This window comes from Vibrio ruber DSM 16370, from assembly GCF_900163965.1.
GTDB lineage: Bacteria > Pseudomonadota > Gammaproteobacteria > Enterobacterales > Vibrionaceae > Vibrio > Vibrio ruber.
In genome coordinates this window covers 115,344-173,014 of sequence record NZ_FULE01000014.1, presented here as the reverse complement: position 1 = coordinate 173,014, position 57,671 = coordinate 115,344, and the positions used below count along the sequence as shown (strand labels likewise).

At 47.0% G+C, this 57,671-nt stretch carries 57 protein-coding genes (2 of these 57 cut by a window edge); 49 read left to right on the top strand and 8 right to left on the bottom strand.

Translation table 11 applies throughout. The annotated features are described in order from the left end of the window. The 3 genes in view from VR7878_RS04965 to VR7878_RS04955 are tightly spaced (at most 11 nt apart) and all read left to right on the top strand, a layout consistent with a single transcriptional unit that may run on beyond the window. A protein-coding gene (locus VR7878_RS04965; RefSeq protein ID WP_077333964.1) for a type I polyketide synthase crosses the window boundary here: on the top strand, nucleotides 1-2,388 show its 3' portion. The gene continues 4,977 nt to the left of window position 1, outside the view; 2,388 of the gene's 7,365 nt are visible here — the last part of the coding sequence; its start codon lies beyond the left edge, outside the window; the stop codon is at nucleotides 2,386-2,388. After that, nucleotides 2,389-3,138: an aspartyl/asparaginyl beta-hydroxylase domain-containing protein gene (locus VR7878_RS04960; RefSeq protein ID WP_077333962.1), complete on the top strand. Its 750-nt coding sequence runs from the start codon at nucleotides 2,389-2,391 to the stop codon at nucleotides 3,136-3,138. Nucleotides 3,139-3,149: 11 nt separating this feature from the next. After that, entirely contained in the window at nucleotides 3,150-3,977 is an 828-nt protein-coding gene (locus tag VR7878_RS04955) for a phosphotransferase family protein (RefSeq protein ID WP_077333960.1), read from the top strand. A gap of 153 nt (nucleotides 3,978-4,130) precedes the next feature. On the opposite strand, the gene bcp is transcribed toward VR7878_RS04955, so the two are convergent. Continuing rightward, nucleotides 4,131-4,598, bottom strand: a complete 468-nt coding sequence (gene bcp, locus VR7878_RS04950) for a thioredoxin-dependent thiol peroxidase (protein WP_077333958.1) — start codon at nucleotides 4,596-4,598, stop codon at nucleotides 4,131-4,133. A gap of 266 nt (nucleotides 4,599-4,864) precedes the next feature. Here bcp and dapA point away from each other — a divergent pair, with 266 nt between their 5' ends. Then, nucleotides 4,865-5,743, top strand: a complete 879-nt coding sequence (dapA, locus tag VR7878_RS04945; protein WP_077333956.1) for a 4-hydroxy-tetrahydrodipicolinate synthase — start codon at nucleotides 4,865-4,867, stop codon at nucleotides 5,741-5,743. Between the two features lie 97 nt (nucleotides 5,744-5,840). Next, nucleotides 5,841-6,860 carry an NlpB/DapX family lipoprotein gene (bamC, locus tag VR7878_RS04940; protein WP_077333954.1) on the top strand — a complete coding sequence of 340 codons (1,020 nt, stop codon included), beginning with the start codon at nucleotides 5,841-5,843 and terminating at the stop codon, nucleotides 6,858-6,860. A gap of 228 nt (nucleotides 6,861-7,088) precedes the next feature. Here bamC and VR7878_RS04930 read toward each other — a convergent pair whose 3' ends face one another. From VR7878_RS04930 to VR7878_RS04920, 3 genes are read right to left on the bottom strand one after another with little or no spacing between them, the layout of a single operon-like run. Next, nucleotides 7,089-7,772 carry a M15 family metallopeptidase gene (locus tag VR7878_RS04930; RefSeq protein WP_077333950.1) on the bottom strand — a complete coding sequence of 228 codons (684 nt, stop codon included), beginning with the start codon at nucleotides 7,770-7,772 and terminating at the stop codon, nucleotides 7,089-7,091. A gap of 1 nt (nucleotide 7,773) precedes the next feature. Then, complete coding sequence (gene dapE / locus VR7878_RS04925) at nucleotides 7,774-8,910, bottom strand: succinyl-diaminopimelate desuccinylase (protein WP_077333948.1); 1,137 nt, start codon at nucleotides 8,908-8,910, stop codon at nucleotides 7,774-7,776. 14 nt (nucleotides 8,911-8,924) lie between these two features. Next, nucleotides 8,925-9,272: an ArsC family reductase gene (locus VR7878_RS04920; protein WP_077333946.1), complete on the bottom strand. Its 348-nt coding sequence runs from the start codon at nucleotides 9,270-9,272 to the stop codon at nucleotides 8,925-8,927. A 203-nt stretch (nucleotides 9,273-9,475) separates the two neighbouring features. Between VR7878_RS04920 and VR7878_RS04915 the strand changes: the two genes are divergently transcribed. From VR7878_RS04915 to flhB, 36 genes are all read left to right on the top strand, one after another. Beyond that, nucleotides 9,476-9,763, top strand: coding sequence for a winged helix-turn-helix domain-containing protein (locus VR7878_RS04915; RefSeq protein WP_077333944.1), 288 nt, complete (start codon nucleotides 9,476-9,478; stop codon nucleotides 9,761-9,763). A gap of 422 nt (nucleotides 9,764-10,185) precedes the next feature. After that, nucleotides 10,186-12,117 (top strand): FTR1 family iron permease, encoded by a 1,932-nt coding sequence (locus VR7878_RS04905; RefSeq protein ID WP_077333940.1) that lies wholly within the window; start codon nucleotides 10,186-10,188, stop codon nucleotides 12,115-12,117. A gap of 36 nt (nucleotides 12,118-12,153) precedes the next feature. Further along, complete coding sequence (locus tag VR7878_RS04900) at nucleotides 12,154-12,672, top strand: iron transporter (RefSeq protein WP_077333938.1); 519 nt, start codon at nucleotides 12,154-12,156, stop codon at nucleotides 12,670-12,672. A gap of 82 nt (nucleotides 12,673-12,754) precedes the next feature. Beyond that, the gene (locus VR7878_RS04895) at nucleotides 12,755-14,185 is read left to right on the top strand and encodes a Fe-S-containing protein (RefSeq protein WP_077333936.1); all 1,431 of its coding nucleotides are present in this window, start codon (nucleotides 12,755-12,757) and stop codon (nucleotides 14,183-14,185) included. Beyond that, nucleotides 14,185-15,468 (top strand): ABC transporter permease, encoded by a 1,284-nt coding sequence (locus VR7878_RS04890; protein WP_077333934.1) that lies wholly within the window; start codon nucleotides 14,185-14,187, stop codon nucleotides 15,466-15,468. Before VR7878_RS04895 ends, VR7878_RS04890 begins: the two co-directional genes overlap by 1 nt. Then, nucleotides 15,455-16,591: an ABC transporter permease gene (locus VR7878_RS04885; protein WP_077333932.1), complete on the top strand. Its 1,137-nt coding sequence runs from the start codon at nucleotides 15,455-15,457 to the stop codon at nucleotides 16,589-16,591. The genes VR7878_RS04890 and VR7878_RS04885 overlap by 14 nt, the downstream gene beginning before the upstream one ends. A 1-nt stretch (nucleotide 16,592) precedes the next feature. Beyond that, nucleotides 16,593-17,267 carry an ABC transporter ATP-binding protein gene (locus VR7878_RS04880; protein WP_077333930.1) on the top strand — a complete coding sequence of 225 codons (675 nt, stop codon included), beginning with the start codon at nucleotides 16,593-16,595 and terminating at the stop codon, nucleotides 17,265-17,267. Then, entirely contained in the window at nucleotides 17,257-17,748 is a 492-nt protein-coding gene (locus VR7878_RS04875; RefSeq protein ID WP_159440433.1) for a TlpA family protein disulfide reductase, read from the top strand. The genes VR7878_RS04880 and VR7878_RS04875 overlap by 11 nt, the downstream gene beginning before the upstream one ends. A 9-nt stretch (nucleotides 17,749-17,757) precedes the next feature. Continuing rightward, nucleotides 17,758-18,210, top strand: a complete 453-nt coding sequence (locus VR7878_RS04870; protein ID WP_139344010.1) for a copper chaperone PCu(A)C — start codon at nucleotides 17,758-17,760, stop codon at nucleotides 18,208-18,210. A gap of 69 nt (nucleotides 18,211-18,279) precedes the next feature. Continuing rightward, complete coding sequence (locus VR7878_RS04865; protein ID WP_077333924.1) at nucleotides 18,280-19,149, top strand: FMN-binding protein; 870 nt, start codon at nucleotides 18,280-18,282, stop codon at nucleotides 19,147-19,149. 123 nt (nucleotides 19,150-19,272) lie between these two features. After that, nucleotides 19,273-20,172, top strand: a complete 900-nt coding sequence (locus VR7878_RS04860) for a Dyp-type peroxidase (RefSeq protein ID WP_077333921.1) — start codon at nucleotides 19,273-19,275, stop codon at nucleotides 20,170-20,172. A gap of 148 nt (nucleotides 20,173-20,320) precedes the next feature. After that, complete coding sequence (locus tag VR7878_RS04855; RefSeq protein ID WP_077334191.1) at nucleotides 20,321-21,454, top strand: flagellin; 1,134 nt, start codon at nucleotides 20,321-20,323, stop codon at nucleotides 21,452-21,454. A gap of 757 nt (nucleotides 21,455-22,211) precedes the next feature. Beyond that, nucleotides 22,212-23,345: a flagellin gene (locus tag VR7878_RS04850; protein ID WP_077333919.1), complete on the top strand. Its 1,134-nt coding sequence runs from the start codon at nucleotides 22,212-22,214 to the stop codon at nucleotides 23,343-23,345. Nucleotides 23,346-23,640: 295 nt separating this feature from the next. Beyond that, the gene (locus VR7878_RS04845) at nucleotides 23,641-24,771 is read left to right on the top strand and encodes a flagellin (RefSeq protein WP_077333917.1); all 1,131 of its coding nucleotides are present in this window, start codon (nucleotides 23,641-23,643) and stop codon (nucleotides 24,769-24,771) included. Nucleotides 24,772-24,845: 74 nt separating this feature from the next. Then, nucleotides 24,846-25,289 carry a flagellar protein FlaG gene (flaG, locus tag VR7878_RS04840; protein WP_077333915.1) on the top strand — a complete coding sequence of 148 codons (444 nt, stop codon included), beginning with the start codon at nucleotides 24,846-24,848 and terminating at the stop codon, nucleotides 25,287-25,289. 20 nt (nucleotides 25,290-25,309) lie between these two features. Further along, a complete protein-coding gene (gene fliD, locus VR7878_RS04835) occupies nucleotides 25,310-27,316 on the top strand; it encodes a flagellar filament capping protein FliD (protein ID WP_077333913.1) in 2,007 nt (668 codons plus the stop codon). Next, nucleotides 27,309-27,614, top strand: a complete 306-nt coding sequence (locus tag VR7878_RS04830) for a flagellar protein FliT (RefSeq protein WP_077333911.1) — start codon at nucleotides 27,309-27,311, stop codon at nucleotides 27,612-27,614. Before fliD ends, VR7878_RS04830 begins: the two co-directional genes overlap by 8 nt. 12 nt (nucleotides 27,615-27,626) lie before the next feature. Then, complete coding sequence (gene fliS / locus VR7878_RS04825) at nucleotides 27,627-28,037, top strand: flagellar export chaperone FliS (RefSeq protein ID WP_077333909.1); 411 nt, start codon at nucleotides 27,627-27,629, stop codon at nucleotides 28,035-28,037. 241 nt (nucleotides 28,038-28,278) lie between these two features. Continuing rightward, nucleotides 28,279-29,748, top strand: coding sequence for a sigma-54 dependent transcriptional regulator (locus VR7878_RS04820; RefSeq protein WP_077333907.1), 1,470 nt, complete (start codon nucleotides 28,279-28,281; stop codon nucleotides 29,746-29,748). A gap of 133 nt (nucleotides 29,749-29,881) precedes the next feature. After that, nucleotides 29,882-30,934, top strand: a complete 1,053-nt coding sequence (locus VR7878_RS04815; protein ID WP_077333905.1) for a sensor histidine kinase — start codon at nucleotides 29,882-29,884, stop codon at nucleotides 30,932-30,934. A 2-nt stretch (nucleotides 30,935-30,936) separates the two neighbouring features. Further along, the gene (locus VR7878_RS04810; protein WP_077333903.1) at nucleotides 30,937-32,364 is read left to right on the top strand and encodes a sigma-54-dependent transcriptional regulator; all 1,428 of its coding nucleotides are present in this window, start codon (nucleotides 30,937-30,939) and stop codon (nucleotides 32,362-32,364) included. An 87-nt stretch (nucleotides 32,365-32,451) separates the two neighbouring features. Next, a complete protein-coding gene (gene fliE / locus VR7878_RS04805; protein WP_077333901.1) occupies nucleotides 32,452-32,763 on the top strand; it encodes a flagellar hook-basal body complex protein FliE in 312 nt (103 codons plus the stop codon). Between the two features lie 45 nt (nucleotides 32,764-32,808). Further along, nucleotides 32,809-34,548, top strand: coding sequence for a flagellar basal-body MS-ring/collar protein FliF (gene fliF, locus VR7878_RS04800; protein WP_077333899.1), 1,740 nt, complete (start codon nucleotides 32,809-32,811; stop codon nucleotides 34,546-34,548). Further along, complete coding sequence (gene fliG / locus VR7878_RS04795) at nucleotides 34,541-35,587, top strand: flagellar motor switch protein FliG (protein WP_077333897.1); 1,047 nt, start codon at nucleotides 34,541-34,543, stop codon at nucleotides 35,585-35,587. Before fliF ends, fliG begins: the two co-directional genes overlap by 8 nt. Nucleotides 35,588-35,609: 22 nt before the next feature. Beyond that, complete coding sequence (fliH, locus tag VR7878_RS04790; protein WP_077333895.1) at nucleotides 35,610-36,410, top strand: flagellar assembly protein FliH; 801 nt, start codon at nucleotides 35,610-35,612, stop codon at nucleotides 36,408-36,410. Next, on the top strand, nucleotides 36,404-37,732 hold the full coding sequence (gene fliI / locus VR7878_RS04785; protein ID WP_077333893.1) for a flagellar protein export ATPase FliI: 1,329 nt from the start codon (nucleotides 36,404-36,406) through the stop codon (nucleotides 37,730-37,732). The genes fliH and fliI overlap by 7 nt, the downstream gene beginning before the upstream one ends. Nucleotide 37,733: 1 nt before the next feature. Beyond that, entirely contained in the window at nucleotides 37,734-38,174 is a 441-nt protein-coding gene (fliJ, locus tag VR7878_RS04780; RefSeq protein ID WP_077333891.1) for a flagellar export protein FliJ, read from the top strand. Nucleotides 38,175-38,336: 162 nt separating this feature from the next. Next, nucleotides 38,337-40,376 (top strand): flagellar hook-length control protein FliK, encoded by a 2,040-nt coding sequence (locus VR7878_RS04775; RefSeq protein ID WP_077333889.1) that lies wholly within the window; start codon nucleotides 38,337-38,339, stop codon nucleotides 40,374-40,376. Between the two features lie 37 nt (nucleotides 40,377-40,413). Further along, a complete protein-coding gene (fliL, locus tag VR7878_RS04770) occupies nucleotides 40,414-40,920 on the top strand; it encodes a flagellar basal body-associated protein FliL (RefSeq protein WP_077333887.1) in 507 nt (168 codons plus the stop codon). A 7-nt stretch (nucleotides 40,921-40,927) separates the two neighbouring features. After that, nucleotides 40,928-41,983 carry a flagellar motor switch protein FliM gene (gene fliM / locus VR7878_RS04765; RefSeq protein ID WP_077333885.1) on the top strand — a complete coding sequence of 352 codons (1,056 nt, stop codon included), beginning with the start codon at nucleotides 40,928-40,930 and terminating at the stop codon, nucleotides 41,981-41,983. A 5-nt stretch (nucleotides 41,984-41,988) separates the two neighbouring features. Then, the gene (gene fliN / locus VR7878_RS04760) at nucleotides 41,989-42,402 is read left to right on the top strand and encodes a flagellar motor switch protein FliN (RefSeq protein ID WP_077333883.1); all 414 of its coding nucleotides are present in this window, start codon (nucleotides 41,989-41,991) and stop codon (nucleotides 42,400-42,402) included. Between the two features lie 8 nt (nucleotides 42,403-42,410). Continuing rightward, a complete protein-coding gene (gene fliO, locus VR7878_RS04755) occupies nucleotides 42,411-42,794 on the top strand; it encodes a flagellar biosynthetic protein FliO (protein ID WP_077333881.1) in 384 nt (127 codons plus the stop codon). Continuing rightward, nucleotides 42,791-43,669: a flagellar type III secretion system pore protein FliP gene (gene fliP / locus VR7878_RS04750; protein ID WP_077333879.1), complete on the top strand. Its 879-nt coding sequence runs from the start codon at nucleotides 42,791-42,793 to the stop codon at nucleotides 43,667-43,669. The genes fliO and fliP overlap by 4 nt, the downstream gene beginning before the upstream one ends. Before the next feature lie 8 nt (nucleotides 43,670-43,677). Continuing rightward, a complete protein-coding gene (gene fliQ / locus VR7878_RS04745; RefSeq protein WP_059121289.1) occupies nucleotides 43,678-43,947 on the top strand; it encodes a flagellar biosynthesis protein FliQ in 270 nt (89 codons plus the stop codon). A gap of 10 nt (nucleotides 43,948-43,957) precedes the next feature. Beyond that, nucleotides 43,958-44,740: a flagellar biosynthetic protein FliR gene (gene fliR, locus VR7878_RS04740; protein ID WP_077333877.1), complete on the top strand. Its 783-nt coding sequence runs from the start codon at nucleotides 43,958-43,960 to the stop codon at nucleotides 44,738-44,740. Between the two features lie 201 nt (nucleotides 44,741-44,941). Continuing rightward, entirely contained in the window at nucleotides 44,942-46,072 is a 1,131-nt protein-coding gene (flhB, locus tag VR7878_RS04735) for a flagellar biosynthesis protein FlhB (RefSeq protein WP_077333875.1), read from the top strand. A 334-nt stretch (nucleotides 46,073-46,406) separates the two neighbouring features. Here the strand turns inward: flhB and smrB are convergent, their stop codons facing one another. Then, nucleotides 46,407-46,937 (bottom strand): endonuclease SmrB, encoded by a 531-nt coding sequence (smrB, locus tag VR7878_RS04730; RefSeq protein ID WP_077333873.1) that lies wholly within the window; start codon nucleotides 46,935-46,937, stop codon nucleotides 46,407-46,409. Between the two features lie 62 nt (nucleotides 46,938-46,999). Between smrB and prmB the strand changes: the two genes are divergently transcribed. The 5 genes from prmB (at nucleotide 47,000) to VR7878_RS04705 (ending at nucleotide 50,981) form a co-directional block, all read left to right on the top strand. Beyond that, entirely contained in the window at nucleotides 47,000-47,932 is a 933-nt protein-coding gene (gene prmB / locus VR7878_RS04725) for a 50S ribosomal protein L3 N(5)-glutamine methyltransferase (protein ID WP_077333871.1), read from the top strand. A gap of 249 nt (nucleotides 47,933-48,181) precedes the next feature. After that, the gene (gene aroC / locus VR7878_RS04720; RefSeq protein WP_077333869.1) at nucleotides 48,182-49,267 is read left to right on the top strand and encodes a chorismate synthase; all 1,086 of its coding nucleotides are present in this window, start codon (nucleotides 48,182-48,184) and stop codon (nucleotides 49,265-49,267) included. A gap of 141 nt (nucleotides 49,268-49,408) precedes the next feature. Next, entirely contained in the window at nucleotides 49,409-49,939 is a 531-nt protein-coding gene (locus tag VR7878_RS04715; RefSeq protein ID WP_077333867.1) for an elongation factor P hydroxylase, read from the top strand. A 110-nt stretch (nucleotides 49,940-50,049) separates the two neighbouring features. Beyond that, nucleotides 50,050-50,331, top strand: coding sequence for a YfcL family protein (locus VR7878_RS04710; protein ID WP_077333865.1), 282 nt, complete (start codon nucleotides 50,050-50,052; stop codon nucleotides 50,329-50,331). Nucleotides 50,332-50,453: 122 nt separating this feature from the next. Further along, nucleotides 50,454-50,981, top strand: coding sequence for an NADPH-dependent FMN reductase (locus tag VR7878_RS04705; RefSeq protein WP_077334189.1), 528 nt, complete (start codon nucleotides 50,454-50,456; stop codon nucleotides 50,979-50,981). Nucleotides 50,982-51,110: 129 nt separating this feature from the next. Here the strand turns inward: VR7878_RS04705 and mnmC are convergent, their stop codons facing one another. Further along, the gene (gene mnmC / locus VR7878_RS04700) at nucleotides 51,111-53,132 is read right to left on the bottom strand and encodes a bifunctional tRNA (5-methylaminomethyl-2-thiouridine)(34)-methyltransferase MnmC2/FAD-dependent 5-carboxymethylaminomethyl-2-thiouridine(34) oxidoreductase MnmC1 (RefSeq protein ID WP_077333863.1); all 2,022 of its coding nucleotides are present in this window, start codon (nucleotides 53,130-53,132) and stop codon (nucleotides 51,111-51,113) included. 142 nt (nucleotides 53,133-53,274) lie between these two features. Here mnmC and fabB point away from each other — a divergent pair, with 142 nt between their 5' ends. The 3 genes from fabB to VR7878_RS04685 all read left to right on the top strand — a co-directional run bounded on the left by fabB (nucleotide 53,275) and on the right by VR7878_RS04685 (nucleotide 56,833). Then, nucleotides 53,275-54,486, top strand: coding sequence for a beta-ketoacyl-ACP synthase I (gene fabB / locus VR7878_RS04695; protein WP_077333861.1), 1,212 nt, complete (start codon nucleotides 53,275-53,277; stop codon nucleotides 54,484-54,486). Between the two features lie 203 nt (nucleotides 54,487-54,689). Next, complete coding sequence (locus VR7878_RS04690; RefSeq protein ID WP_077333859.1) at nucleotides 54,690-55,823, top strand: 4-phosphoerythronate dehydrogenase; 1,134 nt, start codon at nucleotides 54,690-54,692, stop codon at nucleotides 55,821-55,823. Beyond that, nucleotides 55,820-56,833, top strand: coding sequence for an aspartate-semialdehyde dehydrogenase (locus VR7878_RS04685; RefSeq protein ID WP_077333857.1), 1,014 nt, complete (start codon nucleotides 55,820-55,822; stop codon nucleotides 56,831-56,833). Before VR7878_RS04690 ends, VR7878_RS04685 begins: the two co-directional genes overlap by 4 nt. Nucleotides 56,834-56,880: 47 nt before the next feature. Here VR7878_RS04685 and fcrX read toward each other — a convergent pair whose 3' ends face one another. Together fcrX and fldA are read right to left on the bottom strand one after the other, a co-directional pair. Further along, complete coding sequence (gene fcrX, locus VR7878_RS04680) at nucleotides 56,881-57,330, bottom strand: ferric iron uptake transcriptional regulator FcrX (protein ID WP_077333855.1); 450 nt, start codon at nucleotides 57,328-57,330, stop codon at nucleotides 56,881-56,883. 266 nt (nucleotides 57,331-57,596) lie between these two features. After that, nucleotides 57,597-57,671: the 3' portion of a flavodoxin FldA gene (fldA, locus tag VR7878_RS04675; RefSeq protein WP_077333853.1), read on the bottom strand. It continues 453 nt past the right edge of the window; only the last 75 of its 528 coding nucleotides appear in the window; the start codon falls outside the window, past its right edge; the stop codon is at nucleotides 57,597-57,599.

The window sequence follows — 57,671 nt, the reverse complement described above, 5'->3', positions numbered from 1 at the left end:
GTTGCAATCACACCTCCGGTGTGGGTGGTGACCCGAATGTCGCAACAGCTCATGTCAGATGCCGCCGAACAGGTGAATCTGAGCGCAGCCCCGATTTGGGGCTTCGCCAAAACCTTGTATCTCGAACATCCTGAATGGCGCGGGGGTATGATTGATCTTGATGCCGGTACCAGTGCTGATACGAATGCTGCCGGATTGATGGCGAAGATACTGCATCCCGGCTCTGAACATTGCGTGGTATTCAGGCAAGGGGATCAATATGTTGAGCAATTGGCGCCGGTGTCCGCACCGTCGCAGCCTTCAGAAACTGTGACCTTTCGTGATGACGGGGTGTTTGTGATCACCGGCGGACTAGGCGGATTGGGGCTGAAAACCGCGCAATGGGTGATCGATAAAGGCGCGAGGCACCTAATTCTAATCAGTCGTCAGTCACTCCCGCCGGAGGAACAGTGGGTGACACTGACGGACAGGGATCCGGTATTGACACAGGTACAACAGCTACAAGTTCTGCGGGCGCAACAGGTGATCGTTGAGGTGGTAAGTCTGGATGTCCGGAACCCCGGTGCGCTGACTGGATTGGTGCAGTCGTTGGCAGAGAGAGACATTCCGGTACGTGGCTTGATTCATGCCGCGGGGGTGAACTGGTTTGATAAAATCATTGACTTGGATCCGGAGGCATTCTTCGATACCTTGCAGACCAAAATTGCAGCTACATGGCAACTGCATCAACTCAGTTTGTCGATGGATTTGGATTGTTTCCTCTTATATTCATCGGTCTCTGCCTTATGGGGATCGGTGAACCTGAGTCACTACACAGCCGCGAACTTCTTTTTGGATGCAGTGAGTTTATACCGGCAGGGCATCGGGCTACCGGCCCTGAGCCTGGATTGGGGCCCGTGGGCAGAAGTCGGGATGAGTGCGAAACCGGAAGAAGCCCAAATATTGGGCAAAATGGGATTTACGCTGATGCCACCGACTGATGCATTGCATGTGATGGAGGAGGCAATGGTGACCGGGCGTGCGCTGTCGCTGATTGGTCAGATTGACTGGCAGCAGTATCAATCGTTTATCGACTTCACCCTGCAACCCTCTTTGTTTGAACAAGTGGTCGGGGTGCATCACCTCGCTGATGCGGCGGTGACACAGGAGCATTTGCAGCCGATTGTTGGGGCAGGCCCGGCAGAGGCTAGGGCACAGATCAAACAAATCGTGGTAATGGAATTGCGTTCAGTGATGTTGATTGAATCGGTGGATGACATTCCCGGTGATCAGCGGTTTAATTTTTTGGGAATGGATTCGTTGATGGCGATTTTATTTGCCACCAAGTTGGAGCAGTATTTTCAAGTCAAATTGCCGAACACACTGGCCTATAATTATCCACATATCAATGCCGTGACAGACTATTTGTTTGAGCTGGTGTACCAGACCAAACACCCGCAGACAGCCATGACAGAAGATACCAGGGATGATGTGCCGAATGAGGCTACGATGAAACCGCAGGCGGCTCCGGCTCCGGCTCCAACACTGCCATTACCGATTGCGGCAGTGACTCAGGCTCAGGGGAAGTGGTTCCGGGTCTTCAAACCGATTACCCCGGATACACAAATTGTCCTGTATTGCTTTCCTTATACTGGCTCCGGTGCTTTGGTGTACCAAGCTTGGAACGCTGAGTTGCCGCCCGGGGTGGCGTTGATCGGGGTGCAGCCTCCGGGAAAAGATGAACGCAGTGAAGAGCCACCGTATACCGACATGCATGCACTGATTGATGATTTGATGGCGCATTTTGATCCCCCAGCCGATCTGCCTTTCGCCTTTTATGGACATAGTTTGGGGGCCTTGATGGCATTTGAAAGCTGCCTTGCGCTGGCGCAGGACGGGCGTATGTTGCCGGTTCATATGATACTCTCCGGGTGTAATGCGCCAGCGGTGAGAGACTCAGAGCACATTCATGGTTTGCCCGATGATCAGTTCATTGATGCCGTGTTAGAAAAGTACGAAGGTGCAGATCGTCACTCGACCCGGCGCCTGATTTTGGCACGCACTATCACACTCCTGCGAGCGGATATTAAACTGCTGGAAACTTATCAGCCTCAGGATAGTACCGTTGGGGTGCCGCTTCAGATTATCGCCGGTCTGGACGATCCGATTTTGTCCCCCAAACGTGTCAGACAGTGGGTGAATTTTTCGACCGGAGATTTTGAGCTGTGCTATCTGCCGGGTGGACATCGTTTGGTGCATGAGCAACAAGCGCCGTTGCTGGCACTGATAGCACACACATTGCGGGATTATCTTGCAGATAAGTCATCAAACCCACAGGAGAATATCGACATTCATATGGTTGATATTTCTTCAGTAGCGGTGCAGCCGCATCTCAATGGGGGGAAGTGAATGTTTAGTCGGTCTACCCAACCTTGGTACAGTATTTTTGGTGGTCGCTATACCGGAGATCACCCTTCTTTTTATGACAAAGCAGATCAGCCCTGGACGAAGATTCTGGAAGAGAACTGGTTGGTCATCCGGGATGAGCTTTTCGAACTGTTAGAAGAGAACCCGGAGCGGTTGCAGCCCTATAAAATCAACCATGCAATGGCTTTTCCTCCGCAGCAGTGGAAAACTATGGGGCTGATGTTCTGGCGTTTGAAAAATCGTCATAACTGCAAGCGGTGCCCGGAGACGATCAAGTTGCTCAAGGCCTTGCCTGGTTGCACTTCGGCCTCTTTAAGTATTTTAGAGCCGCAATCTAACATCAATCCGCATCAGGGAGATACCGATGCGGTTATCCGTTGTCATATGGGGCTGAAAATTCCGGCACCCCTGCCGGACTGCGGTTTTCAGGTCAGGGATAAAATCAAGGGCTGGCAGGAAGGTGTGACCCTGTTGTTTTGCGATGCACAGACGCACACGGCCTGGAACCATACTGATCTGCGACGTTATGTGATGATTCTGGATATCATACGGCCGGAATATCAGCATCGAAAAAATGATATCTGCGCACATGTGCTGGCGTCTGCGATGATTCAGATGCTCTATCAAAAGTATGAGTTTTTGCGCCGGAGAAAACGGTATGTCAAAAAATCAATCTATCACGTGCTGCGGGTGGGGTTTGCTGTCTATCTCCCTATTCACAACCTGCTTTGAAGAGAGGATAGATGACACGACTGCTGCTGAGTCATGGGAAGACGGAGCTTGTGTTGTCGACAGATGCCCGGACGGTGGTGAAATTCTTTCACCCGACGGTGAGCCGTGAGCGGGTTGAACGTGAAGTCGCCCAGACTCGCAGGGCAAAAGATTATGGCATCCGGGTGCCGGATATCTATGACGTGATTCAGCAAGGAGACCGGTTTGGTGTGGTTATGGAGTACATTCAGGGGCCGACGATGACTGATATTTTATCGAAAGCCCCGTACAGAATTCACGCCTACGCTAGACAGCTCGCTCGGATACAGGCAGAGATCAATGCTGTTGATGTGTCAGGGTTTACCGAACAGAGTTCGCTGATGCGCACTGCCATTTTGCAGACGAAAGCTCGTTTGGGAGAAGAGGGCAGCGCGCATATCGTCCGGTTGTTTGATCAGCTCCCGCAAGCCAACCGGCTGTGTCACAACGATTTGCATCAGGAGAATCTTATTTTCACCCGAACGGGGCCAGTCGTGTTGGACTGGGCGGAAGCAACCGTGGGTCATCCGATCGCTGATGTGGTCCACACGCTGCTGATCCAGAAGCACCCAGTGCAGGCACCTGTGTTGCAAAATTCTTCCCTTTATCATCGGTTACATAATGCCTATCGCCGGTATTTTGCCCGGATTTTTCTTAACGAATACCTTCGCCTTTCTGGGCTTGATCGAGAAGCCATTGACCCTTGGTTATTACCCGTCGCTGCGACTCGTTTGTTTACAAAAATCGAGCCCGAAGAGAAAGATTGGACGGAACACTATATTCGTGGGGAGTTGCTAACAAATTATTCATATAAAAGGTAGCTCTGGCTTTGACAAACCGAGTGATTGTGGAACCATTTTATCAATCGCTAAAAACGGTAGTTAGGTGATGGATATTGATAAAATCGTGAATCACTTGTTGTAGTGACAGGAAATTCACGATTTGTTTAATTTGAAATTGATGAAGAGACCAATTTATTTGCTATTCAGATAATTCAATACCACTTCATGGTGATCTTTGGTTTTGAACTTATCAAAGACGTGCTCGATGACTCCCTCTTCATTGATGAGAAAACTGATACGGTGCAAACCATCGTAGACTTTGCCCATGAATTTTTTCTCTCCCCAGACCCCGAAGGCTTCTGCGAGCTGGTGGTCTTCATCCGAGAGCAGTGTGAAATTCAGGTTATCTCTTTCAATAAATTTGCCTAAACGCTTAACCGGATCGGTACTCACGCCCAGCACAACAACATTTTTATTATCCAGTTCAGCTTTGATATCGCGCAGCCCTTGCGCCTGAACGGTACACCCGGGAGTCATGGCTTTCGGATAAAAATACAGCAGCACTTTTTTGCCTTTAAAATCATCTAGACTCACCGGATTGCCATCTTGATCCGGCAGTGAAAAGTGCGGTGAAGGTGTACCTGCTTGTAGTGGATTCATGATATTTCCTTTTGTCAGCTTATTTATATGTATTCATTACTATTGTCGGGATCTTATACCCTGAGAGTCATAGAGACTCAAGTCAGACTGTCAGAAAACAGAGATTCGAATCCGGCGGGTAAATATCCCCCACAACTTCAAGAAACTACATCGATAAATCATTTGGATAGATTCTCTTGTTTTACTCAAATAAGAGAACTTATTCACTTGTGTTTCTCAGTATCCTTACAGTACCATGCAGTGAGATTCAACTTATGGAGAAAGACATGTTTTCTGGAAGTATAGTCGCACTAATTACCCCTTTTGATAGCGATGGAGAAGTAGACTACGGAAGTCTCAAAAAATTGGTCGATTTTCATGTAGATGCCGGAACCGATGCGATTGTATCCGTTGGCACCACCGGAGAATCTGCAACACTGACGATTGAAGAGCATGTTAAAGTTGTATCTAAGACGGTTGAGTATGCCGAAGGGCGTATTCCTGTCATTGCCGGAACCGGAGCCAATGCCACACATGAGTCTCTGACATTTAGCCGTTTACTGTGTAATACCGGTATTTCTGGTTTTTTGAGCGTCACGCCTTATTACAACAAACCAACGCAGCAAGGGTTGTACTTACATTATAAAGCGATTGCCGAAGAGACGGATATTCCCGTTATTCTGTATAACGTACCGGGTCGTACTGCGGTAGATATGCAGCCGGAGACGGTGGCGCGCTTAGCTGAATTGAAAAACATTGTCGGGATTAAAGATGCAACCGGTGATTTGAGTCGGGTTGCGAAACACCGTGAACTTTGCGGCGAAGACTTTGTCTTACTGAGCGGTGATGATTCAACCGGGCTGGAATTTATCAAGTTGGGTGGTCATGGGGTGATCTCCGTAACCAACAATATTGCGGCAGCAGCAATGGCACAAATGGTTCATCTTGCTTTAGACGGGCAGTTTGATGCCGCAGCAGCGCTGAATGAAAAGTTAATGTCTTTGCATAAAAACCTGTTTATTGAGTCGAGCCCGATCCCGGTTAAGTGGGCAGCCCATAAAATGGGATTGATTGATGGCGGTTTGTTACGTTTACCCATGACAGAATTATCTGGACCCTGTCAACCGATTGTATTACAAGCGTTGGCTGATGCCGGATTGCTATAAATTTTTGGTTTGATTGCTGTTTCATCATCATGGGACGGCAATTATCGTTCGAGAATAGTTGTATGAAGCGAGCGTTGGTTTTCGTGTAGGAGTATGAATGAAATTTTTCAATCAGCTAGTTTGTAGTTCACTGGCTGTATTTATGATGTCTGGATGTTCTGATAGTGCTTTGACACGACAAGCAGCAGAAGGCGACTTTGATTATTTAAACGCAAAATTATCCACGACTTGGAAAATGCCTCAGGATGCTGAATTACAGCTCTACCACAATTACGATATTCCGGATGGCAAATATCAGGGTGGGTTGGGTGAACAGGTTGATATTCGTCCGCCCCAATCTGTATTGGCTTTGATCCCCGGCGTTCGGATTGACAGCGATAACAATGAGATTACGTTCTGGACGGTGAAGCCACAGCTTGCGGATCAAATCTGGCAGGTCATTTCTCAGTATTTAGATCAACATCAAGTCGCACGTTCGCAGAGTCGTCCTTCTTTGATTGATACCGCTTGGATATCATGGTCAGCAGAAGATGAAGTTGCACCAGTGAAAGCGAGATATCGCTATACCCGTATCCAGCAAGGAAAACAGTACGGTATAAAAGTGTCATTGTTGGACATGCAGCAGAATGGTTCGACAGGAAAAGCGATTTACAATCAGAATCGTTATGCCGTGACAATGGCCAATGCGATTACGATGCAATATGATCGTCAGGCTCAGGAAGAAGCAGCGAGAAAGTCTCGGCAGATGGCTCAGCAAATTGCTGTCGCGATGGGCTCGGATCGCAGTGGCTTACCGGTTGTAATTGCCAGAACCTCCTATGACAATATGTGGCAGCGTTTGCCGGATGCCTTGGTTAAAATAGGTTTTAATGTTGAAGATCGCAACCGCTCTCAAGGTACAGTCAAAGTTAAATTCAGCCAGCCGGATGATGAAGTCTGGCAAGCACTTGGTGTTGCACCGGTTTCTCTTGATAACGGCACTTATACACTATTGCTGGGGGATTTAGGGAACCGGACGTCTGTCAATATCACCGGTAAGAATGATAAACCGGTTGCGGAAGAGAAGCTCAAAGAATTTTCTGCTGCGTTATCGGCCTCGTTTCACGAGTCACGATAGACGGATGAATTGATATAAAAAGAAAAAGGGATGATTATTCATCCCTTTTTTTGATCTCTTGTTGATGTTTTTTATCTAATTCGAGCAATCGATCCAAATCATTTTTGTGGTTCTTGTTCAGTTTATCGAGGTTTTTGGGAGTCAGATATTTTAGCGCAGCAACGTTGCCAACAATAATGCTGATAACAACGGTAATAATGAACCAGGGTGAAGTCAGGAAATCCATATCTATGCACCGCTTTGTTCTATATTGATGACAAATTGAGTGTATATAGTATAGAGCATTTTGTGAACAGTGTCTTTGCCTGCAAGCGGTTCGTCAGCTAATGCCTGAAAAATAATCTCAGGTGACATCTGATCCAGACATTGTGTTGCAACATGGTGATGACTGATATGCCAGGGTTCGATCGAAACGCCACCCCGATCCCGTTGATACGGCAGGAAAAAGCCGAACTGGGAGAGATTTTGTGCTAACCATGTCGAAAATTGAGCCTGATGGCCGGTTTGATATTCCCACGGTTCCAGATGCAGTGATTCGTTGGCTGGCAAAGCATTTTTGTCATACACATCAAAGTCAGTGCCCCAATGGTGCCGGCTGGCTCCGGGAAGGGCTGACCAGCGTAAAATTGCCAGAACTTTTTCTCGTTCTGGCAGGTGTAAAGCATTGAGCGGACGACTTTGTGAATCGAGCAGTGGGCGTTCCCCCGCGAATTTAAGGTTCCAGATTGCAAGCTGCTTGTGAAAATCACGAAATCCGCTGGCAATCTGTAAATGGAATCCGGCTTGGTGAGCGGCCTGTTTCAACGCGAAAAAATCTTGAGCGACCGCCTGATGGATCAGGAAGGTTTTGCTATCAACAAGAAATGCTTGCAGATGTTGCTCACTTTTTCCGGTTAATTGCTCAGGTGTCATATCATCGGGCCAGTAAGTTATTCAAGATGTGTTGATACATATCGGTCAGTTTTTCAAGATCAGGAATGCTGACACATTCATTGACTTTGTGTATCGTCGCATTGACCGGGCCGAGTTCGACGACCTGTGCACCCATCTGAGCGATAAACCGACCGTCGGATGTCCCGCCGGTTGTGAGTAATGCCGGTTCTTTATGGTTAATCTGGCTGACCGACTTGGTGACGGCTTCCACAAGGCTGCCGGCATCGGTTAAAAACGGTTTACCATTCAAAGTCCATTTCAGTTCATAATCCAGACCGTGTGCATCAAATGTAGCATGGACACGACGCTGAATCTCTTCTGCCGTCAGTTCTGTACTGTAACGGAAGTTAAACTGGACATGGAATTCCCCCGGAATCACATTTGATGCACCGGTTCCCGCCTGGACATTTGGAATCTGAAAACTGGTCGGCGGGAAAAATGCGTTCCCTTCATCCCATTGAATCGCTGCGAGCTCGGTTAATGCCGGTAGCGCCTGATGAACCGGGTTATTGGCTAAATGAGGATAGGCAACATGCCCTTGAATGCCTTTGACGATTAAATCTCCGGTCAGAGAGCCCCGGCGACCGTTCTTGACCACATCTCCGACAGCGTGGGTGCTGGAGGGTTCACCAACAATACACATATCAATGACTTCATCGCGCGCCATCAATGTATCGACAACCCGGGTGGTTCCGTTAATAAACGGCCCTTCCTCATCAGACGTAATCAGAAATGCAATGGAACCTTGATGATCCGGATGCGCTTCAATAAATCGCTCCACCGCAACAATCATACAGGCGAGTGAGCCTTTCATGTCGGCAGCGCCGCGTCCGTACAAGTGGTCATTGATGACGGTCGGCTCAAACGGGGGCGTATGCCATAGTTCGGCTTTCCCGGCTGGTACGACATCGGTATGGCCGGCGAAGGCAAAGAGTGGTGCCTGCGTGCCGCGTCGGGCCCAGAAGTTGGTTGTGTCTTCAAAAACCATGACTTCAACTTCAAAGCCGAGTGCTTTGAGTCGCGCTATCATTAAGTCTTGGCATCCTGCGTCTTCCGGTGTAACCGAACGACGACAAATTAATTCTTTAGCGAGGGTGAGTACCGGGCTATCGCTCATCCATTTGTTCCTTTCTATGCAAATATCTCAGTATATTGTTCTGGAGAAAAACCAAGGTGAAACGTGTTGTCTACCACCAAAACCGGGCGTTTAATCATGGCCGGAGATTCAACCAATAAGGGAATGACGGTTGTACTGTTTAAGTTATCTTTTTGTGCTTGAGTCAACTGTCTGTAGGTTGTGCCACGTTTATTCAGCACTTTTTCCCAGCCTAAATGCTGACAAAATGCTTCAACCAGTCCGGAATCGATTCCGTCTTTACGGAAATCGTGAAAACGGTATTCAATATTTTCGGCATCTAACCACCGGCGCGCTTTTTTTATCGTGTCGCAGTTGGGGATGCCGTAAAGCGTAATGGTCATATGGTTCCTCAAATTAGAGCAGGCTGTGAACGCATCGTAGCAGGAAGTGAGAGCGCTGACAAAGTTGTGATTCACTGTAAGTCCGGCGGATACCGGTGAATTTTATTCATCGTGTGACAGATAAAAATGAAGTTATTGATCGAACGCAACACACTTTGTGTGAAAACCGAAATAATGGATTGGCACGTGAATAGGAGGTGTCAATGGAATTGAGTCCTGTTTTTGCAAGAAGGCTTTATCTGGCCTACTTGGTTGAAAATTTAGACAGGCCAAATGTCCCCAGATTAATTGAACATACCGGGTGGCCTCGTCGCACAATTCAGGATGTGTTGAAAGCACTACCGGCGATAGGTATTCAACTCATGTTTATTCAAGACGGGAGAAGGCACAATGACGGCTACTATCAGTTATCTGATTGGGGGCCATTTGATAGTCAGTGGATTGTCGAACGTCAGGATGATATAGCTGCAAGTCTGAGTAAATCCCTTTAGTGCGAGAGGACGAGTGTGTTTAATTACACTTTACTGCATGAAAATCAATACATTAGATTATTGTTTATCGCTTGTTTGTTTCATTTTTTATTGGCTGTGCAGGCGATACACGAATTGATATTTATGACAGATTGGCTGACGGTTATCTTTGGTTGTAAGTCGATAAGACGTAAGCATAAAAGCCAGAACATACTGGCTTTATATGCTTGCTGAACGGTATCAGACGCCTGAATTCAGCTTTGAATATTTTCATATTCCGATCAAGTTGATTCATTAGTTTAAACAATATCTTGCCAATATTTTTCTTCCTTATATTCATTTTATAAATGTAATTTTTCAAATGTAACAAAACTTTTCCTTTGCTAATGATAATTGTTTTCGTTAGTATTTTCACTTGTGGTTTGTCTGACAGGAAGTTCTGTATGTTAAGGCTGATAAAGCTTTTCATTATTACTACGATTTTCACTTTTAATTACTCCGTTGCAGCAGCGGTGCTTGATTATCAGGCTGCGGCTGATGATATCAATGCTCGTCTGGATAAAACCGTGCAGCTTTATGCATCTGGTGACCCCGTGCAGGCAAAGAACACGGTACAAATGGCATATTTTGAAGTGTTTGAAGGTCTGGAAGGGCCAATCCGAATTAATTATTCCCGGCAATATGCATATCAGCTGGAAGCTAAATTTGGTGAAATTCGGAAGATGATTAGCAATCAGGCACCAATTGGTGACGTGCAGCAACATGTCGACTGGCTCAAAACTCAAATCGCATCTGTTCCTTCAATTCTGGAATCCGGTACCCAGTTGATCGCTGAAACTGCCGATATCCATCAGGCATCCATTCTACCTTACTGGCGCGAGCAAGTGCTGACGATTGAGCGTTTGGTCAATCAAGGGCTGGCCAGCTATCGCACCTCAGCTCAGGCTGAGACAGAACAGGCAAAGCAACAAAAGCTCGAAGCTGCGGTGAAGCTGATACAACAGGCACAATTTAATGCTTATAAAAACTCTGATCTGGAAACCGCAATTCGTCTGAATCGCTCCGGTGCAAAAGCCGCACAATATAATGACATGTTCAAAACCATGATTGGTCTGGCGAACCAGCCATACTCGATGCAACATTTGGTCGCATTTGGTTATCAGGTTGCGACGCTGACACAAGGGCTGAAAGATGATCTTCCCGGGTTGCCTGCCACACGTGATGATCAGCAACCGACTCAGGATGATGATGAGTCAGTCACGCAACAAAACTGGCAATCGGTAATAACCGGTATTGATGCCGCTATCGCTCAGGCTATTGATCTCTACCAGCAAGGTCAGATTGCGGATGCCATGATGGCGGTTCAGGATACGTATTTTGATCGTTTTGAATCGACAGGGATGGAAAATGCGATTGGTGCCCGGGATACTGCGCTTAAGTCTGAACTGGAAGGCTACTTCACCCGCCTTGTGAGTCTGATGAAAGCCCGCTCCGGGCTGGCTGATATTCAGGCACAGCAGCAGGCATTGAGTCGTGCGCTGGAGCAAGGCGCCACGATGTTGGGGGACAATAATAGCCAGGGTATTTGGGCGATGTTTATCGCCAGCCTTACCATTATTCTCCGTGAAGGGCTGGAAGCGTTGCTGATTGTCGCTGCCATTACCGCTTATCTGGTGAAAAACGAACACGCTGACAAACTCTATATTATTAAAAACTCCGTGGTGGTTGGTGTGGGATTGAGCCTGATCACTGCGGCACTGTTTCAGTGGTTGTTTACCAATGCCGGTGCCAGTCGCGAAATGCTGGAAGGTGTCACCATGCTGATCGCTGTCGTGGTGCTGTTCATGATGAGTTACTGGTTGTTGTCCAAAGTGGAAGCCACCCATTGGAAACAGTATCTCGAAAATAAATTATCCCGCTCACTGACTGCCGGCTCCATTGTCGGTCTGTGGTTTGCCAGCTTCCTGGCTGTCTACCGTGAAGGTGCAGAAACCGTGCTTTTCTATTATGCGCTGGGGGCTGACGGTTCATCAGACTCATTGATCGGGATCTTTGGCGGCCTCGGTGTCGGAATTGTGATTCTCACCATTATCTTTTTCTTGATGCGCTATAGCGTCGTGAAGTTACCCCTCAAACCTTTCTTTATCTTTACCGGTGGATTGATGTATCTGATGGCATTTGTATTTGCCGGTAAAGGTGTATTGGAGCTCATTGAAGCAAAAGTTTTTAACCCGACACTCATCGAGGCCGTTCCGCAAATCAGTTTGTTGGGAGTTTACCCTTATGTTGAAACGTTAATTCCTCAAGTCGCGCTCGTTGCAGCAGCGATTCTGGCATTGATCGTGATTCAGCGTCAGGGGAAACAAATCGCGTAACTTAGTCTGTAACCACTTTATTGAAGGAACTTTTTAATGACGAATAAGCTTTTAATCCCCGTTGCGATTTCAGCAATGTCATTTGGTACTGCAGCCATTGCGGGTGAACACCCGGCGGGCGAAACCGTTGAAATGAATGGTATGGAACTGGCCGCTGTTTATCTGGAACCGGTCACGATGGAACCCCAAGGTATGATGATGGCGGCTTCTCAGGCTGATGTTCACCTAGAGGCGGACATTCATGCACTGAAAGGCAATAAAAATGGCTTTGCGGCCGGTGAATGGATTCCGTATCTGACCATTAGTTACAAAATGAAAAATCTCGATACAGGCAAGACTCAGCAGGGAACATTTATGCCGATGATTGCCTCGGATGGTCCGCATTACGGTTCTAACGTGAAAATGCTTGGGGTGGGGAATTATGAACTCACTTTCCATATTGAACCGCCGTCGAAAGGTGGTCTGCTGCGTCACACCGATGAGGCAACCGGGGTTGGCCGCTGGTATAAACCGTTCGATGTCTCTTACAAATTTAAATATGTCGGCCTGAATTAATTTCTCCTCAAGTCAGGGCGTTATCCAAGGTGGCTTTGTGTTTGTTCAAAGCCACCTGAAAAAATTTATTATGTGAGCTGGTATGAGTTTTTATCTTTCTCAGGTTCTTTCCCACTTTCTTCTCCCCGCGATGATGTTCGGTTTACTTTGGTCTGGCGCGAATACGTCGTATAAGCAAAGATTCTGGTGGTTTGTGCTCCCGGTTATCTTTGGGGTCTGTGCTTATACGTTGTTGCCTTACAGTCAGGTCTACATTTTTTCGATTGGTTGTGCCTATATCGTGGTCTGTCTGCTGTTATTGGGATACGGATTACTGAGCACACAGCCAAGCCGGTGGTTACTCATCTGGCAGGCGATCGTGACAACATTTGCGGCATTTATGTGGGCCAGAATCGCAAAACTGGACATGATGACTGCAACCAGTGTGATTAATACTGAGTTGATTCTGAACGTCGCAGCATTGCTGTTCGGATTCATTTTGATCGGTTTTACCCACGTTTTTACCGGTAAGGTTTTCGAACAGCGCTCGCGCATTTTAAAAAACAGCTGCTTGTTCGCCTTTATTCTGCTGACAATTTTACCGCTCTCCGGTGAGGTGATACTGGCGGGCATGAAGTTGCAGATGATCGAGCTGTATCCGGGACTGCTAAGCTACGTTTCAAAAGTGACCAATTTTTTCTGGTTGTATGCTTATTGTGTACTGGCGCTGAGCCTGATTCCGCTGAGTATGATGGCGTGGTGTGATGTGAAACCGTTGAAAGATGCGGTGAAAAGCCAATCACAGCCAATTGCAAGGCGTAAGCTTCAGGCTCAACTGAATATTCAACGTCGCCGGGCGAGATGTTTTGCGGTCAGTCTGGTGATCATTTTGGGCAATTTATTGTACTGGGATGCCGTAGCGTCTCAGCCACCCACACGTTCTCCGGCTCAGACGATTGAGTTATCAGCAGATGATGCAGTGCATATTCCGGTTACCGACACCTTGAAAGACGGCAAGTTACACCGTTATCAGTGGATTGCCAGTGACGGCAAAGTGGTACGCTTTTTTATCATTGACCGCTATCCCGGTGAAATGAAGTTCGGTGTGGTACTGGATGCCTGCATGTTGTGCGGTGACGCGGGGTATATTCAGGATGGTGATCAGGTGATCTGTCTGGCCTGTGGCGTGCATATCTTTATTCCGTCGATTGGTAATCCAGGGGGATGTAACCCGATTCCGATTGAGAAATGGTCGTTGACAAACAATGAGATCGTTATTGGCAAAGCGATGCTTGAGTCGGGGCTTCAGTATTTTAGCGAGGTGGTGAAAATTACCGTGGTTGATCCGGTCAACGGCCAGTCGCTGACCAATCTGGATGCCCCGTTTAGTTATACGTTTGGCGGGAAAACCTATTTCTTTACCGAGCAGGACTCTTACGATGCATTCCGTGATAACCCTTGGGACTATGTTAGTCAGGGAACTGTTAGTCAGGGAACCGATCATCAGGGGTCTGTGATAGGAGGGACGCAATAATGTTATGGACCATGCTGCGTCAGTCATGGCGTCATGATCGGGGCCGAAAAGTGCTGGCAACGACCACTATCTTTCTGGCTGCGGGACTTATTTCAGCATTATTGGCTATTTCGATCACGATCGGTGACAAGATGTCGGTGGAGATGAAACGCTATGGTGCCAATATCGAAATTACACCGGAAGGTCAGGTGAATCTGCCTTATATGTTGAAAAATGCGCTGACTGACATGGATAAAGATAGCTTGTTACTGGCATCGGAATTACCCAATATTAAGGATATCTTCTGGCGTAATAATATCATCGGGTTTGCCCCCTACGTTCGTGGGAGCGCGACCATCAATCACGATCAAAGTAAGGTCGCCATCGTCGGAACTTTCTTTGATCAGCACCTTGCTGTCCCGGACGAGCCGGATTATCACACCGGTAACAAAATTATTTCTCAGTATTGGAAAGTACAGGGACAGTGGCCGGATGATAGCAAACCGCAGGCCTTGGTCGGAACAGCGCTTGCCAGCCGGATGGGCTGGCACATTGGTGATCAGCTGACGTTGTCCGGTAAGCAACATCATCAACAGGTCACCATTACCGGTATTTTGACCAATGGGGGCAGTGAGGAAGAGGCCGTGGTTGTACCGCTACATATCGGGCAGACATTGCTCGGACTGGAAGGGCGGGTTGAAAGTATTAAGGTCTCTGCGTTGACGGTGCCTGAAAATGCGTTGTCGAAAAAAGCGCGGGAAAATCTGGAATCGTTAGATTCAGATGAATATGACTTATGGTTCTGTACCGCATTTGTTTCTTCTATTTCTTACCAGTTAGAAAAAGCGTTAAGTAATGCTGCGGTGCGCCCTGTCTGGCAGGTCGCTGCATCGGAAGGCATTGTCATTCGTAAAATTCAAAGCTTACTGTTTATGGTGACTCTGGCGGCATTTATTGCCGCCTCAATGGGAATTGCTTCTCTCATGACCAATGCAATTTTACAGCGTTCGAAAGAGATTGGGCTGATGAAGTCTCTCGGTGCTCATAACTGGCAGGTGTACTTGCTGTTTTATGCCGAATCGGTTGTCTGTGGTTTACTGGGCGGAATTCTGGGGTGTGCTGCCGGATGGGGCTTATCGAAAATCATGGGCTATGCCCTGTTCGGGTCGTTTATTCACTTCCACTGGATCATCATTCCGCTCATTCTGGTTATCTCGGTCATCATGACCGTATGCGGTACGTATTTTCCTTCCCGACGAATTGCTGCTCTTTATCCGATTGAGGTTTTGTATGGCCGTCAATAAACATTCGATGCAAAGTCTGCTGGTCATTCGTTCTCTGAAACTCCGTCTGCGCCGGGTGGTTGTTGTGCTTGCTGCGTTGACCATGGGCGCGGCTATCGTGACCGCAATGGCTGGGGTCTATTTCGATATTAATCAGAAAATGAGTCATGAACTGCGCAATTACGGGGCGAATTTTTATGTCGGTCCTGCTGCTGAGTCTGCGACGTTATCGACTCGGGCTTACCGCACAATGCTTGATTTGGCACCAAAAGCACATTTAGTGGCATCCAGCCCGTATCTGTATGGTGTGGTGCAATCCGATTTAGAAAAGGTGGTGGCAATGGGCGTTGATTTTTCCCAACTGAAAAAGCTGGTGCCGTACTGGCAGGTTCAGGGGGAATGGATCGGGGTCTCTTTTGATCAACGCAATGCGATGATTGGGACTAATCTGGCGAAAAAGCTCGAAGTGAAGGTTGGCTCTCAACTGAGTATTATTCAAGGAGATACCCGTCATACCTTTACCATTAAAGGGATTATCGATGCCGGTGCGGATGAAGATAACTATCTGATTGTCAATATTTCGATGCTTCAGAAATGGCTTAACCAACCTGAACAGGCCAATTACGCGATGTTTAGTATCGATAACGCTCAGGGGCAGGTGAGTCAGTACGCTGAGCGCCTGAAAGCGCGTTACCCGAATCTCACGATTCGTCCCATCCTGAAAGTGTCTGCGTCTGAAGGAAAAGTGCTCAATAAAATCAAGCTGCTGATGGGGGTGGTCGCAGTGGTGATTCTGATCCTGTCCACCTTATGTGTGAATACCACATTAACGGCAATGATTGGTGAACGCCGTCATGAGTTTGCACTGCAAAAAGCACTGGGTGCATCACATCAAGCGATTACCCGCCAGATTTTGTCAGAGACATTGCTGATGACCTTTGCGGCGATTGTGATCGGGTTAGGTGTCGGTTATATCCTTGCTCAAATCCTTGGGCAAACGGTGTTTAGTGCTTCCATTGATCTGCGTTTGCCGGTCTTTATCATCACGACGATTTTATCTGTTTGTGCAGCGCTGGTGGCTGCAATTATCCCGACTTTACGCGCAATGAAAGTTGATCCGGCGAAAGTGTTGAAAGGAGAGTAATGTGTCTGAATTTGTCATTGAAACCAAGGGACTTTGCAAGCGTTTTGAGCATGTCAGTGCGTTGGATAATATCAATATCTCCATCCGCCGGGGAGAGTTCGTGGCTATTATGGGCGCATCGGGGTCGGGTAAAACTACATTGATGAATATCCTGAGTTGTCTGGATACCGCGACAGAAGGGCAAGTCATTCTCGACGGACATAATGCCGCAAGTCTTGATGAAGATGGCCGCCGGGCGTTCCGGGCAGAAAAAATTGGCTTGTTATTTCAGCAGTTCCATCTGATCCCTTATTTAACGGCTCTGGAAAACGTCATGTTGGCGCAGCATTACCACAGTGTCACCGATATTGATGCGGCTAAAAAGGTGTTGCAAGAGGTTGGTCTTGCGGAGCGTATCAATCATTTACCCAGTCAGTTATCGGGTGGCGAGCAGCAACGAGTCTGTATTGCCCGGGCATTGGTTAATGAGTGTCCGATATTATTTGCCGATGAGCCGACCGGCAATCTGGATGAGGCCAACGAGCGGATTGTTCTGGAAATTTTCCAGCGGCTGCATCAACAGAACCGCACTATTATTATGGTGACACATAATCCGGATTTAGGCCGTTATACTGACCGGATTATTCGCCTGCAACATGGCAAATACGTCGGTGAGGAATGTATCGATGACCATTAAGCGGGTAGTACTCGGCACGCTGATGATCACGCTTGTGCTGCTCAGTGGTTGTAAAGAGCAGACACTGGCTGTTGGCGCTCCGGCCCCTGATTTAGCCGTGATAGACGCAAATGAGCAGCAAATGACGCTGCAACAGGTGCGCGGTAAACCGGTGGTTGTTGAATTTTGGTCATCCACCTGCGGGGCATGTCTGGTGATGATGAAAGCGTGGCAAAAATACGCAGATGACCACCCGGGAAAAATGCAGTTTATCGGTGTCGGAATTGAGCCACACCCGGAAAACCTCACTGATTTTGCAGCGCAGTTGGGTGTGAAATTGCCTCTCGGGCTTGACCAGCTTGGGATTACTCAGGAGCGTTATCAGGTGATGGCTACCCCCACGACCTTCTTTATTGATCGTCACGGTGTGTTGAAGATGGTTCATTTAGGGTATTCATCCGGGATGGATCTTGACCATTACGTCAATTTAATTCAGGAATAGGACAAAACAGTGGCGAACTTTTCATGGCGGCGTGTGGTGGGGTTCTTGAGCTTCATGGTGGTTACCAGTGTGACATTTCCGGCAACCTCAGCCGAAAAGATTGAAGTCGGTAAAGCCCAAATATTCATGCCGCAACGTAATGCCAGTAGCACCGGGTCAAAAATGACGATTTATAACCGTTCAGAGCAGCCGCTTATTATTCGTGAGGTGACCGGGGAACGTTTTAAACAGGTCATGTTGCATATCACAACCTATCAAAGCGGCAAGCGTGAGATGCATCCGGTGGATCAGATTACGATTGCTGCACACCAGAGACTTGCTTTAACACCGAATACCTCACATATCATGCTGATGGGATTCACCCAGCCATTGCAGATGGGGGAACTGGTGAGCCTGACATTGCATACCAATCAAGGCTTGGTGCCGGTTATCGCCAGAGTTGTACCGATGTCGATTCGTTAGCATTCATCTCTCGTCTGGCTTGTCGTTAACTTTTGTTGCACAGTTTTTAGTTTTTACTTTCAGGATGTCATGGTTCTTCAAATAAAATATCAATCTCTACTCTCACTGATGGTGCTGCCGGGAGTCATATTCCTTGGTGGCTGTTTTGATGCTGAAAAGCATACTGAATCCGGGCTGAAAGTGTCAGCAGACACATCATTACAAGGACATCACAATAAAATTATTCGTCATGATGCTCAACGGACATTGCTGGATGTTGCCGGCCTTGGGGCGGTTCAAGAGAGTACGTCAAATCTGCTCAAGGCATACTTTCATCCCGTATTACTGAATATGGAAAATCAGACCATCACCGATGAACCCGGCGCAATTGCGCGTTATCGGGAAAGCGTGAAAAATCATACGTTGACCCGACAGGCACTCGACGCTGACAAAAATCTGGCCCGCTTGTCGAGCCGTGACCAATGGGTGCTGGTGTATATTGTTGGCGGTCATGATTCAGTAAATCATGGTTCAGGTACCAACGGTTCAAAACAAAACGGTGTGCAGGAAGCGTCCCTAACCCCGGGAAAACAGCTGATCGTACCGATCGAAGGCAAGGGGTATCTGTCGATGCTGAAAGGGTATCTGTCTTTAGATCTCAAGACGCTGTCGATTCAGCGCATCCGCTTTTATGAACAGGGTGAGACACCCGCACTGGGGGGCAAGATTATGACCAATGCGCAGTGGCTTGCTCAGTTTCAGGGAAAACGGATCCTCGAGGATGGTCAGGCGAATTTCCGGGTAGTCATGCCTCATCAGAATCATCAAGACCATTTTACGATTGATGGGTTGTCTGGCGCGACCAATACCAGCCATAGCGTGGAGAACCTGATCAATTACTGGATGGGGCCAGATGGCTATTATTTCGCATTGACGTTACTACAACAGCGTTATTTGTAAGACAGACTATCCATCAGACGGGACGCCTCGTGTGACTGATTTGAATGGCAAAGTTAGCTGTTTGTTCTTCCCGCGTGACGGGGTATGATGTGCACCATGACAACTACACATCAGGGATCTTTTATGTCTCATCCTCAAACTGCAATTTTGCCAGAGCCCGGACCATTTGCGCTGTATGTCATCTTTAAAGTGAAGCAAGAGGCGGCCTCAGTATTACGTCAACTACAATCTTTACCTGATTTGGTCGAGACGCTGAATGCATCTCAGTCCGGAGCCGGGTTATCTCTCTCCATTGCTTTCAGTCATCAATTCTGGAAACAATTTGATGCGAGTTTTCCGCCTGAGCTGGTAGATTTCACGCCGTTAGGTCATGGAGACATTCGTGCACCGGCCACCGATGTCGATGTTTTGATTCATGTGCACGGTCAGCGCCATGACTTGCTGTTTTATGTGTTGCGTCAGTTTATGAGTGGTGTCTCCAAGTGGGTAGATATCATTGATGAAACTTACGGATTTCGTTATCTGGATGCACGGGATATGACCGGGTTCATTGATGGGACAGAGAACCCGAAAGATGAACGTCGTCAGGAAGTTGCATTAATCGACGATGGTGAATTTGCCGGTGGCAGCTATGTGATGATGCAGCGGTTTGTCCATCAGTTACCGGCATGGGAAAGATTGAACATCGCGGCTCAGGAGAAAGTGATCGGCAGAACGAAAGAAGACTCGGTTGAACTGGATGATGTGCCGGCTGCATCTCATGTCGGGCGTGTCGATCTGAAAGAGAATGGTCAAGGGCTGAAGATTGTCAGACATAGTTTGCCGTATGGGACGGTAAGTGGTGATCATGGTTTACTCTTCATTGCATATTGCCAGACGTTACATAACTTCCAAGTGATGTTAGACAGTATGTATGGTGAGCGTGATGGTAAAACGGATCAAATGCTTCGTTTTACGCAAGCAGTGACCGGTGCTTACTTCTTTGCTCCGTCAGCCGAAATGCTACAGTCGCTAAGCATCTAGACGTTCATTGTTATTGTTCATAGTTATCACCTTTGGAATATTACTGCTGTACAAAATGTGACCGAGCCTGAGCGCTCGGTTTTTTTCGCTAAAGATATCCCTGAAAACACCGATAGGGGGAAAATCCTGAGTGATTTTAGGTGAAATTATGGCAATTACAGTCAATACCAATATATCGGCATTGCTGGCTCAGCATTATGTGAATCAGGCAAATAGTGCCTGGGTACAATCGATGGAGCGTTTATCTTCGGGATATCGTATCAATCATGCGAGAGATGATGCTGCCGGTTTGCAAATATCGAATCGTCTGGGAACACAAATGCGTGGGCTGGATGTTGCGGTAAGAAATGCAAATGATGGTATCTCAATTATGCAGACCGCAGAAGGTGCCATGCAGGAAAGCACATCGCTGTTACAGCGAATGCGCGATCTGGCACTACAATCGGCCAATGGTTCTAATTCCGCAGCAGATCGGCAAGCTTTGCAAGAAGAATATGTCGCGTTGAATGATGAGTTGAACCGAATTGCAGAGACAACATCTTTCGGTGGCAGAAAGTTACTCAACGGGACTTTCGGTACCTCTTCTTTTCAGATCGGTGCGAGCGCAGGGGAGGCGGTACAACTTTCACTGGGTAATATGCGTACAGATACGCTCGATATGGGCGGATTTAGCTATTTATCCGAGAAGGTGCCGCCACCGGACTGGCGTGTTCAGTCAGATCAGAATCAGCTCACGATGCGTTATGTCGATGCGCAAGGTACCGAGCAACAAATTGATATTCAGGCCAAAGCGGGTGACGATATTGAGCAGTTAGCGACCTATATCAATGGGCAGACTGATCAAGTCTCTGCCTCGGTCAATGAGCAGGGGCAACTGCAGATTTTTATGGCCGGCAAAGAGACCTCCGGTACGATTGATTTCAGTGGCTCGCTAGCCAGTGAACTGCAAATCGGTGTGATGGGTTACGAATCGGTCAATGACCTCAATATTACTCAGGTCGGTGGTGCGCAACGAGCCGTTTCCGTCTTGGATACCGCTTTATCGTTCGTCGATAAAAACCGGGCTGAACTGGGTGCATTTCAGAATCGTTTCGGACATGCCATCCTGAATTTAGACAATATTCATGAGAATCTGGCCACTTCCCGAAGCCGTATCCGGGATACGGATTATGCCCGGGAAGCAACCCAAAGTATGAAGCAATTGATCTTACAACGGGTCAGTATGTCAATTTTGGCGCAGGCAAAAAGACAGCCGAATATGGCTTTATACTTATTAAGGTAAAGCACGATTAAGGTAAAGTGCTATTCAGATAAAGCGCTACTTAGATAAAGAGTGACTCAGATAAAGATCTGGTCAGGTAAAAAGCAATTCAGATAAAGTATACCGAGCGAATCAAGTCTTGAGAGACGTGCGGAGACGGCTGTGAGAACATTCCGTTTCGAGGTCGCTGTATTACGGCAGGGTTCTGTTTCAGAGATAACCGGAATGATGAATCATATTTATTTAGTGAATGGTTTCATTTTTACTGGTCATAACTTTACCCGACACACCATGCAAATCAGCCTGTGAGCCCGGCAGTTTGCGTCACGATAGTGGCGTTGTCCCCCTCAGTTTGCATTGTTCATCCGTTTTATTGTCTTTTGTCTGCATATATTGAGTCAGCCAGCGTATTCTTCAGTTTCTTTAGTTATTCGAATTGATTGGTCGTAATGTAAGCTAGTCGTAACGTCAGTCGTAGCAAAGCTTAAAAAGCCTGAACGGCTTCGTAATACGGCTATTCAGCGCTGTTTATAAGCAGCAGCAAAAAAATAAAAAACGCTCCTTATCGCCCGTTTTGAGCACATCTTTAGCAAAATTTTTAATGAATTTGACCGACTGCTCACTCCTTATCCAATTGGACTTTTTGGTAAAAAAAAATAAAAAAAATCCTTAAGATTTTTCCATCCACGTCGTTAATAAAAGTAACTTTGAGAGAGCTACTTGGTTTTCCGAGACGTCGGAAACCGGAAACATCGGAAAATCAATTGGAGAAGTCATCATGGCAGTGAATGTAAACACAAACGTATCAGCAATGACCGCACAACGTTACCTGAATTCAGCAACACAAGCTCAGAATACATCAATGGAACGTTTATCATCAGGCTTTAAAATCAACAGCGCAAAAGATGATGCTGCAGGTCTGCAAATTTCTAACCGCTTGAATGTACAAAGTCGCGGCTTAGATGTCGCCGTACGCAACGCAAATGATGGTATCTCTATTGCGCAAACCGCTGAAGGGGCAATGAACGAAACCACGAACATCCTGCAACGGATGCGTGACTTGTCACTCCAGTCTGCGAACGGTTCAAACTCTAAATCTGAACGGGTTGCGATTCAGGAAGAAGTGACAGCACTGAACGATGAACTGAATCGGATTGCGGAAACGACCTCATTTGGTGGTAACAAGCTGTTAAACGGCACTTTCCAAACCAAATCTTTCCAGATTGGTGCGGATAATGGTGAAGCGGTTATGCTCAACCTGAGAGATATGCGCAGTGATAACCAACAGATGGGTGGTACCAGCTATATTGCCGAAAACGGTAAAGATAAAAACTGGACTGTTCAGGCTGGGCAGAATGACCTCCAGATCAATCTGACTGACAAAGATGGTCAAGAGCAAAATATCACTATCTCTGCGAAGGCCGGTGATGATATTGAAGAACTTGCAACCTATATCAATGGTCAGACAGATGCGATTAAAGCCTCGGTTGACCAAGACGGCAAACTCCAAATTTTTGCCGGTAATAACAAAGTTGACGGTGAAGTTTCATTTGGCGGTGCGTTAGCGGGTGAGTTAGGCATTGGTGAAGGGAAAGATGTGACCGTCGATACCATTGATGTGACTTCTATCGGTGGCGCGCAACAGTCGGTTGCTATCATTGACTCCGCATTGAAGTATGTTGATAGTCATCGTGCTGAACTGGGTGCTTTCCAGAACCGGTTCAACCATGCAATCAGCAACTTGGATAACATCAACGAGAACGTCAATGCATCGAAGAGCCGAATCAAAGATACCGATTTTGCCAAAGAAACGACTGCATTAACCAAATCTCAGATTTTGGGTCAGGCATCAAGTTCGATTCTGGCACAGGCCAAACAAGCACCAAACTCAGCATTGAGTCTGCTTGGTTAAGTCATCCACGACAGAACAGACTTTGTTTAAAAATCCAGCTTCGGCTGGATTTTTTTTGTCATCGTTAAATCACCACATTTAGCGATATTGACTGTGATGATGAGCCTGTTCTTTAGCCAATAAATTTTGGAGTGGATCACGTTTTTTTACACAAATGGGGCGATTGAATAAAAAAATTAAAAATTTCCTAAAGGATATAGATCGTAAGCCGTTAACCAGATTGAGAGAAATGAGATGTGTGAAAGTGAGGTGAGAGACACGGCAGCACATCAACTATCCGTTAAAGGAGATCAATATGCCAATTAGTGTAAATACCAATATCTCGGGGATGACCGCGCAGCGTTATTTGAATAATGCTGCGGATAGTGCTCAGAAATCAATGGAGCGTCTATCTTCCGGTTACCGTATTAACAGTGCGAAAGATGATGCCGCAGGGCTGCAAATTTCGAATCGCTTAACCTCGCAAAGTCGCGGGTTAGATATGGCGGTTAGAAATGCTAACGATGGTATCTCAATTGCACAAACTGCTGAAGGTGCGATGAATGAGACCACATCTATCTTGCAACGGATGCGGGATCTGTCTTTGCAATCTTCGAATGGTTCCAACTCAAGTTCGGAGCGTAAGGCGATTCAGGAAGAAGTATCAGCATTAAATGATGAGCTGAACCGGATTGCTGAAACGACATCTTTTGGGGGAAATAAACTCCTGAACGGCACTTTTGGCAGCAAATCTTTTCAGATCGGTGCTGATTCCGGTGAAGCGGTATCTTTGACTATGGGTAATATGCGTACCGATACTCAAGATATGGGTGGTCGGGCATACGTTGCGCAAGAAGGAAAGTCACCTGACTGGACGGTCTCTAACGCAACCGATCTCACCTTGAGTTATACTAATAAAGATGGTGAAGCTCAGGAGTTGACGATTAATGCGAAAACCGGAGATGATCTGGAAGAGGTCGCAACTTACATTAATGGGCAGAATAGCGATATTCAGGCTTCTGTAGGAGATGATGGCAAATTACAGTTATTTGCTTCTTCACAAAAAGTGACTGGTGATGTCAGCATCGGTGGCGGACTGGGATCTGAAATCGGTTTCGGTGAAGGCCAGGATATGAATGTCCAGAGCGTCGATGTCTCGACTATCGGTGGTTCTCAGCTAGCGGTTGCAGTCATTGACGGTGCGCTGAAATCGGTTGATAGTCAGCGTGCTTCTTTGGGGGCGTTCCAAAATCGCTTCGGACATGCAATCAGTAACCTTGAAAATATTAACGAAAACGTGAATGCATCACGGAGTCGTATTAAAGATACTGACTATGCAAAAGAAACAACGCAGATGACCAAGTCGCAAATTCTGCAACAAGCAAGTACCTCGGTACTGGCGCAGGCGAAGCAGGCTCCATCTGCAGCTCTTAGTCTATTGGGGTAATCGACGGACTATTTTGAGCTTGGGGTCAAAGTAGTCTGATGATTTGAACCCAATGAGGTGGAAGGGAGATTGTTATGGAAGTTTCATCCTACACATCGAACATCCAGCCTTACGGCTCACAAAATGGCACTAAAATTGCTTCAGAAAATGACAGTAATAGTGCAAGAAGTGTTTCTGTGAATAAAGACGCAGAACGAATGGACAAACTTGCCGAAGAGATGAAAGAGCGGCAAGCGGATTCCGCTCAGACAGTGGAAAAACTGTCAAAAGAGCGGAAGCGGATTAACGAAGAACAGCGAGCCAAATTGATGGAGCAGATGCATGAATTTGTTTCTTCACTCAATAAAGGGTTGTCGTTTCGAGTTGATGAAGAGTCCGGACGAGATGTGGTGACGATTTACGAAGCTGATACCGGTGATGTAATTCGTCAGATTCCGGAAGAAGAGATACTTGTTGTCTTGCGACGCTTGGCCAGAGATCAGGATCATCGTTCTGGTCTGTTAATGACCAAAGTGTAACGTTATTTTGAGGTGATTGGATGAGTCTGGGCCCGTTAGGGATGAATTCTGGCATGGATATTAATTCCATGGTTCGCAAAATTGTCGATTCGGAGCGTGTTCCCAAGCAGCAACGGATCGATAACCAGCGGACTCAAAATAATGCCAGTATCAGTGCCTACGGCCGGCTCAGAGAGTCGTTGGATACAATGAAAACGCTGATGGCAAACTTTCGCCAGGAAAAAGCGTTTGCATTGCGGAAAGTAGATACGACTAATGAAAATGTCGTATCTGCGACAGCGACAACGGACGCCATAGCAGGAAGATACGCTATCGATGTGTTGCAGCTTGCCCAAAGCCATAAAGTTGCATCTAACGTTTTTGCGGAAGATGAAAAGTTTGGGCCGGGTAAGCTGCATATTTCACTCGGTAATCGGCGGTTTACCGTTGATATTCAATCAGATTCGCGGCTGAAAGATGTCGTGAACGGTATTAATGCAGCGAAGGGAAATCCGGGGGTTCGGGCCTCTGTGATCAATGACATCGACGGACCTCGTCTCATTATTGCCTCAAACCAATCCGGTCAGGATAATAAAATACAGATAGGTGCAGATGCGCCTAATGGTAGTAGTTTAAAAAAACTGGAATATAAAACGCTGGAGCAACGGGTTAAGGATTTAGAAAAAGCACGTTCTCAGGCGCAACAACTCATTACCCCTCTCACACCAGAACAGCAAAAAATCGCAGGGAAAGTTGCAGAAAAATTAGAAACGGCCGCCAGAGCGGTCGATCAGTCTGTCGCAGATGAGATTCGTCAGGCTGCGGAAAAAAACCAACCCGCTGACGGTACTTCCGCCACGAACGAACTTTCTGATTCTGCTGCCAGTGCCGCTGCAGAGGCGGCTAAAAAAGCGCAAGACTATGTTCGTCCTGAAGATCGGATTCCCGGCTGGTCAGAGACGGCATCCGGGACATTGTTGGACTCTTATCAGGAACCGCAACCGGAGCTGGATCAAAGTGCCATCGACAAGTCGGCAAATGTTCCCGGGTGGTCTAATACTGCATCCGGGACATTATATGATTCTTACGTAACGCCGAAAGAAGCTCAGGCGAAGCTGCAAGAGAAATTAGCGCAGGAAGAAGCCGATATTGAAGCGGCGGTTCGCTCCGGTCAGATGACACCCGAGGAAGCGAAAGCACAGGAACGCGCGAAATTGTCGCCTGAAGAGCGGGCTTACATTGAAAAAGTAGAAAAAGTGCAATCTGATCTGCAAGAAGCCCAGAAAGCATTTGATGCCTATCAGGGGATGTCAGAAGTTCAATCGGCTCAGGATGCGAAGGTCATGCTGGATGGGGTTGCCACCCTGTCAAGTAACAATAACATTATTGAAAATGCGATTGATGGTGTTGATTTAACGGTCAAAGGTAAAACTAAGGCCAATCAGCCACCGGCGGAAATTGATATTGAGTATGACCGGGATACAGTCAAAGATGATATCCACAAATTCGTTGATGCGTATAACCAGTTTTATCAACTGTCGAAAGCGCTGTCTAATGTTGATCCAAAAACGGGAGAAGCCGGGCCGCTCGCAGGGGATAGTGTGGTTCGTAATGCGGATTCACGGCTGAAACGGGTTTTTTCTTCTCAGATCAAGCAGGCACCCGAAAATTTAAAAACACTGACGGAGTTTGGGATTACCACAACTCGGCAGGGCACGTTAGAAATTAACGAAGATATGCTGAGCCGGCAATTGAACAATAATTTCAATAAACTCGGTGAGTTTTTTGGCGGCCGGGATGGTTTTGCCAAAAGGGTTGAGGATGCGATTCAGGGGATGACCGGTGTTACCGGGTCTCTGCGTACCCGGGAAAAAAGTATGGTTGAACAGAACCGTCGCCTGGATGATGACCAAGAGTCACTGGATCGCCGGATGAATACATTAGAGCAACGAACCCATGATAAATTTCTGGCGATGCAGGATGCCACCAGTAAAATGCAGAGCCAGCTGTCAGGGATGATGAATGCGTTAGGTTCGTCAAATGGATGAACTCCTGAATCAACTAAGTGATATTGATCACAAAATTGGTGAGCAGCTTCAGGAGGAAGAAATAAATACTGAAGTTATTCATCAACTCGTCGATAAAAGGGATCAGATATTGCAGGTATTGGTTCAGGAAGCGTCAGAAAATCAACAGTTCTCGCGTTCAGAGCCTTGGCGGCGTGCAATTGAACGTACCCAACGACTTGTTGAAGAGATGCAACTGAAAACATCAGGTATCGGTCATTCACTAAAGAAGTACCGGTATGGGAATAAATCTGTTCAGCAGTACAAGAAGTTTTTATGAAAGAGGAAGACTATGCGTGGTTCTTTACAGGCTTACAAAAAAGTATCAGTGGACAGCCAGCTCAGTGCTGCCTCACCACATAAAGTCGTACAGATGCTGATGGCCGGCGCGATTGAGCGACTGATACAAGGCAAAGCAGCGATGATGCAAGGTAATATTCCTGTCAAAGGTGAGCGTTTAGGTAAAGCCTTAGACATCGTCATCAGCCTACGGAGTTGTTTATCGATGGAAGATGGTGGGGATATCGCCAGAAATCTGGATCAGCTTTACGAATTTGTGATTACCCAGATCACGCAGGCGAATCATCTCAATGAACCAGAGCTGCTTGATGATGTGATTGATATCATTCGAGAAATAAAATCAGCTTGGGATCAGATTCCTTCAGAGTATCATCACCTCACTTCTTCTGAAGTAGGGGCGTAGGTTTTATTGGAAGCATCTCACTCAATCAGAGATTGAGTGTTGTCTTCGTATTGCCATATTTTTTGAATTCAATAGAATAGAGGCCACTATCACTATAGATTAGTGGCTTTTTTGTTGCTGGTGGTTTGAATTTTTGTCTATGTTTATCTAGAGATAGATTGAATAAACAATATTTCATATGTTCGATATAGAAATTCAACAGTAACAATAACCTAATGGATGAAGGCAAATATACTTACCTATGCAAGGTTTAGCGAAACTGCTCGTGATTGAGGATAATCCTGCAATTCGTCAGCAAATCAGTATTATTTTGGATTTTGTCGGTGAACCTTGCGAGGTAATCGAGTCATCTCAGTTTGAACAGATTGATTGGTCTGATATATGGGCTGGTTGCTTGTTTGGTTCACTGCAAAGTGGACATCTGTCTGAGATGGTACAGACCCAACTGCAGAATATCAGTCATATTCCACTGCTGATGATGGATCAGCAGCCCTACTCTCTGGAGCCATTCTCCAATTATGTTGGCGAACTAGATTTTCCTCTCAATTACCCTCAGTTGGCTGAAGCCTTGAGGCATTGTAAAGATTTTCTGGGGCGCAAAGGTATTTCGGTATTCACCTCCGCACGTAAAACGACACTGTTCAGAAGTCTGGTCGGACAGAGCACCGGTGTTCAGGAAGTCCGCCATTTGATTGAGCAAGTCTCAGGGACGGACGCGAATGTGTTGATTCTCGGTGAATCAGGAACAGGGAAAGAAGTTGTTGCGCGGAATGTTCACTATCATTCACCACGACGTAACGGCCCTTTCGTGCCAATTAACTGTGGTGCAATTCCTGCCGATTTATTGGAAAGTGAGCTGTTCGGTCATGAAAAAGGTGCATTTACCGGTGCACTTACGGCACGCAAAGGACGGTTTGAACTGGCAGAAGGCGGAACGCTATTTCTGGATGAAATCGGTGACATGCCGATGGCCATGCAGGTGAAGCTGTTGCGTGTGTTGCAAGAACGCTGTTTTGAACGGGTTGGCGGTAATACCACAATTAAAGTGAATGTGCGTGTGATTGCAGCAACGCACCGTAATCTGGAATCGATGATCGATAAGGAATTGTTCCGTGAAGATCTCTATTACCGATTAAACGTTTTTCCGATAGAAATGCCAGCGCTGAAAGCACGTAAAGACGACATTCCTTTGTTAATTCAGGAATTGCTGACACGCATGGAGTCCGAAGGTGCTTCACCCATCTGTTTTACACCGCGGGCGATTCAGTCGTTGATGGAACATGATTGGCCGGGAAATGTCCGGGAATTGGCGAATCTGGTTGAACGGATGATCATCCTCTATCCGAATAGTCTGGTTGACGTGAATCACTTACCAACCAAATACCGGTATAGTGATATTCCGGAGTTTCAACCGGAGGCCAGCCGCTACAGTAGTATCGAAGAGCAGGAACGGGATGTTCTGGCCGACATTTTTTCCGAGGATTTTCAACTGAGTGATGTAGAGCAAGACTTGATGAACCATGTGAATGCTCCTCAATCTCTTCCTCCTGAGGGGGTTAATCTAAAGGAGTTGCTGGCAGAACTTGAAGTCAATCTGATTAATCAGGCTTTGGATGCGCAAGACGGGGTCGTTGCCCGTGCTGCTGACATGTTAGGGATGCGCAGAACGACACTCGTTGAAAAAATGAAAAAATATAATATGAACCGTTAAACGTCAGAGAATAGTCAATTTATTGTCATTCTGTTTTTCTGTTGATGTAATAACTTGAATTATATATAAAAAATAGTCTGGAACGCTTTTTGCTATTCAGACTATTGTTGTTTTTACAGAACAGAAAACGAATATGCAAGAATCTCAGGCGCAACAGCTTTCTCATCTCGATTCAATAGAAGATCAGATTGAACGATATAAACAGGTACTGGATGTCATGCCTGCCGGTGTGATTTTGTTGGATACGCAGGGCATTGTCCGTGAGGCTAACCCAGAAGCGGTTCGATTGCTGGAAATACCATTAGTCGGTGAGCGTTGGTACGCTGTGATTCAATCGGCTTTCGCCCCAAAAGAAGATGATGGACACGAAATTTCGCTGCGCAATGGCAGAAAAGTGCGATTAGCAATTTCAGCATCGTCAACCGGGCAGTTGATCCTCATTACTGATTTAACTGAAACGCGTTTGCTTCAGGCGCGGGTCAGTGATTTACAACGCCTCTCTTCACTGGGGCGAATGGTCGCTTCACTGGCTCATCAGGTTCGTACACCTTTATCCAGTGCTATGCTTTATGCGTCAAACCTTGCTGCACCTCAGTTACCGACGGCCACGCGCGAGCGTTTTCAAACGAAATTGATGGATCGGTTGCACGATCTGGATAAGCAGGTCAATGACATGTTGCTGTTCGCCAAGGGAGGCGATAATAAAGTTGTTAAACCTTTTACACTCGATGAGTTAGTTCAGGAATTTTATCCGATGGTCGAAACTGCGATACAAAGTCATCAGATCGACTATGGACAGGAAATCGAACATCCGGAAACGACTTTACTGGGGAATCCCAATGCCATTGCTTCAGCGTTGAGTAATCTGGTGATGAATGCGATTCAGAATACGGGCAAAGGTGCCCAGATCGATGTGTTCTTCCGGCCGGTTCAGAACATGCTGAAGATTTCTGTACAGGATAACGGACCGGGCGTTCCGGCGGCAATGCAACATAAAATTATGGAGCCTTTTTTCACCACGCGTTCTCAGGGAACGGGATTAGGGCTTGCGGTGGTTCAGATGGTTTGTCGTGCGCACGACGGGCATCTAGACTTGATTTCTGAAGAAGGGGATGGAGCATGTTTTACCATGTGTCTTCCTCTGGAGCGGACGGTTTCTCATAAGAATTCAGAGACAGGAGAGTAATCATGGCTCAGAGCAAAGTATTAATTGTTGAAGATGATGAAGGTTTGCGCGAGGCATTGGTGGATACCTTAGCTCTGGCCGGTTATGAATGGGTCGAAGCGGATTGTGCGGAAGAAGCACTGGTAAAGCTAAAGTCAGAAGGCGTCGATATTGTTGTCTCTGATGTGCAAATGGCTGGCATGGGTGGTCTGGCACTGTTGAGAAATATCAAACAGCATTGGCCGAATCTCCCGGTATTACTCATGACGGCGTATGCCAATATTGAAGATGCTGTTGCCGCGATGAAAGAGGGCGCCATTGATTACATGGCGAAACCATTTGCGCCTGAAGTGTTGCTCAATATGGTCAGCCGCTATGCACCGGTCAAATCGGATGATAATGGCGATGCGGTTGTTGCTGACGAGAAAAGTGTGAAATTACTGGCTTTAGCGGAAAAAGTCGCTAAAACGGACGCAAATGTCATGATTCTCGGGCCGAGCGGCTCAGGCAAAGAAGTGATGTCACGCTACATCCACAACGCTTCGCTGCGCAAAGATGGGCCTTTTATTGCGATCAACTGTGCTGCCATTCCGGATAATATGCTGGAAGCGACTCTGTTTGGTTATGAGAAAGGGGCGTTCACCGGCGCAATTCAAGCTTGTCCCGGTAAATTTGAGCAAGCGCAGGGCGGCACAATTCTACTCGATGAAATCAGCGAAATGGATTTGAACCTTCAGGCGAAATTACTGCGCGTGCTTCAGGAAAGAGAAGTTGAACGGCTGGGAAGCCGTAAAAGTATTCAACTGGATGTCCGGGTACTCGCAACCAGTAACCGGGATTTAAAAAGTTATGTGCAAGACGGTGAATTTCGTGAAGATTTATACTACCGCCTGAATGTTTTTCCGATTTCTTGGCCGGCACTGCGAGAGCGTCAGGCTGACATCGAACCTTTGGCGCAACATCTGGTAGAACGCCACTGTAAAAAGCTTGGGATTGCGATGCCCAGAATTGCACCGTCGGCCATTGAAAAACTACTCTCTTATCCGTGGCCCGGTAATGTTCGTGAACTGGATAATGTCATTCAGCGAGCCTTGATTTTAAGTGAAAATGGCAATATCGATGAAGAACATATTCTGCTGGAAGGGGTTGATTGGAAGGATGCCGGTAGTTTACAGAAACTGGTTGAGAATGACCGGTCGCACTCACACTCACAACCGGTTGAACCACCGACTGTCAAAACTGTGGCTTACAGTGAGATGGACAGACACCAGTCAAGTATTTCTGATTTGGGCGGTGAACTTCGCGATCAGGAATATTCAATTATTCTGGAAACCCTGATTGCCTGCAAAGGGCGGCGTAAAGAGATGGCTGAACGCCTCGGGATTAGTCCGAGAACCTTGCGTTATAAGCTGGCGAAGATGCGCGATGCCGGGATTGATATTCCGGGGTAAATGCTATTTATCAAATGGCACACTAATTGCTGGATAAGAGATAAGCAACGTATATATGAGTCAAAGAATTGGCTATCAGGGGGACTTATGAGACTAGATGGACTACAGACTGAAATGCAGTCAATGATACAGGAAGCCAGCGGTAAACCAATGGCACCAACCGGACAGTCAGTCAGTGCTGACTTTGGTGATCTGCTCAGCAAAGCAATTAATAATGTCAACGGACTCCAACAAACATCCAGTAATCTGCAAACTCGGTTTGATCGGGGCGATGAAGGCGTGTCCTTGTCTGACGTGATGATCGCCAGAAATAAAGCAAGTGTTGCATTCGATGCGACTGTACAGGTTCGGAATAAGCTTGTTGATGCTTATAAAGAACTGATGAACATGCCGGTTTAACGGTGACGTTTCGGTATCAATTTTGAAGTATTGTAGGTAAGTAACGTGGCCGAAGATAACCAATCGACAGACCTGACTTTAAGCGATGGTGGTGCGATTTCCGCAGATACGGATTTGCCCGTCGATCATCAGGACCCTGATTTGGATGAGAAAAGTTCATCTCGTTTTGACTTTGCCGTCGGTGATTTAGACCTGATTCGTCAGGTGGTTCTCGTCCTGTCCATCTCGATTTGTGTCGCTCTGATTATGATGCTGTTTTTCTGGGTCAAAGAACCGGAAATGCGTCCACTGGGTGCCTACGACACCGAGGAATTGATCCCAATTCTGGATTACCTCGATCAGAGCAAGAAAGAATACAAACTCGATGGCAATACGATTTTAGTCCCGGTCACTGAATACAGCGGACTCAAACTGGATTTAGCCCGTGCGGGTCTGAATCAGGATAAACAGGCCGGTGATGATATTCTGCTTCAGGATATGGGCTTCGGGGTATCACAGCGTCTTGAAATCGAACGGTTAAAGCTGAGCCGTGAGCGCCAGTTAGCCAAAGCGATTGAAGCCATGAATCAGGTGAGAAAAGCGCGCGTATTACTCGCGATGCCTAAATCGAGTGTATTTGTGCGCCAGAATCAAGAAGCTTCCGCGTCGGTTTTTTTGACGCTGAGAACGGGCGCGAACCTGAAACAGGAAGAAATCGATTCAATTGTCGATATGGTTGCCAGTGCGGTACCGGGGATGAAAACAACCCGTATTACCGTTACCGACCAACATGGGCGTTTGCTCAACTCCGGGTCTGCCGATCCGGTGTCAACCGCACGTCGTAAAGAACAGGAATTAGAGCGTAAGCAAGAACAGGCGCTCAAAGATAAAATTGATTCGGTGCTGATCCCGATTCTCGGTCTGGGGCAATATACGGCGCAGGTCGATGTCGAAATGGACTTCAGTGCCGTTGAGCAAACCAGTCGTCAGTTTGATCCGCAAAAACCATCAACCCGAAGTGAATATACCCTTGAAGATTATAACAATGCCAATGTTGTTGCCGGTGTTCCCGGTGCATTGAGTAATCAACCCCCGGCAGATTCTTCTATTCCGGAAGATGTTGCACAGATGAAAGATGGTTCGACGCTAGGCCAGGGATCAGTTCATAAAGAAGCAACGCGTAATTACGAATTGAACACAACCGTGAGTCATGAACGCAAACAGACAGGTGTCATCAATCGTCAGACCGTTTCCGTGGCGATTAAAGACCGTGAGGTAGTGAACCCGGATACGGGTGAGATCACTTATCAGCCTCTGTCTGACAGTCAGCTCAATGCAGTGCGTCAGGTACTGGTTGGTGCGATTGGCTATAATGAACAACGAGGCGATTTATTAAATGTCTTAAGTATGCAATTTGCCAAACCTGAGGTGGAACAGCTCACCGATGTACCGATTTGGGAGAACCCGAATTTTGGCGACTGGATTCGCTGGCTGGCAAGTGCATTGGTTATCATTGTCGTGATTCTGGTTCTGGTTCGTCCGGCAATGAAAAAACTTATCAACCCAGCAAGTGAAGATGAAGATCAGTTGTATGGGCCGGATGGACTCCCGATTGGTGCGGATGGTGAAACCAGCCTGATTGGTGAAGATATTGAAGCCGGTGATCTGTTCGAATTCGGGTCGACCATTGATTTGCCGAATTTACATAAAGACGAAGACGTGTTGAAAGCGGTACGGGCTCTGGTTGCCAATGAGCCGGAACTTGCTGCTCAGGTTGTGAAAAATTGGATGATGAACGATGGCTGATGAGAAAGAAAAGGGCGGTGATCTGGTCGCTCAAGACGTTGATATCGCATCAATTAGTGGCGATGAAAAAGCTGCAATCCTCCTATTGAGTCTCAATGAGGAAGATGCTGCCGGCATCATTCGTCATCTGGAACCGAAGCAGGTTCAGCGCGTTGGTAGTGCCATGGCACGCTCCAGTGAACTGAGTCAGGGGAAAGTGAGTGCCGTACACCGCGCATTTCTGGAAGATATTCAGAAATACACCAATATCGGGATGGGCAGCGAAGACTTTATGCGTAATGCCTTGATCGCGGCTCTGGGTGAAGATAAAGCCAACAACTTGGTGGATCAAATTCTGCTGGGAACCGGTTCAAAAGGTTTGGATTCTTTGAAATGGATGGATCCGCGTCAGGTCGCCAGTATCATTGTCAATGAGCACCCACAGATCCAGACCATTGTTTTGTCTTATCTGGAACCGGATCAATCCGCTGAAATTTTGGCGCAATTTGCTGAACGGGATCGACTGGACTTGATGATGCGGATTGCCAATCTGGAAGAAGTTCAGCCATCAGCACTGGCAGAGTTGAACGAAATTATGGAGAAACAGTTTGCCGGACAGGCAGGCGCACAAGCTGCGAAAATTGGTGGTCTGAAAGCGGCTGCCGATATCATGAACTACCTTGATAATAATGTTGAAGGCATTCTGATGGAGCAAATGCGTGATCAGGATGAAGACTTGGCGACGCAGATTCAGGATCTGATGTTTGTCTTCGAAAACCTCGCTGAAGTCGATGATCAGGGTATCCAGAAACTGTTGCGGGATGTGCCACAGGATGTCTTGCAGAAAGCACTCAAAGGTGCGGATGACACCCTGAAAGAGAAAATCTTCAAAAATATGTCTAAACGTGCTGCCGAAATGCTCAAAGATGATCTGGAAGCGATGCCACCAATCAAAGTCTCGGATGTGGAAGCGGCACAGAAAGAAATTCTGGCAATTGCCCGCAGAATGGCTGACAACGGTGAAATTATGTTGTCAGGTGGTGCGGATGAATTCCTCTGATCGGTTGATTTAAGGAGCCACGATGTCAGACAGAAAACGCGGGTTCTTGCGTCCGGGCATGGATACTGATGTTGAACGTGCGAAAGTGTGGGGACTACCCGATTACACGACTGAGACTCACGGTCAGGCGAGAGATACCGCGCTGAAATACGATCCGGGGTGGATTCCGGATTCGGAACGCCCGGTAGAAGAAGTGCCGCTTGAATTGACCGAAGAAGAAATTGAACTGATTCGCCAAGGCGCTTATCAGGAAGGGCTACATCAGGGGCAAGAAGCCGGTTTCAAACAAGGTTACGATAAAGGCAAAGATGAAGGCTATCAGGCCGGACATCAGGAAGGTCTGACAGCCGGGCAAACAGAAGGTTTGGCTGCCGGTCAGGAAATTATCGATGAACATGTTGCCAGCTTCGTCAGCCTAGCCAATCAATTTGCCCAGCCATTGGCGCTGATGAACGCACAGGTTGAGCGGCAACTGGTCGATATGGTGCTGGCTTTGGTGAAAGAAGTTGTCCGGGTTGAGGTGCAGATGAACCCTCAGGTGATTCTGGATACCGTCAAATCCTCGGTTGAATCACTGCCCATTACCGGCCATGACATCACATTAAAACTCAATCCGGAAGATGTTGAGGTCATTCGTCAGTCTTACGGAGAAGAAGACCTTGATTTTCGGCACTGGACTTTAGTCAGTGAACCTTCTCTTAATCGTGGTGATGTTGAAATTGAAGCCGGCGAGTCAAGCGTCAGCTACCGGATTGAAGAGCGAATCCGGACGACACTAAAAAGTTTCTGTGAAGCAAACCGACATGGTGGTGATGCGTGTTAGCGTTAGAAGAGCGTTTCGCACAATACAAAACACAGGGGCTGTCATCACGTCCTATTGCCTCTGGCCGTCTCGTTCGGGTGGTCGGGCTGACTCTGGAAGCTACCGGATGTAAAGCGCCGATTGGAAGTTTATGTAAAGTCGAAACCATGAGTGGTGAGATTGAAGCCGAGGTAGTCGGTTTCTCCGGGGCTCATCTTTATTTAATGCCGAGTGAACAAGTTTCAGGCATTTTACCCGGCGCGAAAGTGACACCGGTTCACGGTGATACCGGTGTTCCTGTCGGCATGGAACTGCTAGGGCGAGTCATTGATGGTGTCGGGATGCCGCTGGATGGCAAAGGACCGATTTATACTGAGCATAAAGCCTCTTTTCAGTCAGTTGCAATCAATCCTCTTGCCCGTAAACCTATCTCTGAGCCACTGGATGTCGGGCTTAAGTCCGTTAATGGATTATTGACCGTCGGTAAGGGACAGCGAATCGGGCTTTTTGCCGGTTCCGGTGTGGGTAAATCCGTGACACTGGGGATGATGACTCGCGGAACGACGGCTCAAGTCGTGGTCGTTGGCCTGATTGGTGAACGTGGACGAGAAGTTAAAGAATTTATTGATGAAATTTTAGGTATTGATGGCCGTCAACGTGCCGTTGTGGTTGCTGCACCGGCCGACGCATCACCGTTGATGCGTCTCAAAGGGTGTCAGACCGCGCTGACCATCGCTGAGTATTTTCGTGATCAAGGGTTAGATGTACTGTTGCTGATGGATTCATTGACCCGTTTTGCGCAGGCACAGCGGGAGATTGCCCTGTCAGTCGGTGAACCTCCGGCAACAAAAGGCTATCCGCCTTCGGTTTTTGCCAAATTGCCGGCACTTGTTGAACGTGCGGGGAACGGGAGTGATGGGCAGGGGTCGATTACGGCATTTTTTACCGTGTTGACGGAAGGTGATGATCTGCAAGACCCGATCGCGGATGCGTCCCGTGCGATTCTCGATGGCCATATTGTGTTGTCCCGGGAGCTGGCAGATGCCGGTCACTATCCGGCAGTTGATGTGGAAAAATCAGTCAGCCGGGTGATGCCTCAAATCACGACTGATGAACACCAGCTGATGTCAAAAGCGGTGCGGCAAGTTTTGTCTGTGTGTCGTAAAAATCAGGATCTGGTCTCGATTGGTGCCTATAAGCCGGGCTCTGATCCGGCAATTGATCAGGCATTTACTCTCAAACCGAAGATCGATATGTACCTGCAACAAGGCATGAAAGATACCGTCCCGTATGATATGTGTATCAGTATGTTGAAGAATGTTTTGCAGATAGGTTCTGAATAATATGGAAAATGCACTGGAATTCTTGCTGGAACAAGCAAAAGAGAATGAAGAAAAAGCAGTTCTCGCATTGAATAGTGCACGTCAGGAACTTGAAAGCTACTACCGTCAGGTGAACCAGATCGAACAATATCGTCTGGATTACTGTCATCAAATGATTGACCGGGGCAAAGCCGGTTTGACGGCAAGTCAGTACGGACATCTGAATCGTTTCTTAACGCAGTTAGATGAGACGCTTGCCAAGCAAAGAGGGGCGGAGCAGCACTTTCTCGATCAAGTTGAAAATTGTCAGGAATATTGGCTTGAAGTCCGTAAAACGCGCCGTTCCTATGAGTGGCTGCGTGACAAGAAACTGGCTGAAAAACAACAAGCTGAAATCAAACGCGAACAGAAGCAGCTTGATGAATTTACAACCATTCAGTATGCCCGCAAAGCACGGTTTTAAACCAATCCTTACCATGTCTAAACCACAAATTATCAACCACATTCAGAATTTGATAGAGATGGCTTAATTTTTGCTTATTTAATATCAAGTTGTTTGCATCAAAGTCATTTGTCAGTGATAGCAAATACCGTCAATTAGGTTTGGTTTGCAAGAGTAGTGGATATGAATATCAATCTTACGCCCACGTCAGGGACCCAGAAAGCTCAGTCTCACCCTAAAACGGTCAGTGATGATGCCGTTGTCGGTGATGTCGCTGAATCGTCGCAAGAGTCCGGTGGTTTTTTTGCCAAACTCGCAGCTTTATTTAAGGGAGAAGAAGCTATTTCTGGCAAGTCCGCCGCCAAGAGCGGTGAGGCGAAAAATATTGAGGCTGTATCGGATGCCGCAGGTGATATGTCAGCGGATGCCCTATTATCAGATAACTCTTTATCTGATAAAGAGTTATCTGATGAATTGTCTGATAAAAAACTCACTGATAAAGAACCGTCCGATAAAGCTCTTGCCGGAGAAAAGCCGTCTCAAACCAAGCTGACGGAGGCGGATGCATCTAAGCCATCGGCGCTGAAGAATGCGTCTGAAAATATTGATGATGTGGATAATGCCCAAGCCCAAACCGCAGCTGTTAAAACATCCGGTGAACAAAAAGGTGACAGCGTTGCAGCGAAGGTACTTCGTTCTGATTCAGATGTTCATTCCGTGGCGAAAGGAGCGGTCTCTTCTCTGAAATCTACGGAGCAGAGTACATCATCAGCGCAGAAAGAAGCTGCATTGCAAACGATGGGAGAGGGGGAGGCTGTACTCAATCGGCTTAAAGGCGCTGAACAACAGCTGATGTCACAAAACGGCAAGAAATTGCCAGCCTCAGACGCTACTGAACCTGCCAAACAAACCACAAATTCGGCACAGGTGAACAGCATCGATCCGGCAACGCTTCAGGATACCACGGTTCAGGGTACAACGATTCCTGCGGGCCCGTCTCTGTCACAAATAAAATCAGATATTCCTTCTCCGACCAAAGATGTTGAACAGAGTGAGCAATCACTGACCGGGGAGAAAGCGTTGACGGCTGAGATATCTCAGCTTGCCGAGGGGGCGACGCGTCTCAATGACAGCTCTCCATCTAACGTTGCATCCGATGTTCAGGTCAAAAATGTGGCTCATAAAGAAGCCACCGTCTCATCCGCTCAGCTTGCTGCCGGAACCAATATTCAGGGTGTATCCAACCAGAATATCGTCGGTCAGGCCGATATACAGACTGCCGTGACTACCGACGGGGCAGAACACGCCCGTGCTGCTGCGTTAGCCGGAGCTGAAGGTAATTCGGAGAAAGCGGCTTTATCACAAAAGTTACTACAGTCTTTGAACCAAGATATGTCGGTAAAAGCTGACTCCCGTCATCATACACATGTGGTGCAGCAGCAGTTTGCCGCGCAACAAACCTCTCCGGTTAACTCGCTGACTCAGCCAATTCAGAGTGACGGTTCTGCCAATTCGCCCATATCGCTCACTGGCGATTCAGCCGTTTCTCAGGCTGCATTACAGACATTGTCTGCCAGTGCTGTCGGACGTGAGCAATGGATTCGTCAGCGCCTTGCCGGATTTGGCGATGGGCAAGACCGGACTAAGGGGATGATTGACGACGGTACTACGGGAAAAGAAGGACATTTTGCACATCAACTGTCATCGCTGACCGGGCAACAGACCGCCAGTGTACCGAGTCATATAAGAGCTGATGCAGCTCAGACACCTACATCTGTTTATCTGGCAAAAGATGCGATGGCTGCCGATCAACTTTCGGAGCGGGTACAGATGATGATGTCCAAGAATTTGAAGAATATTGATATTCGTCTTGACCCGCCAGAACTCGGGCGAATGCACATCCGCATGAACATGTCCGGTGATGCCACGACGGTTCACTTTACCGTGGCAACCCCACAAGCCCGGGAAGCACTTGAACACTCGATGCCTCGTCTGAGAGATATGTTGTCACAGCAAGGTGTTCAGCTTGGTGAAACATCTGTTCAGCATCAGGGTAGCGGGCAACAACAGCAAGGCTATGCGGCTTCGGGACAGGGGCAGTCGTCCGGGCGAAATGCGTTGTTGAGTCAGGATTCTGTTTTTCATGATGATAATCCGGACACAGGTGTTAAACTTGATGTGAATGTGAGTTCGAAGCGTGATGGGATTAGTTATTACGCATAGAGTTAAAAATTAGTATGTTGCACATGCAGAGATAATTATGGCAGATGAGAATGGTGTCGCAGAAAATGCATCCGGCGGCAAAAAGAAACTTTTGATTATCATTATCGCCTTGGTGGTATTGCTGTTGGTTGGTGGCGGTGCTGCATTTTTTATGATGGGCTCGGATGACGAGTCTCAAAGTGCAGAACCAGAACAAAGTGTTGCGAAGGTTGATAGTAATAATGAACCTGTGGCTTATGTCAGCCTTCCTCAACCATTTGTGTTTAATGTCACGGGTGATAAACGTGATCGGATGGTTCAGATTAAAGTTCAATTAATGGTACGAGGGAGTGAAAATGAAAATCAGGCCCGTTACCACTCTCCATTAATTGAAAGTTCGCTGCTCTCGACGTTTGCTTCTGCGACGGTAGAACAGTTGCGATCCCCCAATGGGCGGATTGAGTTACGTGACCGGGCGACGAAAGATATTCAAACTGCGTTGACCAAAGCGGTCGGTCAGCCGGTGATTGAACGAGTTCTGTTTACTGATTTTGTAATTCAATAGGTGATGTGTGACTGATCTATTAAGCCAGGACGAGATTGATGCGCTATTACATGGTGTTGATAGTGTCGATGATGATGATGAAGAATTAGACACGGATACGCGTGAGGCGACCAATTTTGATTTTTCTTCTCAGGATCGTATTGTCCGGGGACGGATGCCGACGCTGGAGTTAATTAACGAACGGTTTGCGCGTCATTTGCGTATCAGCTTATTTAATATGCTGAGAAAAACAGCCGAAGTGTCAATTAACGGCGTCCAGATGATGAAGTTCGGCGAGTACCAAAATACGTTGTATGTCCCGACCAGTCTCAATATGGTGCGTTTTCGTCCATTGAAGGGGACGGCACTAATCACCATGGAAGCACGTTTAGTGTTCATTCTGGTGGAAAATTTCTTTGGTGGGGATGGCCGTTTTCACGCCAGAATTGAAGGGCGTGAGTTTACACCGACAGAGCGGCGCGTCATTCAGCTATTGTTGAAAATCGTATTCGGAGATTATAAAGAAGCTTGGTCGCCGGTGATGGGCGTTGAGTTTGAATATCTTGACTCTGAAGTGAACCCGAGTATGGCGAATATTGTCAGCCCGACGGAAGTAATTGTGGTGAGCTCATTTCATATTGAGGTCGATGGCGGCGGTGGTGATTTCCATATGGTCATGCCATACTCGATGCTTGAGCCGATTCGTGAGCTTCTAGACGCCGGGGTTCAGTCGGATAAAATGGAAACGGATGTTCGCTGGAGCTCAGCGCTGCGTGAAGAGATTATGGATGTGCCGGTCAATTTCCGCGTGAATTTGTTGGAAAAAGTTCTGGCATTAAGAGATTTGATGGAGTTACAGGCCGGGGATGTCATCCCGATAGAAATGCCTGAACATGCGATTATGTTTGTAGAAGAACTGCCGACTTTCCGGGTGAAAATGGGGCGTTCGGAAGATAATCTGGCCATCCAGATTTCACAGAAAATCAAACGTCCTGATGTTGTGAAGACGGATTTGGCTTTTTTGAGTGAGGATATTATTTCCGATCTTGAAAGAGAAGATGAAGTAAAAGATAAAGATAGGTAGCGAAGATGTCTGATATTGATGATCAAAAACTGGCAGATGAATGGGCTGCGGCGCTAGGTGAAGACCCGAATGCAACGTCAGATGATGATATTGATGAAATATTGGCGGCTCCGCTTGAAGAGTTGAAAGATACATCACAGCCTATTTCAGAAGATGAGCGACGAAAACTGGATACGATTATGGATATTCCAGTGACGATTTCGATGGAAGTCGGTCGGTCACAAATTAGTATCCGTAATTTGCTGCAATTGAACCAAGGCTCGGTCGTTGAATTGGATCGTATTGCCGGAGAATCTTTGGATGTGCTCGTCAATGGGACGTTGATTGCCCATGGTGAGGTTGTGGTGGTGAACGATAAATTCGGTATCCGTTTAACCGATGTTATCAGCCAGACAGAACGGATTAAGAAGCTGAGATAAGCACGTTGATGACACGATTAATAAGCTTGTCCGGTCTGTTTTTCTGTGCCTTTCCCGTTTGGGCCGAGGTTGGTGACTCCATGAGTATTTTAACCACTCTGGGGTCTTTAATTTTTGTGGTTGCCATTATCTTGGTTCTGGCATTGTTACTCAAAAAGATGCGGCTACCGGCATTGGGGCATCAAAAAGATCTGATGATCATTCGTCAACTTCCGATTGGCACGAAAGAAAAACTGTTAGTTGTTCAAGCCGGAGAAGAGCAGTTTTTAGTTGGTGCGACAAGCCATTCGATTCAATTGATTTCCAAGCTTGAACAACCGTTGACGTCAAAGTCTCAGGCAGCGGAACACCCTTTTGCGGGGCAACTTAATCGGTTTCTGAAAAAAGAATGATAAAATATAGTTTCGATTTAATCACATCGCATTTGAACAGACTGGCCTTTCTCGGGCTGGTGCTGTGTTTAGGGGCGTTTTCGGGGATATCCCGGGCGGCGCCTGCTCCGGGAGAAGTTCAACCCGCCAATAGTACGGTGACGCAAAGCATTACCGCACAAGGTCTTTCCAATACAGCAACGGTGGCTCACTCAAATCAGGCTGGTATTCCTGCCATTACAATGACAACTAATCCTGACGGTAGTCAGGATTATTCGATTAGTCTGCAAATCCTTGGTTTAATGACGATGCTTGGTTTCCTGCCGGCACTCGTCATTTTAATGACCTCATTTACCCGGATTGTTGTGGTCATGTCGATTCTGCGCCAAGCCATGGGATTGCAGCAGACACCGTCAAACCAAGTCATCATCGGGATAGCGTTATTTCTGACCTTTTTTATTATGTCTCCGGTATTTCACCAAGTAAATGAGCGCGCGATCCAGCCTTATCTCAATGAGCAGATTAATGCGCGCCAAGCCTTTGACGAAGCACAGAAACCGATGCGAGCTTTCATGCTCAAGCAGACGCGGGTCAAAGATTTAGAAACGTTTGTGAATATGTCCGGCTCGCAGGCAACTGATCCGCAAGATGTTGAAATGACAGTCTTGATACCGGCTTTTATCACGTCTGAGTTAAAAACCGCCTTTCAGATCGGTTTTATGCTGTTTCTCCCTTTCTTGGTGATTGACTTGGTGGTCGCCTCGGTCTTGATGGCGATGGGGATGATGATGTTGTCTCCTATGATTGTTTCTTTGCCATTCAAGCTGATGTTGTTTGTGTTAGTTGATGGATGGAACCTGATTCTGTCAACGCTGGCAGGTAGCTTTGCACTTTAGGAGGTACAATGACCCCAGAAGCTTTTGTTGAAATATTCCGCGATGCTTTATGGATTGTACTGTTAATGGTTTCGGCAATCATTGTGCCCGGTTTATTGATTGGTTTAGCGGTTGCAGTCTTTCAGGCGGCAACCTCAATTAACGAGCAAACACTCAGCTTTCTCCCCCGTTTAATCGTGACCTTGCTGGCGTTGATGCTGTTTGCCCACTGGATGACTCGGATTTTAATGGAGTTCTTTTATTCCATGATTGATCGTTTACCACAGATCCTCTATTGAGGCGCACGTAATGACATATCCGGCAGACCTGATTTTAGATTGGATTGCCACCTATTTTTGGCCGCTGACCCGAATCTCGGCCATGTTGATGGTGATGACTGTGACAGGGGCTCGTTTTGTCACTGCCCGCGTTCGTCTCTACCTTGGTCTTGCTATCACCTTTGCTATCATGCCAGTAATTCCGGCTGTTCCCTCAAATATTGAATTGCTCTCCCTACAGGGATTTATGATTACTTTTGAGCAAATTATTATTGGTGTAGCCATGGGAACGGTGACACAGTTTATGATTCAGACGTTTGTCATGCTGGGACAAATTATCGGTATGCAATCGAGTTTAGGTTTTGCGTCGATGGTTGACCCGGCCAATGGGCAGAACACCCCGTTACTGGGACAGTTTTTTATGTTTCTGGCGACGATGTTCTTTCTGGCCAGTGATGGCCATTTAAAGATGCTGCAACTGGTTGCCTTTAGCTTTAAGTCATTACCGATTGGCCAAGGGGGTCTGACATCCGTTGACTTTCGTGAACTGGCGTTGTGGTTTGGAATTATGTTCAAAGTTGCTTTGACCATGTCTCTTTCCGGCATTATTGCTTTATTGACCGTCAATCTTTCGTTTGGTGTCATGACTCGTGCAGCACCTCAGCTCAATATCTTTTCGCTTGGTTTTGCTTTTGCGCTCATGGTCGGGTTATTGCTGTGCTGGTACATTGTGACTGGGCTGTACAGTCATTATGAGATTTTCTGGGAGCAGGGACAGGCTCAGATTTGTCGGTTTATACGACTGGATTGTTAGGGGCTGTTGGCCTTTCGTGGTTGAATTTTGTTCAGATGAACCCTCTGGGCAGCATTTGTCGCTCATTTATCCAGCGTTAGGTCATGGTTCATGTAGCTCGCTACACTTCACATGACCTGCCTTGACTAAATGTACGACAAATTGCTGCAAAAACCATCACGAAAGATCAACAGCCCCTAGGCACCTTGAGGAGAACAGATCATGGCTGAGTCTGACGGACAAGAACGTACCGAAGAAGCCACGCCCCGAAGGCGAGAGCAGGCGAAAGAGAAAGGTCAGGTTGCTCGCTCAAAAGAGCTAGCGTCGGTTTCGGTACTGGTTATTGGTGCGATTGCGCTGATGTGGTTTGGCGAAAGTTTAGCCAAGGCGCTGTATCTGTCGATGGGGCGGCTATTTACCCTGAGCCGTGAAGAGATCTTTGATTTGCCGAAACTGTTTGATGTTTTATTCGGCTCGCTGGTGACGTTGATCTTACCGATGGTGTTGATTCTGGTCACGCTGTTTATTGCCGCACTCCTCGGTGCAGCCGGTGTCGGTGGGATTTCTTTTTCAGCAGAAGCTGCCCGTCCTAAACTGTCGAAATTGAATCCGCTGAGTGGGCTCAAGCGGATGTTTGGTCTGCAAAGCTGGGTTGAGTTACTCAAATCGATTTTGAAAGTCGCACTGGTTGCCGGTGCCGCTTTCTTTTTGATCGACAGTCAAAAAGTGGATTTATTCCAGTTGAGTCTGGATGCTTTTCCGCAAAATATTTATCACGCATTGCAGATCTTATTGAATTTTATCCTGTTAATCAGTTGCTCTTTGCTGATTGTTGTCGCGATTGATATTCCTTTCCAAATTTGGCAGCACGCCAATCAGTTAAAAATGACCAAACAGGAAGTCAAAGACGAATATAAAGACACAGAAGGAAAACCTGAAGTCAAAGGTCGGATCCGAATGTTGCAAAGAGAAGCGGCACAGCGACGAATGATGGCTGATGTGCCTCAAGCGGATGTGATTATCACTAACCCGGAACATTTCTCCGTTGCGTTACGATATAAGCAAAATAGTGACAAAGCACCGATTGTTGTCGCAAAAGGCATTGATCATCTTGCATTGAAGATCCGTGAAGTTGCCAGAGAGCATGAGATTGAGATTGTGCCGGCACCACCGTTGGCCCGGGCGCTTTACCATACCACTGAATTAGAACAGGAAATCCCGGATGGATTATTTTTGGCGGTGGCACAAGTCTTGGCTTACGTGTTTCAGCTTCGTCAATATCGGCGACGCGGCGGTAAACGGCCAAAACTCAATGAAGAAGCGATGACCATTCCGACCGATATGAATTATTAGGGGTTGTTGACCTTTTGTGGTTGAATTTTGTTCAATCTGAACGGGTATTGATCGCGGCGCGGGGCATGCCGCTTAGCTATCCTAAGCAAATGACCCGCAACAAAGAGCAAGACACGTTCAGATGAACCCTCTGGGCAGCATTTGTCGTGCATTTATCCAGCGTTAGGTCATGGTTCATGTAGATCGCTACACTTCACATGACCTGCCTTGACTAAATGCACGACAAATTGCTGCAAAAAACATCACGAAAGATCAACAGCCCCTAGCATCCGATAGGGGAGATGTTGAGTGTTGTGTCTCGCGCATCCCCCTGCCTTATTATTTCCCGGGGACGCTATTTCTCAGGAACGGACAACAGCACCAGCAACGCGCCGTTCCCGCCAAATTCCATCGGTGATTGATGGAAAGCCATCACATCGGGATGCTGGGCCAGCCATAGGGGGACTTTCTGTTTGAGAATGTGTTTGCCGATCCCGTGTTGTACACAGGCACAATGGATGCCTTCTTTAATACAGTAGGCGATCATTGCAGCCAACTCTCTTTTCGCTTCCTTCTGAGTCATGCCGTGCATATCGAGAAAAACGTCCGGTGTATAAACACCGCGACGTAGCCGCTTGACCTCATATTTGGAAACATCACTGCGTGCATAGCGCGTTGGCCCTTCCTGATCAAGGTGTGGCACGAATTCATCAGAAAAGTAGAATTCATTATCATCGGTATTACGAATATTCCGACGCGCTAAATTGTGTTTGGTATTTCTGTTTGGTTGCCGGACTATGGTATCCTGACGCAACTTTTTTACGCCCTTTACTGCATCGTTGAATAAATTTGAGTCATCATCCTGATATGGGTCGTGGTCACTCATTCGCTGTTCATATGTTCGTTAAATATGGATAGGCAGTATTGTAGCGCTTTTTGGAGGCAATTTTGGATAAGATTTTTGTCGATGAGGCGGTTGCTGAGCTTCATACACTTCAGGATATGATTCGTTGGGCGGTCAGTCGCTTTAACGCCGCAGGATTATTTTACGGTCACGGGACCGATAATGCTTGGGATGAAGCGGTTCAGTTGATTTTACCCACATTGTATCTGCCGATCGATGTGCCTTCACACGTATTAAATTCTCGTCTGACGATGAGTGAAAGAGCCTGTATTGTCGAACGGGTGATTCAGCGTATTAAAGAACGCAAGCCTGTTGCTTATCTGACTAACAAGGCTTGGTTTTGTGGGTTGGAATTTTTTGTCGATGAACGGGTACTGGTGCCGCGTTCTCCGATTGGTGAGTTGATTGAAAATCAGTTTCAGCCTTGGTTGACCGAAACACCGAATAAAATTATGGATCTCTGTACCGGGAGTGGCTGTATTGCGATTGCATGTGCCCATATGTTCCCTGAAGCTGAGGTCGATGCGGTTGATATTTCGACTGATGCTCTGGCCGTTGCCGAGATCAATATTCAGGATCATGGCTTGGAACAGCAAGTCTTCCCGATGCGTTCTGATTTATTCAGAGATTTACCGAAAGCAACGTATGAGTTAATTGTTTCTAATCCGCCTTATGTCGATCAGGAAGATATGGACTCGTTGCCGCAAGAATTTGAGCATGAACCGGCACTCGGCTTGGCTGCCGGGGCGGATGGATTGGAATTGGTTCGCCGTATCCTTGCCAATGCACCGGATTATCTGACCGAGCAAGGCATTTTGATCTGCGAAGTCGGCAATTCAATGGTGCATATGATGGCACAGTATCCAGATATTCCGTTCACTTGGCTGGAATTTTCCAATGGCGGTCATGGGGTCTTTATGCTGAGTCGTCAACAGTTAGTTGAATGTGCGGAGCATTTTGCGGACTATCGTGATTAAAGCGATTTATCCGGTGGGAGAGTCGTGCCGGGATTGAAGCTTTACATCAAATCAGAATCAAGCGACTATGAGGCCACATACAAATGTACATGGGGGTCTCAGAGCCGGATGGGTTCGTCAGACACCACCATGAATTAAAATAAAAATCATTTTTCGCGAAGTAACGTTGGTCACCAAGCAGCGTTTTTCATCACGAAAGCGGTGATTGAGAAGATTTGTTAACCACAACATGAATAAACAGGAAAGTGCATGGCAGGAAATAGTATCGGGCAACATTTCCGTGTAACGACATTTGGAGAAAGTCACGGTCTTGCTCTGGGATGTGTCGTTGACGGGTGCCCTCCGGGACTCGAATTGACAGAAGCAGATTTGCAAGGCGATCTCGACAGACGTCGCCCGGGAACGTCACGTTATACCACACAGCGGCGCGAAGCGGATGAAGTGAAAATTTTGTCAGGCGTATTCGAAGGGAAAACGACTGGCACTTCAATTGGTCTGCTGATTGAAAATACCGATCAGCGTTCTCAGGATTATTCGGAGATTAAAGATAAATTCCGTCCCGGACATGCCGATTATACTTATCATCAAAAATATGGTATCCGCGATTATCGTGGCGGCGGTCGCTCTTCTGCACGTGAAACGGCAATGCGGGTTGCTGCCGGTGCTGTTGCCAAGAAATATCTTCGTCAGGCGTATGGCATTGAAATTCGTGCCTATCTGTCACAAATGGGCGATATCTCTATCGATAAAGTCGATTGGGATGAAATCGAAAACAACGCTTTTTTCTGCCCGGACGTCGATAAAGTTGAACAATTTGATGCATTGATTCGAGACCTGAAAAAGCAAGGGGACTCTATCGGTGCCAAAATTCAGGTTGTTGCGACATCTGTACCGGTCGGGCTGGGTGAGCCGGTGTTTGACCGTTTGGATGCGGATATTGCGCACGCATTAATGAGTATCAACGCAGTCAAAGGTGTTGAAATTGGTGACGGTTTTGCAGTTGTTCAGCAAAAAGGGAGTCAGCACCGGGATACATTATCACCGCAAGGCTTCGGCAGTAATCATGCCGGTGGAGTGCTGGGCGGTATTTCCTCTGGACAGGATATTGTTGCCAATATTGCACTGAAGCCGACGTCCAGTATCACCGTTCCCGGCGACACAATGACGAAAACGGGCGAGAAAACGCAATTGATTACTAAAGGTCGTCATGACCCATGTGTCGGGATTCGTGCGGTGCCGATTGCGGAAGCGATGCTGGCGATTGTCCTGATGGATCACCTGTTGCGCCATCGCGGTCAGAATCAGCATGTTGTGACTGAAACGCCGAAAATCTGATCCGCGCAATTCGCGACCTGTATTCGTTCGTAAAACTTATCCTGAATGCCCTCCCCGGAGGGTATTTTTTATGGTGAGACTTTACCTCACATAGGAAAAACTGGAAAATGCACGCCGTCGTTACAACAGATCAAGTAAATCATGGTTCATCAATATCAAGACTTAATCAACATTTTTAACCGGACCTTTGCCGAGCGTTATCAGACGCGTTTGGTGTTGGGGGATGATGAACCGATCTATTTACCGGCTGATGATTCGATGCCTTATCATCGGATTATTTTTGCGCATGGCTTTTATGCATCGGCGCTACATGAAATTGCGCATTGGTGTGTTGCCGGGCCGGAGCGTCGCCTGCTGGAAGATTTTGGTTATTGGTACGAGCCGGACGGGCGGACTCGTGAAGTACAGGCGGCTTTTGAACAAGTTGAAATCCGTCCTCAGGCTTACGAGTGGATTCTGTCAGTCAGTGCCGGTTTTCCCTTCTCCGTGAGTTGTGACAATCTTAATGGAGAGTTTGAGCCGGATCGGCTGCAATTTATGCACAAAGTCCATCATGAAGTAATGCAGATTATTGAGCAGGGGCTCCCCGAACGGGTGGCGCTTCTTGCGGATGAATTACGGACTTTTTATCAGACTGAGCCGCTGTCTCCTGCGTTATTTGTTGTGAAATAATATGACACTGACAAATAATTCATTCAGTTCATATTGTGATTCCGATGAGGGTGACGGTATGGTTGCGTTGTCAAACAATTCGTCACTGTCGTGGCAATGAAGAGTATAAAATGATTATTGAATTTGAAGAAAAAATGTTGGCCTTGATCGATGATGGCATTACACACGCCTCTGATGATGAGCTGTTTGCCGGGGGATATCTGCGTGGGCATATCTCACTGGCTGCGGCATCATGTGAAGATGACGGGGTTACCGAATTGGCTGAGCTGAAAACACGGATTGAAACCAGTCTGGATAACGCTCGCTCTGAACTGACACCAGCAGATCGAGTGATTGTACAGCAATTGTGGCAAAGGCTTTTGTCTCAGATGGATTCTACGACAGCACCGTAGATTCCTGCCGATACGGTAGTAGTTCTAATTATTTGAATGTATCTATACAAATTTTGCGGTTGTTGCCATGACGATCAAGGCTTATTCTGAGCATGTTCTAAGATGATAGAGAGGTAATGACGGTGAAAATTATTGCGTTTGGTGCGAGTACCAGTTCAACTTCGATTAATAAAGCATTAGCAACTTATGCGGCAAATTTAGTCGCGGGCGCTGAAGTTCAAGTAATTGATATTAAAAATTATTCAGTACCGATGTTTAGCGAAGATCTAGAAAAAGAGATCGGCCATGCAGAAGGCGCTAAGGCCTTTCTTGATGATTTGTCACAGGCGGATGCATTTGTTATTTCTTTCGCGGAGCACAATGGCCATCATCCGGCAGCGTATAAGAATTTGTTCGACTGGGCGACCCGAATTGATCGGGATATCTTCAAGAGCAAACCGGCCGTTTATTTAGCTACCTCTCCGGGCCCCGGTGGCGCTCAGTCAGTCTTGGCTGCTGCAACTGCTTCTGCCGGTTTCTTTGGTGGCGATGTAAAAGCATCGATTTCCGTCCCGAGCTTCTATGACAATTTTGACATGGAAAAAGGTCAAGTCACTAATGCAGCTATTGCGGCTGAAATTGAACAAGCGGTTAAGACTTTACAGGGATAATAATATAACCGTTACCTGTTGATTCAATGACCGTATTCATCACCCGAAGGAACCCCCTCCGGGTGATTTTTTATCGGTGATACGCAGGCCGTTTTCGTTGGCTGTGTGGCGGGGAATTGGGGTTGATCATTATGACTCAGTAACTGCTTTGCCTTTACGTAGTTTTCTGACCCACATTCGGCTGGGATGAATGCGTTCCAGTAAATCAACCGATAGCGGCAGTGGATCGCCACACATGATTGAGGCGAGGCACTCTGCCAGCAGGGGAGCGGAGCTTAGCCCTCTGGAGCCGAGTCCTAACATCCCGTAGAGGTGTGGATAATGATGAATTTCAGCAGCGGATTGCACCGTTTGTGTCGCTAATGCATGATACTGCGTTTTAATGGTTGCTAAATCCCCCAGATTTCCGGCAAAAGGCAGATGATCGCGGCTGACACAACGAATACCTTGTCTTGACTGATTGTGCGATATATCGACTTCATCAGGCCATACTTGGTCGGAGATACAGGTTTTGAGTTTATCCCGGTTTTGCGCTTGTGCGGTTGAATCAAAGTTTGTATCAATATTCTGACGGTCGTAGCTGGCACCAATGCAATGCTGCTGGTTGGCCGGATTGACGGGCGTCATATAACCATCGTAACAGAGGACAGTGTTGAGATGCTTGAGCGTATCCGTGGTCGGGATATGACTGACCTGACCTTTGACTTGTGCCAGTGGTAATGTTTGAGTCTGTGGAAATTGGTCAAACTGGTGTCCGTTGGCAATGACGACGCACTGATGACGAAAGATTTGCGCCGCACTATGGAGTTGCCAGACTGCCGCCTGTTCATCCCAGTGGAGTTGATCAATTTTAGTGTTGAAATGGGTTCGGAGCCGGCCGGATGACTGTAACGATGACAGCAGTTGCCCGGTAAGTTGTGCCGGACAAACCCAGCCACCGAGCGGATAATAGAGACTTTCCGCCGTAACCGGTAAACCGAGCGTTGCTGACGTCTGGTGTGAATCCAGACCGGTCACCAGTTCTCGGGGAAAACGACCTGCTGCGATGGGCTGTAATTTCGTTTGTGCCTGTTCATTCCACATCAATTGAGTTACGCCACACCATTGGTAATCAAAGGCGAGACCATTGTCGTGCATCTGGTCGACAAATTGTCGCGCGTACAGAAAGCTGGCGGCAAAAAAGCGTGATAATGGATCGTGTGAAGCGTTGAGTAACGGATAAATAGCGCCTTGCCGGTTGCCTGATGCTCCTTGTGCTGCTTGATCATCCTGACAATAGAGTGTGACCTGAATGCCCCGGCGGGTTAAGGCTTTTGCTAATGTAGCGCTGGCGATCCCGCCACCGATGATTGCGACATCCGACAGATCAGGAACCGACTGGTGGGCATACCACGGGAGCATATTGGTGAATCCACTCGGAGCCTCTATCTTACCGACCAGCATGTCTCGCTTGGTGCCGAACCCTTTCACTTTTTGCATCGCAAAACCGGCTTCGATCAATCCTCGCCGGACAAAGCCAGCAGCCGTAAACGTTGCACAAGTTGCCTCCGCTTTTGCGAGTTTCGCCATGTGATTAAACAGGTGCTGATTCCACATATCGGGGTTTTTACTTGGTGCAAAACCGTCGAGGAACCACGCATCAATCAAGCCTGTCTGAGGGACGGGGACTAACGGCATACAGTCATGGATATCTCCGAACCACAGATCAAGCGTGACAGCGCCGTCAGCAAATGTCATTCGATGGCATTCCGGCACTGCCAACGGGTAATATTGCCGGAGCTCTGCAGCATACTCTGCCAGTTCAGGCCAGGCTTGATGTGCTTTGATTAAATCATCCCGACTCACCGGATACTTTTCAAAACTGATGAAATGTAGTGACTGGAGGGGCGCGTCCGGATGTTGACGGTGAAATTGATCAAATGCTTGCCAGGCAGCGAGGAAATTAAGCCCGGTTCCGAATCCTGTTTCTCCAATCACAAATCTTGACCGTTCAAAAGAATTCCAACGTTCAGGTAATTGATTTTTTTGAAGAAAAACGTATCTTGTCTCCTCCAATCCATTCACATTCGAGAAATAGACGTCGTCAAACTCTCCGGATACGGGGGTTCCGGCTTCATTCCAGTCGAGTCTGGCGTTGGTTATTTTAGTCATAGCTGCGTTTTTCTTTGATGGAAGGTATACTAACGGTGAATGAATTGTACGAATTTCTTGGAAAGCTGACCACTTCAATAGGCTTTGTCAGCTATCATCTTATGCGAAATTATACGAATTTTTTAAAGAATAGGGATCTTATATGAAACGAGTTGTAATAACCGGTATGGGTATTGTTTCCAGTATCGGTAACAATGTCGAAGAAGTTCTGGCATCTCTGAAAGCTGGAAAATCAGGTATTACAGCGTCTGAGCAATTCAAAGAGAAAGGTCTGCGCTCTCAAGTATGGGGGGATCTGAAAATTGATCCATCCACACTGATTGATCGTAAGCAAATGCGGTTTATGGGAGACGCTGCTGCTTATGCTTATCTATCACTTGAACAAGCGATTGCTGATGCCGGATTAACACCAGAGATGGTTTCAAATGACCGGACAGGCGTAGTTGCCGGTTCTGGTGGTGCATCAGCACTGAATCAGTCTCTTGCTATCGATACATTGCGTGAAAAAGGGGTCAAACGGGTTGGTCCTTATATGGTTACAAGAACAATGTCATCGACGGTTTCTGCCTGTCTGGCAACGCCATTTAAGATTCGTGGTGTCAACTATAGTATGAGTTCAGCATGTTCGACGTCTGCTCACTGTATCGGCCATGCTGCAGAACTGATTCAGCTTGGTAAACAAGATATTGTCTTTGCCGGTGGTGGTGAAGAACTCGACTGGACGATGACCATGATGTTTGATGCGATGGGAGCATTGTCAACCAAGTATAATGACACGCCTGATCGCGCTTCTCGTACTTACGATGCAGATCGTGACGGGTTTGTTATCTCCGGTGGCGGTGGCATGGTTGTCGTTGAAGAACTGGAACATGCTTTGGCTCGTGGTGCGACGATTTATGGTGAAATCGTGGGTTACGGTGCAACTTCAGATGGTTACGACATGGTTGCCCCTTCTGGTGAAGGTGCGGTGCGGTGTATGAAGATGGCAATGCAGGATGTTGATCAAGTCGATTACATCAACACGCATGGCACATCAACACCCGCCGGTGATGTCAAAGAGCTTCATGCGATCCAAGAAGTGTTCAGTGGAAAAAGCCCTGCAATTTCAGCAACGAAAGCAATGACAGGCCACGCACTGGGTGCGGCTGGCGTCCATGAAGCGATTTACTCGCTGCTGATGCTCCATCATAACTTTGTCGCACCAAGTGTAAATATCGAGAACCTCGATGAAGCAGCACATGGGCTAGATATTGTGACCGAAGGGAGAGAGCAACAACTGACAACGGTGATGTCGAACAGTTTTGGTTTCGGCGGAACCAATGCCACCTTGCTGATGCGTAAATATCAGGGCTAATCGGGTACATGTGGCTGGTGGTGCAGTGATTCAGTCCAGTCCCTGCCAGCCAATTGCGATTAGTGCTCAGCTCTGATTGAGCGATTCTGTAAAATACCCGGTGTCATACGATACCGGGTATTTTTTTGATCAAACATTTATATCGAACCGTGTTCCGACTTTCTGTACAATCCCTCTTTATTTCAGGAAATATGAAGTCAGGTATGAAAATCCTCATCGATGAAAATATGCCCTATGCTGAACAACTGTTCAGCCAGTTGGGGGATGTGATTCTAAAATCCGGACGTGATTTAACAGCTGACGACTTAGTGGATGTCGATGCTTTAATGATTCGCTCTGTGACGAAGGTCAATGATGCCTTACTGCAAAAGGCCAATAAGCTTAAATTTGTCGGTACCGCGACAGCCGGTATGGATCATGTGGACCAGACGCTTTTGCAGGAACGGGGAATTTTCTTTACCGCAGCACCGGGGTGTAACAAAGTTGGGGTCGCTGAATATGTATTCAGTGTGCTTATGGTACTTGCACAACAGCAGGGTTTTTCTGTTTTTGATAAAACGGTCGGTATTATCGGTGCCGGGCAGGTCGGCAGTTATCTTGCTGACTGTCTGCGAGGTATCGGGTTAAACGTATTGCTCAATGACCCACCCAAAGAAGCTGAAGGTGATCCACGTCAGTTCACAGCACTGGAAACGCTGTTGGAAACTGCTGATGTGATTACTTTACACACACCACTGGTGAAAGATGGTGCTTGGCCCACTTATCATTTAATGGATGAGCAGCGACTCAACAATTTACGCGCCGATCAGATTCTCATTAATGCAGCACGGGGGCCGATTGTTGACAATGCCGCATTGAAATGCCGTTTGCAGCAACAAGATGGTTTTACCGCGGTTTTAGATGTGTTTGAGTTTGAACCGGAAGTTGATATGACTTTGTTGCCATTACTCGCTTTTGCAACACCTCATATCGCCGGTTACGGGCTGGAAGGTAAGGCGCGTGGAACAACAATGATTTTTAACAGCTATTGTACTTTCCTCGGTTACGATCTTTGGGCGAGTCCGAATAAGCTTTTACCGGTTGCTCCGATCTCTGAAGTTTGTTTATCCCATCAGTGGGATGAAGCAACGTTGGTGAATTTGATTCACTTAATCTATGACGTTCGTCGGGATGATGCGCTGTTTAGAAGAGTCATTGGTCAACCGGGTGCTTTTGATGCCATGCGTAAAAACTATTGGGATCGTCGTGAATATGGGGCAATAAAAATAACGGGTCAGAAGGATTGTAATTTGAGTCCGCTGTCAGAATTAGGTTTTCAGATTGAGGTAACATCATGAGCCAGAAATTTAATGTTGTTGTTTTCGGTGCGACAGGCGCTGTCGGCGAAACAATGATTGAAGTGCTTCAGGAACGTCAGTTTCCTGTTGAAACACTCTTTTTGCTTGCGAGTGAGCGCAGCGAAGGAAAAACCTACCGGTTTAACGGCAAGTCAGTACAAGTCCAGAATGTTGAAGACTTTGACTGGACTCAAGCACATATTGCTCTCTTTTCAGCCGGTGGAGAGTTGTCGGAAAAATGGGCTCCAATCGCTGCGGACGCTGGCGTTGTCGTCATCGATAATACATCTCAGTTCCGCTATGATTATGATGTCCCGCTGGTTGTACCCGAAGTGAATCCGCAAGCTATTGCTGAATTCCGGAACCGGAATATTATCGCCAATCCCAATTGTTCAACAATACAGATGTTAGTTGCCTTGAAACCGATTTATGATGCAGTCGGTATTGACCGGATCAATGTGTCTACCTATCAATCTGTTTCTGGTGCCGGAAAATCAGGGGTGGATGAGCTAGCCGGACAAACGGCTAAATTATTGAACGGGATCCCTGCGGAGCCAAGCCAGTTCAGTCAGCAGATTGCTTTCAACTGCATTCCTCAGATTGATGCTTTTATGGACAATGGTTATACACGTGAAGAAATGAAGATGGTGTGGGAAACACAGAAAATCTTCAATGATCAAGCGATTCAGGTTAACCCGACTTGTGTGCGGGTACCGGTGTTTTATGGTCATGCCGAAGCGTTGCACGTGGAGACCGGTGCACCGATTGATGCGGAGCAAGTGGCTGATTTACTGCGCCAGTCGGAGAATATCAAGGTATTCACCGGAGAAGATTTTCCGACACAGGTTGGCAATGCCGGCGGGCAGGATGATGTGTTTGTCGGCAGAATCCGTAACGATATCAGTAATCCTCTGGGGATCAACTTATGGGTAGTGGCTGACAATGTTCGTAAAGGGGCAGCAACGAATGCTGTTCAGATTGCGGAAATTCTTGTCAGGGATTACTTGTAATTCTGAGGGATAAAAAAACCACCGATTCATCGGTGGTTTTTTTAGGTTTAAAATTTACGTTTATGAGCGTTAGGGTTATCTTTACAACCCCCTTCACGGCATTTGCCATAAAGGTAAAGACTGTGGTTTGTCAGTTGTACATTGTATTGAGAGGCGATTTCTCTTTGACGTTCCTCAATCACTTCATCAGAGAATTCAATCACTTCTCCACAATCGAGGCAAACAAGGTGATCATGGTGCTCTTGTGTTGACAGTTCAAACACCGATTTTCCGCCTTCAAAATGGTGGCGGGTTACGATACCGGCATCGTCAAATTGGTTTAGAACACGATAAACAGTAGCCAGACCAATCTCTTCGCCAAGATCTATCAATTTCTTATACAGTTCTTCAGCACTAATATGCTGGCACTCCGGCTGCTGCAAAACTTCGAGAATTTTTAACCGGGGGAGAGTGACCTTCAGGCCCGCATCCTTGAGTGCTTGGTTGTTATCAGACATATATTTTCCTGTTGATGATCTGCATCAGTAACAGCGTTTTATGATTTCAGTCATTATAGGTTAGTCATCGCCAACAATAAACCACTAACTTTTAAAGGGTATTGTATCATTCAGAGAGCGTGACAGACTGTACGGTTTATCCACATATAGATGCGAGTGATAGTTGCACTTTATAAGATCCACCGATAAATAAAAAGACCTGAACTGTTAAAGATTGACCAAAATTTGGTCATTCATGACGAGCGCAGGTCTTTTATCGACAAAAATCAGTCTTCTAACTCGGAAAGACACATTTCATCGTAGACTTGGTTGACCCAGCGATTCACTCGATCTTCAGTGAG

What these genes read in the sequence shown, in the direction of transcription:
- fliD (WP_077333913.1), top strand. Translation starts at nt 25,310, where the DNA reads ATGAGTCTGGGCCCGTTAGGGATGAATTCTGGCATGGATATTAATTCC.
- flhB (WP_077333875.1), top strand. Translation starts at nt 44,942, where the DNA reads ATGGCTGAGTCTGACGGACAAGAACGTACCGAAGAAGCCACGCCCCGA.
- VR7878_RS04955 (WP_077333960.1), top strand. Translation starts at nt 3,150, where the DNA reads ATGACACGACTGCTGCTGAGTCATGGGAAGACGGAGCTTGTGTTGTCG.
- VR7878_RS04915 (WP_077333944.1), top strand. Translation starts at nt 9,476, where the DNA reads ATGGAATTGAGTCCTGTTTTTGCAAGAAGGCTTTATCTGGCCTACTTG.
- VR7878_RS04775 (WP_077333889.1), top strand. Translation starts at nt 38,337, where the DNA reads ATGAATATCAATCTTACGCCCACGTCAGGGACCCAGAAAGCTCAGTCT.
- flaG (WP_077333915.1), top strand. Translation starts at nt 24,846, where the DNA reads ATGGAAGTTTCATCCTACACATCGAACATCCAGCCTTACGGCTCACAA.
- VR7878_RS04815 (WP_077333905.1), top strand. Translation starts at nt 29,882, where the DNA reads ATGCAAGAATCTCAGGCGCAACAGCTTTCTCATCTCGATTCAATAGAA.
- VR7878_RS04830 (WP_077333911.1), top strand. Translation starts at nt 27,309, where the DNA reads ATGGATGAACTCCTGAATCAACTAAGTGATATTGATCACAAAATTGGT.
- fliO (WP_077333881.1), top strand. Translation starts at nt 42,411, where the DNA reads ATGACACGATTAATAAGCTTGTCCGGTCTGTTTTTCTGTGCCTTTCCC.
- VR7878_RS04930 (WP_077333950.1), bottom strand. Translation starts at nt 7,772, where the DNA reads ATGACACCTGAGCAATTAACCGGAAAAAGTGAGCAACATCTGCAAGCA.
- VR7878_RS04900 (WP_077333938.1), top strand. Translation starts at nt 12,154, where the DNA reads ATGACGAATAAGCTTTTAATCCCCGTTGCGATTTCAGCAATGTCATTT.
- VR7878_RS04895 (WP_077333936.1), top strand. Translation starts at nt 12,755, where the DNA reads ATGAGTTTTTATCTTTCTCAGGTTCTTTCCCACTTTCTTCTCCCCGCG.
- fliS (WP_077333909.1), top strand. Translation starts at nt 27,627, where the DNA reads ATGCGTGGTTCTTTACAGGCTTACAAAAAAGTATCAGTGGACAGCCAG.
- fliH (WP_077333895.1), top strand. Translation starts at nt 35,610, where the DNA reads ATGTCAGACAGAAAACGCGGGTTCTTGCGTCCGGGCATGGATACTGAT.
- fliR (WP_077333877.1), top strand. Translation starts at nt 43,958, where the DNA reads ATGACATATCCGGCAGACCTGATTTTAGATTGGATTGCCACCTATTTT.
- VR7878_RS04810 (WP_077333903.1), top strand. Translation starts at nt 30,937, where the DNA reads ATGGCTCAGAGCAAAGTATTAATTGTTGAAGATGATGAAGGTTTGCGC.
- fliG (WP_077333897.1), top strand. Translation starts at nt 34,541, where the DNA reads ATGGCTGATGAGAAAGAAAAGGGCGGTGATCTGGTCGCTCAAGACGTT.
- VR7878_RS04865 (WP_077333924.1), top strand. Translation starts at nt 18,280, where the DNA reads ATGGTTCTTCAAATAAAATATCAATCTCTACTCTCACTGATGGTGCTG.
- fcrX (WP_077333855.1), bottom strand. Translation starts at nt 57,330, where the DNA reads ATGTCTGATAACAACCAAGCACTCAAGGATGCGGGCCTGAAGGTCACT.
- VR7878_RS04875 (WP_159440433.1), top strand. Translation starts at nt 17,257, where the DNA reads ATGACCATTAAGCGGGTAGTACTCGGCACGCTGATGATCACGCTTGTG.
- VR7878_RS04690 (WP_077333859.1), top strand. Translation starts at nt 54,690, where the DNA reads ATGAAAATCCTCATCGATGAAAATATGCCCTATGCTGAACAACTGTTC.
- aroC (WP_077333869.1), top strand. Translation starts at nt 48,182, where the DNA reads ATGGCAGGAAATAGTATCGGGCAACATTTCCGTGTAACGACATTTGGA.
- VR7878_RS04685 (WP_077333857.1), top strand. Translation starts at nt 55,820, where the DNA reads ATGAGCCAGAAATTTAATGTTGTTGTTTTCGGTGCGACAGGCGCTGTC.
- VR7878_RS04845 (WP_077333917.1), top strand. Translation starts at nt 23,641, where the DNA reads ATGCCAATTAGTGTAAATACCAATATCTCGGGGATGACCGCGCAGCGT.
- VR7878_RS04850 (WP_077333919.1), top strand. Translation starts at nt 22,212, where the DNA reads ATGGCAGTGAATGTAAACACAAACGTATCAGCAATGACCGCACAACGT.
- VR7878_RS04960 (WP_077333962.1), top strand. Translation starts at nt 2,389, where the DNA reads ATGTTTAGTCGGTCTACCCAACCTTGGTACAGTATTTTTGGTGGTCGC.
- VR7878_RS04905 (WP_077333940.1), top strand. Translation starts at nt 10,186, where the DNA reads ATGTTAAGGCTGATAAAGCTTTTCATTATTACTACGATTTTCACTTTT.
- VR7878_RS04860 (WP_077333921.1), top strand. Translation starts at nt 19,273, where the DNA reads ATGTCTCATCCTCAAACTGCAATTTTGCCAGAGCCCGGACCATTTGCG.
- dapE (WP_077333948.1), bottom strand. Translation starts at nt 8,910, where the DNA reads ATGAGCGATAGCCCGGTACTCACCCTCGCTAAAGAATTAATTTGTCGT.
- VR7878_RS04920 (WP_077333946.1), bottom strand. Translation starts at nt 9,272, where the DNA reads ATGACCATTACGCTTTACGGCATCCCCAACTGCGACACGATAAAAAAA.
- VR7878_RS04890 (WP_077333934.1), top strand. Translation starts at nt 14,185, where the DNA reads ATGTTATGGACCATGCTGCGTCAGTCATGGCGTCATGATCGGGGCCGA.
- VR7878_RS04820 (WP_077333907.1), top strand. Translation starts at nt 28,279, where the DNA reads ATGCAAGGTTTAGCGAAACTGCTCGTGATTGAGGATAATCCTGCAATT.
- bcp (WP_077333958.1), bottom strand. Translation starts at nt 4,598, where the DNA reads ATGAATCCACTACAAGCAGGTACACCTTCACCGCACTTTTCACTGCCG.
- fliJ (WP_077333891.1), top strand. Translation starts at nt 37,734, where the DNA reads ATGGAAAATGCACTGGAATTCTTGCTGGAACAAGCAAAAGAGAATGAA.
- VR7878_RS04710 (WP_077333865.1), top strand. Translation starts at nt 50,050, where the DNA reads ATGATTATTGAATTTGAAGAAAAAATGTTGGCCTTGATCGATGATGGC.
- fliQ (WP_059121289.1), top strand. Translation starts at nt 43,678, where the DNA reads ATGACCCCAGAAGCTTTTGTTGAAATATTCCGCGATGCTTTATGGATT.
- mnmC (WP_077333863.1), bottom strand. Translation starts at nt 53,132, where the DNA reads ATGACTAAAATAACCAACGCCAGACTCGACTGGAATGAAGCCGGAACC.
- VR7878_RS04715 (WP_077333867.1), top strand. Translation starts at nt 49,409, where the DNA reads ATGGTTCATCAATATCAAGACTTAATCAACATTTTTAACCGGACCTTT.
- fliE (WP_077333901.1), top strand. Translation starts at nt 32,452, where the DNA reads ATGAGACTAGATGGACTACAGACTGAAATGCAGTCAATGATACAGGAA.
- bamC (WP_077333954.1), top strand. Translation starts at nt 5,841, where the DNA reads ATGAAATTTTTCAATCAGCTAGTTTGTAGTTCACTGGCTGTATTTATG.
- fliP (WP_077333879.1), top strand. Translation starts at nt 42,791, where the DNA reads ATGATAAAATATAGTTTCGATTTAATCACATCGCATTTGAACAGACTG.
- VR7878_RS04885 (WP_077333932.1), top strand. Translation starts at nt 15,455, where the DNA reads ATGGCCGTCAATAAACATTCGATGCAAAGTCTGCTGGTCATTCGTTCT.
- smrB (WP_077333873.1), bottom strand. Translation starts at nt 46,937, where the DNA reads ATGAGTGACCACGACCCATATCAGGATGATGACTCAAATTTATTCAAC.
- VR7878_RS04855 (WP_077334191.1), top strand. Translation starts at nt 20,321, where the DNA reads ATGGCAATTACAGTCAATACCAATATATCGGCATTGCTGGCTCAGCAT.
- fliL (WP_077333887.1), top strand. Translation starts at nt 40,414, where the DNA reads ATGGCAGATGAGAATGGTGTCGCAGAAAATGCATCCGGCGGCAAAAAG.
- dapA (WP_077333956.1), top strand. Translation starts at nt 4,865, where the DNA reads ATGTTTTCTGGAAGTATAGTCGCACTAATTACCCCTTTTGATAGCGAT.
- fliN (WP_077333883.1), top strand. Translation starts at nt 41,989, where the DNA reads ATGTCTGATATTGATGATCAAAAACTGGCAGATGAATGGGCTGCGGCG.
- fabB (WP_077333861.1), top strand. Translation starts at nt 53,275, where the DNA reads ATGAAACGAGTTGTAATAACCGGTATGGGTATTGTTTCCAGTATCGGT.